Origin of the sequence: Paenibacillus sp. FSL R7-0128, assembly GCF_038002245.1 — a bacterium.
Classification (GTDB): Bacteria; Bacillota; Bacilli; order Paenibacillales; family Paenibacillaceae; genus Paenibacillus_AQ; species Paenibacillus_AQ silagei.
Window position 1 is genome coordinate 634,388 of sequence record NZ_JBBOCD010000001.1, and the last position, 57,671, is coordinate 692,058.

The 57,671-nt window shown below is 53.0% G+C and carries 53 protein-coding genes and 1 riboswitch (2 of these 54 running past the window's edge); of the genes, 50 read left to right on the forward strand and 3 right to left on the reverse strand.

Annotated elements, in window-relative coordinates; all coding sequences use genetic code 11:
• From NST26_RS02645 to ilvA, 19 genes are all read left to right on the forward strand, one after another.
• Positions 1 to 456, forward strand: the final stretch of a protein-coding gene (locus NST26_RS02645; RefSeq protein ID WP_340978426.1) for a DNA topoisomerase III. The gene continues 1,683 nt to the left of window position 1, outside the view; only the last 456 of its 2,139 coding nucleotides appear in the window; its start codon lies beyond the left edge, outside the window; the stop codon is at positions 454 to 456.
• 141 nt (positions 457 to 597) lie between these two features.
• Entirely contained in the window at positions 598 to 1,818 is a 1,221-nt protein-coding gene (locus NST26_RS02650; protein WP_340956253.1) for an MFS transporter, read from the forward strand.
• Between the two features lie 78 nt (positions 1,819 to 1,896).
• Positions 1,897 to 2,160 carry a DUF1294 domain-containing protein gene (locus NST26_RS02655; protein ID WP_036693313.1) on the forward strand — a complete coding sequence of 88 codons (264 nt, stop codon included), beginning with the start codon at positions 1,897 to 1,899 and terminating at the stop codon, positions 2,158 to 2,160.
• Positions 2,161 to 2,210: 50 nt separating this feature from the next.
• Positions 2,211 to 2,645 (forward strand): universal stress protein, encoded by a 435-nt coding sequence (locus NST26_RS02660; protein WP_036730952.1) that lies wholly within the window; start codon positions 2,211 to 2,213, stop codon positions 2,643 to 2,645.
• A gap of 163 nt (positions 2,646 to 2,808) precedes the next feature.
• Positions 2,809 to 2,910, forward strand: a riboswitch (purine riboswitch).
• 243 nt (positions 2,911 to 3,153) lie between these two features.
• Positions 3,154 to 3,639, forward strand: coding sequence for a 5-(carboxyamino)imidazole ribonucleotide mutase (gene purE, locus NST26_RS02665; protein ID WP_339253433.1), 486 nt, complete (start codon positions 3,154 to 3,156; stop codon positions 3,637 to 3,639).
• A 137-nt stretch (positions 3,640 to 3,776) separates the two neighbouring features.
• Positions 3,777 to 5,000, forward strand: a complete 1,224-nt coding sequence (gene purK / locus NST26_RS02670; protein WP_445323358.1) for a 5-(carboxyamino)imidazole ribonucleotide synthase — start codon at positions 3,777 to 3,779, stop codon at positions 4,998 to 5,000.
• A 6-nt stretch (positions 5,001 to 5,006) separates the two neighbouring features.
• Positions 5,007 to 6,302 carry an adenylosuccinate lyase gene (gene purB / locus NST26_RS02675; RefSeq protein WP_339253437.1) on the forward strand — a complete coding sequence of 432 codons (1,296 nt, stop codon included), beginning with the start codon at positions 5,007 to 5,009 and terminating at the stop codon, positions 6,300 to 6,302.
• 373 nt (positions 6,303 to 6,675) lie between these two features.
• Positions 6,676 to 7,566, forward strand: a complete 891-nt coding sequence (locus NST26_RS02680) for a phosphoribosylaminoimidazolesuccinocarboxamide synthase (protein WP_340956246.1) — start codon at positions 6,676 to 6,678, stop codon at positions 7,564 to 7,566.
• A 131-nt stretch (positions 7,567 to 7,697) separates the two neighbouring features.
• Positions 7,698 to 7,943: a phosphoribosylformylglycinamidine synthase subunit PurS gene (gene purS / locus NST26_RS02685; protein ID WP_019913657.1), complete on the forward strand. Its 246-nt coding sequence runs from the start codon at positions 7,698 to 7,700 to the stop codon at positions 7,941 to 7,943.
• A gap of 5 nt (positions 7,944 to 7,948) precedes the next feature.
• A complete protein-coding gene (gene purQ, locus NST26_RS02690; RefSeq protein ID WP_036730944.1) occupies positions 7,949 to 8,638 on the forward strand; it encodes a phosphoribosylformylglycinamidine synthase subunit PurQ in 690 nt (229 codons plus the stop codon).
• On the forward strand, positions 8,616 to 10,862 hold the full coding sequence (purL, locus tag NST26_RS02695) for a phosphoribosylformylglycinamidine synthase subunit PurL (RefSeq protein ID WP_340978428.1): 2,247 nt from the start codon (positions 8,616 to 8,618) through the stop codon (positions 10,860 to 10,862). The genes purQ and purL overlap by 23 nt, the downstream gene beginning before the upstream one ends.
• Positions 10,847 to 12,343 (forward strand): amidophosphoribosyltransferase, encoded by a 1,497-nt coding sequence (gene purF / locus NST26_RS02700; RefSeq protein ID WP_209875520.1) that lies wholly within the window; start codon positions 10,847 to 10,849, stop codon positions 12,341 to 12,343. The genes purL and purF overlap by 16 nt, the downstream gene beginning before the upstream one ends.
• Positions 12,344 to 13,177: 834 nt before the next feature.
• Positions 13,178 to 14,218 (forward strand): phosphoribosylformylglycinamidine cyclo-ligase, encoded by a 1,041-nt coding sequence (purM, locus tag NST26_RS02705; RefSeq protein WP_036730936.1) that lies wholly within the window; start codon positions 13,178 to 13,180, stop codon positions 14,216 to 14,218.
• The gene (gene purN, locus NST26_RS02710; RefSeq protein WP_036730933.1) at positions 14,218 to 14,832 is read left to right on the forward strand and encodes a phosphoribosylglycinamide formyltransferase; all 615 of its coding nucleotides are present in this window, start codon (positions 14,218 to 14,220) and stop codon (positions 14,830 to 14,832) included. Before purM ends, purN begins: the two co-directional genes overlap by 1 nt.
• A gap of 601 nt (positions 14,833 to 15,433) precedes the next feature.
• Positions 15,434 to 16,981 carry a bifunctional phosphoribosylaminoimidazolecarboxamide formyltransferase/IMP cyclohydrolase gene (gene purH / locus NST26_RS02715; protein WP_036730931.1) on the forward strand — a complete coding sequence of 516 codons (1,548 nt, stop codon included), beginning with the start codon at positions 15,434 to 15,436 and terminating at the stop codon, positions 16,979 to 16,981.
• Between the two features lie 23 nt (positions 16,982 to 17,004).
• Positions 17,005 to 18,270, forward strand: a complete 1,266-nt coding sequence (purD, locus tag NST26_RS02720; RefSeq protein ID WP_209875514.1) for a phosphoribosylamine--glycine ligase — start codon at positions 17,005 to 17,007, stop codon at positions 18,268 to 18,270.
• A 308-nt stretch (positions 18,271 to 18,578) separates the two neighbouring features.
• Entirely contained in the window at positions 18,579 to 19,901 is a 1,323-nt protein-coding gene (locus NST26_RS02725; RefSeq protein WP_339253448.1) for an SEC-C metal-binding domain-containing protein, read from the forward strand.
• Between the two features lie 538 nt (positions 19,902 to 20,439).
• The gene (locus tag NST26_RS02730) at positions 20,440 to 22,524 is read left to right on the forward strand and encodes a methyl-accepting chemotaxis protein (protein WP_340978430.1); all 2,085 of its coding nucleotides are present in this window, start codon (positions 20,440 to 20,442) and stop codon (positions 22,522 to 22,524) included.
• A gap of 537 nt (positions 22,525 to 23,061) precedes the next feature.
• Positions 23,062 to 24,324, forward strand: a complete 1,263-nt coding sequence (ilvA, locus tag NST26_RS02735; protein ID WP_036693275.1) for a threonine ammonia-lyase IlvA — start codon at positions 23,062 to 23,064, stop codon at positions 24,322 to 24,324.
• Between the two features lie 93 nt (positions 24,325 to 24,417).
• Here ilvA and NST26_RS02740 read toward each other — a convergent pair whose 3' ends face one another.
• Both NST26_RS02740 and NST26_RS02745 read right to left on the reverse strand, forming a co-directional pair.
• A complete protein-coding gene (locus tag NST26_RS02740; protein ID WP_340978432.1) occupies positions 24,418 to 25,356 on the reverse strand; it encodes a hypothetical protein in 939 nt (312 codons plus the stop codon).
• A 41-nt stretch (positions 25,357 to 25,397) separates the two neighbouring features.
• Entirely contained in the window at positions 25,398 to 26,060 is a 663-nt protein-coding gene (locus NST26_RS02745) for a DUF1129 family protein (RefSeq protein ID WP_339312678.1), read from the reverse strand.
• 185 nt (positions 26,061 to 26,245) lie between these two features.
• On the opposite strand from NST26_RS02745, the gene NST26_RS02750 reads away from it, so the two are divergent.
• From NST26_RS02750 to corA, 13 genes are all read left to right on the forward strand, one after another.
• Positions 26,246 to 26,446 carry a hypothetical protein gene (locus tag NST26_RS02750; protein ID WP_036730918.1) on the forward strand — a complete coding sequence of 67 codons (201 nt, stop codon included), beginning with the start codon at positions 26,246 to 26,248 and terminating at the stop codon, positions 26,444 to 26,446.
• 204 nt (positions 26,447 to 26,650) lie between these two features.
• On the forward strand, positions 26,651 to 27,481 hold the full coding sequence (locus NST26_RS02755) for an alpha/beta hydrolase family protein (RefSeq protein WP_036730916.1): 831 nt from the start codon (positions 26,651 to 26,653) through the stop codon (positions 27,479 to 27,481).
• An 83-nt stretch (positions 27,482 to 27,564) separates the two neighbouring features.
• Entirely contained in the window at positions 27,565 to 28,341 is a 777-nt protein-coding gene (locus tag NST26_RS02760; RefSeq protein ID WP_340978433.1) for a DODA-type extradiol aromatic ring-opening family dioxygenase, read from the forward strand.
• A 169-nt stretch (positions 28,342 to 28,510) separates the two neighbouring features.
• Positions 28,511 to 29,626: a DUF3048 domain-containing protein gene (locus NST26_RS02765; RefSeq protein WP_340825846.1), complete on the forward strand. Its 1,116-nt coding sequence runs from the start codon at positions 28,511 to 28,513 to the stop codon at positions 29,624 to 29,626.
• Between the two features lie 204 nt (positions 29,627 to 29,830).
• Positions 29,831 to 30,448, forward strand: coding sequence for a DUF47 domain-containing protein (locus NST26_RS02770; RefSeq protein ID WP_036730910.1), 618 nt, complete (start codon positions 29,831 to 29,833; stop codon positions 30,446 to 30,448).
• 12 nt (positions 30,449 to 30,460) lie between these two features.
• Entirely contained in the window at positions 30,461 to 31,450 is a 990-nt protein-coding gene (locus NST26_RS02775; RefSeq protein ID WP_036730908.1) for an inorganic phosphate transporter, read from the forward strand.
• Positions 31,451 to 31,782: 332 nt separating this feature from the next.
• Positions 31,783 to 32,511, forward strand: coding sequence for an amino acid ABC transporter ATP-binding protein (locus NST26_RS02780; RefSeq protein ID WP_036693252.1), 729 nt, complete (start codon positions 31,783 to 31,785; stop codon positions 32,509 to 32,511).
• Between the two features lie 33 nt (positions 32,512 to 32,544).
• Entirely contained in the window at positions 32,545 to 33,399 is an 855-nt protein-coding gene (locus tag NST26_RS02785; protein WP_339312681.1) for a glutamate ABC transporter substrate-binding protein, read from the forward strand.
• A 185-nt stretch (positions 33,400 to 33,584) separates the two neighbouring features.
• The gene (locus NST26_RS02790) at positions 33,585 to 34,235 is read left to right on the forward strand and encodes an amino acid ABC transporter permease (protein WP_155991657.1); all 651 of its coding nucleotides are present in this window, start codon (positions 33,585 to 33,587) and stop codon (positions 34,233 to 34,235) included.
• A 42-nt stretch (positions 34,236 to 34,277) separates the two neighbouring features.
• Complete coding sequence (locus NST26_RS02795; protein WP_036730904.1) at positions 34,278 to 34,928, forward strand: amino acid ABC transporter permease; 651 nt, start codon at positions 34,278 to 34,280, stop codon at positions 34,926 to 34,928.
• Positions 34,929 to 35,015: 87 nt separating this feature from the next.
• The gene (locus NST26_RS02800; RefSeq protein ID WP_036730903.1) at positions 35,016 to 36,305 is read left to right on the forward strand and encodes an ATP-binding protein; all 1,290 of its coding nucleotides are present in this window, start codon (positions 35,016 to 35,018) and stop codon (positions 36,303 to 36,305) included.
• A gap of 3 nt (positions 36,306 to 36,308) precedes the next feature.
• The gene (locus tag NST26_RS02805) at positions 36,309 to 37,211 is read left to right on the forward strand and encodes a response regulator (protein WP_036730902.1); all 903 of its coding nucleotides are present in this window, start codon (positions 36,309 to 36,311) and stop codon (positions 37,209 to 37,211) included.
• A 205-nt stretch (positions 37,212 to 37,416) separates the two neighbouring features.
• The gene (gene corA / locus NST26_RS02810; protein WP_036730901.1) at positions 37,417 to 38,376 is read left to right on the forward strand and encodes a magnesium/cobalt transporter CorA; all 960 of its coding nucleotides are present in this window, start codon (positions 37,417 to 37,419) and stop codon (positions 38,374 to 38,376) included.
• A gap of 26 nt (positions 38,377 to 38,402) precedes the next feature.
• Here the strand turns inward: corA and NST26_RS02815 are convergent, their stop codons facing one another.
• Positions 38,403 to 38,951 (reverse strand): hypothetical protein, encoded by a 549-nt coding sequence (locus tag NST26_RS02815; protein ID WP_036730899.1) that lies wholly within the window; start codon positions 38,949 to 38,951, stop codon positions 38,403 to 38,405.
• 374 nt (positions 38,952 to 39,325) lie between these two features.
• On the opposite strand from NST26_RS02815, the gene NST26_RS02820 reads away from it, so the two are divergent.
• The 18 genes from NST26_RS02820 to NST26_RS02905 all read left to right on the forward strand — a co-directional run.
• Positions 39,326 to 39,616: a YerC/YecD family TrpR-related protein gene (locus NST26_RS02820; RefSeq protein ID WP_019913624.1), complete on the forward strand. Its 291-nt coding sequence runs from the start codon at positions 39,326 to 39,328 to the stop codon at positions 39,614 to 39,616.
• 3 nt (positions 39,617 to 39,619) lie between these two features.
• Entirely contained in the window at positions 39,620 to 40,390 is a 771-nt protein-coding gene (locus NST26_RS02825; RefSeq protein WP_339312685.1) for a sirohydrochlorin chelatase, read from the forward strand.
• 104 nt (positions 40,391 to 40,494) lie between these two features.
• Positions 40,495 to 41,385: a diacylglycerol kinase gene (locus tag NST26_RS02830; protein ID WP_076080215.1), complete on the forward strand. Its 891-nt coding sequence runs from the start codon at positions 40,495 to 40,497 to the stop codon at positions 41,383 to 41,385.
• A 34-nt stretch (positions 41,386 to 41,419) separates the two neighbouring features.
• On the forward strand, positions 41,420 to 42,967 hold the full coding sequence (gene rlmD, locus NST26_RS02835; protein WP_340980782.1) for a 23S rRNA (uracil(1939)-C(5))-methyltransferase RlmD: 1,548 nt from the start codon (positions 41,420 to 41,422) through the stop codon (positions 42,965 to 42,967).
• Between the two features lie 263 nt (positions 42,968 to 43,230).
• Entirely contained in the window at positions 43,231 to 45,192 is a 1,962-nt protein-coding gene (locus NST26_RS02840; RefSeq protein ID WP_340978434.1) for a carbohydrate-binding protein, read from the forward strand.
• Between the two features lie 445 nt (positions 45,193 to 45,637).
• A complete protein-coding gene (locus NST26_RS02845; protein ID WP_340978435.1) occupies positions 45,638 to 45,877 on the forward strand; it encodes an acyl carrier protein in 240 nt (79 codons plus the stop codon).
• Complete coding sequence (locus NST26_RS02850; protein WP_340978436.1) at positions 45,874 to 47,364, forward strand: class I adenylate-forming enzyme family protein; 1,491 nt, start codon at positions 45,874 to 45,876, stop codon at positions 47,362 to 47,364. Before NST26_RS02845 ends, NST26_RS02850 begins: the two co-directional genes overlap by 4 nt.
• An 11-nt stretch (positions 47,365 to 47,375) precedes the next feature.
• Positions 47,376 to 48,434 (forward strand): hypothetical protein, encoded by a 1,059-nt coding sequence (locus tag NST26_RS02855; RefSeq protein WP_340978437.1) that lies wholly within the window; start codon positions 47,376 to 47,378, stop codon positions 48,432 to 48,434.
• A 79-nt stretch (positions 48,435 to 48,513) separates the two neighbouring features.
• A complete protein-coding gene (locus NST26_RS02860) occupies positions 48,514 to 49,524 on the forward strand; it encodes an NAD-dependent epimerase/dehydratase family protein (protein WP_340978438.1) in 1,011 nt (336 codons plus the stop codon).
• Positions 49,525 to 49,537: 13 nt separating this feature from the next.
• Positions 49,538 to 49,789: an acyl carrier protein gene (locus NST26_RS02865; protein WP_340978439.1), complete on the forward strand. Its 252-nt coding sequence runs from the start codon at positions 49,538 to 49,540 to the stop codon at positions 49,787 to 49,789.
• On the forward strand, positions 49,786 to 50,934 hold the full coding sequence (locus tag NST26_RS02870; RefSeq protein ID WP_340978440.1) for a UDP-glucuronosyltransferase: 1,149 nt from the start codon (positions 49,786 to 49,788) through the stop codon (positions 50,932 to 50,934). Before NST26_RS02865 ends, NST26_RS02870 begins: the two co-directional genes overlap by 4 nt.
• A 27-nt stretch (positions 50,935 to 50,961) precedes the next feature.
• Positions 50,962 to 52,050: a radical SAM protein gene (locus tag NST26_RS02875; protein WP_340978442.1), complete on the forward strand. Its 1,089-nt coding sequence runs from the start codon at positions 50,962 to 50,964 to the stop codon at positions 52,048 to 52,050.
• Between the two features lie 90 nt (positions 52,051 to 52,140).
• Positions 52,141 to 53,271, forward strand: a complete 1,131-nt coding sequence (locus NST26_RS02880) for a radical SAM/SPASM domain-containing protein (RefSeq protein WP_340978444.1) — start codon at positions 52,141 to 52,143, stop codon at positions 53,269 to 53,271.
• A 31-nt stretch (positions 53,272 to 53,302) separates the two neighbouring features.
• Positions 53,303 to 54,307: an ABC transporter ATP-binding protein gene (locus NST26_RS02885; protein WP_340978445.1), complete on the forward strand. Its 1,005-nt coding sequence runs from the start codon at positions 53,303 to 53,305 to the stop codon at positions 54,305 to 54,307.
• Positions 54,285 to 55,094 carry an ABC transporter permease gene (locus NST26_RS02890; RefSeq protein WP_340978446.1) on the forward strand — a complete coding sequence of 270 codons (810 nt, stop codon included), beginning with the start codon at positions 54,285 to 54,287 and terminating at the stop codon, positions 55,092 to 55,094. Before NST26_RS02885 ends, NST26_RS02890 begins: the two co-directional genes overlap by 23 nt.
• A 4-nt stretch (positions 55,095 to 55,098) precedes the next feature.
• The gene (locus NST26_RS02895) at positions 55,099 to 55,911 is read left to right on the forward strand and encodes an ABC transporter permease (RefSeq protein ID WP_209875455.1); all 813 of its coding nucleotides are present in this window, start codon (positions 55,099 to 55,101) and stop codon (positions 55,909 to 55,911) included.
• Positions 55,912 to 55,949: 38 nt separating this feature from the next.
• Positions 55,950 to 56,798, forward strand: a complete 849-nt coding sequence (locus NST26_RS02900) for an FkbM family methyltransferase (protein ID WP_340978449.1) — start codon at positions 55,950 to 55,952, stop codon at positions 56,796 to 56,798.
• A 26-nt stretch (positions 56,799 to 56,824) separates the two neighbouring features.
• Positions 56,825 to 57,671, forward strand: the 5' portion of a protein-coding gene (locus NST26_RS02905) for a class I SAM-dependent methyltransferase (protein WP_340978451.1). It continues 86 nt past the right edge of the window; only the first 847 of its 933 coding nucleotides appear in the window; its start codon is at positions 56,825 to 56,827; its stop codon lies off the right edge, out of view.

Consider the following 57,671-nt stretch of genomic DNA (forward strand, 5'->3'; position numbering starts at 1 on the left):
GGGCGCCCGGAGCCTTTTTTACAGGGTATCCGGAGTATGGCCCAGGAGCTGGTGTCTGGGGTGAAGAACAGCGGAGCGGAATACAAGCCGCATAATGTCTCTAACAGCCATTGTCCGGAGTGTGGAACAAGGATGTTAGAAAAGAAGACCAAACGCGGCAAGCTGCTGGTCTGTCCGAAGGAGGACTGCGGCTACACCCGGGCGGGCGAGAAGCAGCTGTCGAACCGCCGTTGCCCGCAGTGCCATAAGAAGATGGAGATGAAGGAAGGCAAGGCCGGGAAGTATGTGCAGTGCCTCGGCTGCGGAATTACAGAGACGATGGATAAGGACCACAAGCATATCAACAAACGCGAGCAGCAGAAGCTGGTGCAGCAGTACAGCAAGACGGAAAGTGCCGGCAACAATCTTGGGGACCTGCTGAAGGCTGCGATGGAAGCGAAACAGAAGGGCAAGTAGCCGCAGGAAGCCAAAGTAAGGCTGTCCAAGGGACGGCAGATATGCTTTACTGTAGAAGATTGATACGGGGTCAGGCGTTAGGGCTCCGGTAAATAGAGTGGGGCAGGTGGAGAAGTGGCGGCGGCTGAAGGTTTAGCGGGTGTGACGAAAGCGGCAGAGGCTCCGGGTACGAAGGGGAGCAGCCGGTTGTATTTTCTGGTGATCGTCTTTATGTTCTGGTTCTCTTCTTATATCTATGTTCCGGTGCTCTCGCCGTATGTGGAGCATCTGGGAGCTTCTTATGTCATGGTAGGAGCGGTGCTGGGGATCTACGGCCTGATGCAGATTCTGTTCCGGCTGCCGATAGGGATGGGTTCAGATGTGCTTAACCGGCGGAGGCCGTTCATTTATCTGGGGCTGATCGCAAGCGGAGCGAGCTGTCTGCTGTTCCTGGCAGGGGCACATCCGGGCTGGGCGCTGGCGGCGCGGGCGGTCTCCGGGATAGCGGCATCGGCGTGGGTAGTATATTCGGTGATGTTCGCGGGGTATTTTCCGAAAGAAGAGGCGGGCAGGGCTATGGGTATGCTCCAGTTCACCACGGTGATTGCCCAGTTAACCAGCATGATGATCAGCGGCTATATCGTAGACCACTTCGGCTGGAATACCCCGTTCATCATCGGTGGGATTGTGGCGGTGGCCGCGATGCTGCTGGTCGTCCGTCTTCCGGAGCAACAGCTGGAGAAGCGCACGGCGATTAAGCTCAAGGATCTGGCCGGTGTCGTGAAGGAGCCGCTGCTGGTAAAAGTATCACTGTTATCGGTGCTGGCCCATTGTGTGCTGTTCATTACAATGTTCGGCTACACGCCGAACCAGGCGCTCTATATTGGCGCAAGCAAGGGAAGTCTCGGCTGGCTGACGCTGGCTTTTATGCTGCCTCATGCGGTAGCGACCCTCTATGGTGCGCGGCTGTTCGGCCGGTGGCTGGGGGACCGGGGGACGCTGATGCTCGGTTTTGCCGGAAGTGCGGTGTTCACGTTGCTGATTCCCTCAATGCCAACGCTTGCCGCCTTATGTGCCACACAGATCGGAAACGGGTTCATGCAAGGCCTGATCTTCCCGCTGCTGCTGGGTAAATCCGTCTCCGGGGTAGCTCCGTTCAAGCGGGCGACAGCGATGGGGTTCTATCAGGCGGTGTATGCGATCGGCATGTCCGGCGGTCCTTTTGTAGCGGGATGGATGAGTGCGGCGTATGGTCTGCGCGGAGGCTTCTGGCTGGGCGCTATTGCAGCGGTGCTGGCGGCGGTGCTGTCCTGGTTCTGGATCAGGGAAGCCGGAGCCGCAGGCGGGCGGAGCAAGAAAGAGCGGCAGTTGCAGGGCCGGTGATGTGAGGTTATTGGTTTTTTGCCGGAAAGGGTAATATAATAGAGAGCAGATAGGATGCTAGGAGGAGGGGCCGGAGGGATGGTCAAGGTGGTATTGCTGTGGTTCGCGCTGATCAACATTATCGGGTATGTAGTGATGTCGGAAGACAAGAACAAGGCCCGGAAAAGACGGGATCGGGTGCCGGAGAAAACATTATTTCTGCTGGCGTTCATGGGCGGTGCGCTGGGTGTGCTGATTGCCATGTACCGCAAACGCCACAAGACAAGGCATACTTCCTTCAGACTCGGAATTCCGCTGCTGCTGCTGCTGAATATGGTGCTGTATGGATATTTTTTGAGGTAAGACCTTTGCAGGCTTGGTAATGATGTAAATAATAGAAAGAGGTGGCGTATATGTTATTCTCTAAAATTCTGCTTGCCTATGACGGTTCAAAGGCTTCGAATCAGGCTCTGGAACGGGCGATTGAGCTGGCTAAGGTAACTCCGGGGTCCTCCCTGTACGTCGTACACGCATTTGAATTCCCGCGGTTCTTCATCGGGGAAGCGCTCGCGCCTCTGCCGGCATCGGTGAACAAGGATTATTATGACCTCGCGGTCCAGACTACGGATGAAGTGAAAAGCCGGCTGGAAGCCGAAGGTCTGAATGCTACGGTAGAATTGCTGCAGGGATCGCCTGCGGAAATTATTCTGAATTATGCCAAGGAGCAGGGTGCAGATGTAATCGTCATCGGCAGCCGGGGGCTGGGCGGTATCCGGGAATTCGTTCTGGGCAGCGTCAGCCATAATGTGGTGCAAAGTGCGCGCATTCCGGTGCTGGTTGTTAAATAATAGGAACTTTAGTAGAGGAACGCTGAGGCGTTCCCCTTTTTTTAATACGAAGATGGGCGGATTAGCGGGAATAAGATTTTCATTTATACCCAAAAGCGAACAATTTGCAGTCATGATATGACAATGTTCGTGTTTAAGTTGACATGATGTGTAGGGCGTTGTTAAACTGAATCTATGAAGAGCTCGTATAAAACCGGGGATAAGGCCCGGAAGTTTCTACCCGGTAACCGTAAATTGCCGGACTACGAGGAAATAGGATAACTGGAACGACAGCAGATAGCCTCCCCGCAGCCCGGGGCGGTGTTCCTGCATTCTCCTGCCTGTAGAGACGGGGAGTATGCAGCTGCCGGGCGGTTATCACCTGATTCCTTAGTAGTCCGGGTCCACCCGCAGCAGAATGCGTCTGGAGTCCGGGCTATTTTTCACGGTTCATGCGGGAATTGGCAGGAAACGGGACACACTGAAATCAGAGAAATCTCTATAACGGAAATGGAAGGCTGGGTGAACGATGTCTGTGCAAGTAGGTGTCATTATGGGCAGCAAATCGGACTATGAAACGATGGAGCATACCTGTGCGGTGTTGGAGGAGCTAGGCATAGCTTATGAGAAAAAGGTTGTCTCCGCACACCGCACACCGGATCTGATGTTCCGTTATGCCGAGGAGGCGGCGGAGCGCGGCCTGCGGGTCATTATCGCCGGAGCGGGAGGCGCGGCGCATCTGCCGGGCATGGTGGCTGCTAAGACCACGCTGCCTGTTATCGGGGTTCCCGTACAGTCGAAGGCCTTGAACGGCATGGATTCGCTGCTGTCTATTGTGCAGATGCCTGCGGGCATCCCGGTAGCGACGGTAGCGATCGGACGCGCCGGAGCTATCAATGCGGGACTGCTGGCGGCGCAGATCATCGGCGCCTTCGAGCCGGAGGTAGCGCAGCGGGTGCAGCTGCGGCGCGAGGCGACTCAGCAAGAGGTGCTGGAAAGCAGCGAGAGTCTATGAGCCTGGAGGAGCTGAAGGCCGGACGGCTGGAGGGTGGCGCGGAGCGGGCTGAGGTTGAAGGCGAAGCGGGCGGTGCTGAGGTGGAACGGGTGGTAAAGGCTGCAGGCGAAGCTGAAGGTGCCGGGGCGGAGCGGGCCATGAAGGCTGAGGGCGAAGCGGGTGGTGCTAAGGCAGAGCGGGAAGAGACCGGGGCGCAGCCGCCACGGACGCTGCTGCCCGGCGCAACGATCGGCGTGCTCGGCGGCGGGCAGCTCGGGCGCATGATGGCGTTGTCCGGCAGCGCCATGGGCTACCGCTTCGTGGCGCTGGACCCGGCAATGGATGCGCCATGCGGGCAGGTGACGCCGCAGATCACTGCGGCGTATAACGACCGGGACGCCGCGCGCGAGCTGGCGCGGCGCTCCGACGTCATCACGTACGAGTTCGAGAACGTGGACGCGGGCGTAGCCGCGCTGCTGACGGAGGAATCGTACGTGCCGCAGGGCAGCGCGCTGCTGTATACGACGCAGCACCGGCTGCGCGAGAAGGCGGCAATCGAGGCGGCCGGCGTGCCCGTTGCCCCGTACCGCAAGGTCGGCAGCCTGGCGGAGCTGGAAGCGGCGGCTGCCGAGCTGGGCCTGCCCTGTGTGCTGAAGACAGCCACAGGAGGATATGACGGCAAGGGACAAGCCGTGATCCGCAGACCGGAAGAGCTGGCCGCAGCGTTCCGGCAAGTCGCGCCGGGTGCGCAAGCAGATGTACCGGAGCTGGTGCTGGAGAAATTCATCACCTTCAAATGTGAGATTTCGGTCATCGCCGCCCGGAGTGCCTCGGGGGAGGTTAAGAGCTTCCCGCCTGCCGAGAACATTCATGTGGATAATATCCTGCATCTCTCGATTGTCCCTGCGCGGGTGCCGGAGGAGATTCAGCGGCGGGCCTGCGAGCTGGCCGAGCGGATTGTCTCCGGCATGAAGGCGGTCGGGCTGCTGGCGGTTGAGATGTTCGTGACGGAGGATGGAGAGCTGTTCGTCAATGAGCTGGCACCGCGTCCGCATAACTCCGGCCATTATACGATGGATGCCTGCGTGACCTCGCAGTTCGAGCAGCATGTGCGGGCGATCTGCAATCTGCCCCTGGGCGATACGAAGCTGCTGACTCCTGTGGTGATGGTGAATGTACTCGGCCAACATCTGGACGGAGCCGTTCAGGCAGCCTGCCGTGCGAATGAAGAGGCAACCCGGCTTGGGATATCGCCCAAGCTTCATATATATGGCAAGACCGAGAGCAAAACCGGCCGTAAAATGGGCCATATCAACCTGCTCTGCAAGGATACCGGCGACGGATTGTCCTGGGTAGAGCAAACTAACCTTTGGAGGAACTGACAAGCTATGATTGAACGTTACAGCAGACCTGAGATGCGGGCCATTTGGACCGAAGAGAATAAATTCAACGCGTGGCTGGAGGTTGAGATTTGCGCCTGTGAGGCGTGGGCCGAGCTGGGAGTGATCCCGCATGAGGATGCCGCGAAGCTACGCAAGGATGCCAAATTCGACATCGCGCGGATTGATGAGATTGAACTGGAGACGCGCCATGATGTGATTGCTTTTACCCGTGCAGTATCCGAGAGTCTTGGCGCAGAGCGCAAATGGGTGCATTACGGACTAACCTCGACAGATGTGGTCGATACGGCGCTGGGTTACCTGCTGCGTCAGGCCAACGAGATTCTGGAGCAGGATATTATCCGGTTCATTGAGATTCTAAAAGACAAAGCCATCGCCTACAAGGATACCCCAATGATGGGCCGTACCCATGGCGTACATGCAGAGCCAACAACATTCGGCCTGAAGATGGCGCTGTGGTATGAGGAAATGAAGCGGAACCTGGAGCGCTTCCGTCATGCCGCTAGCGGCGTACAATTCGGCAAAATCTCCGGGGCGGTCGGCACCTATGCCAATATCGACCCGTTCGTGGAAGAATTCGTCTGCCGCAAGCTGGGCACCAGCCCGGCACCAATCTCCACCCAGACCCTACAGCGTGACCGTCATGCAGAGTATATGGCGGCGCTGGCACTGGTTGCCACTTCCCTCGACAAGTTCGCTACCGAGATCCGCGCTTTGCAGAAGAGTGAGATTCGCGAGGTAGAGGAGGCTTTTGCCAAGGGTCAAAAGGGTTCGTCCGCCATGCCGCATAAGCGTAATCCGATCGGCTGCGAGAATATCTCCGGCCTGTCGCGCGTCATCCGCGGCCATATGATGACAGCTTACGAGAACGTGCCGCTGTGGCACGAACGGGATATCTCGCATTCCTCCGTGGAACGGATTATCCTGCCGGATGCGACCATGCTGCTCAACTATATGCTGAACCGCTTCGGCAATATCGTGAAGAACCTGACCGTATTCCCTGAGAATATGAAGCGAAACATGAACCGTACCTTCGGCGTTCCGTTCTCCGGCCGTATTCTGACGAAGCTGATCGACAAGGGCTTCAGCCGCGAGCAGGCGTACGACACTGTGCAGCCGCGTGCGATGCAGGCCTGGGAGGAGCAGACCCAGTTCCGTGACATCGTGGAAGCAACCCCGGAGATCACGGCCGTGCTTAGCGCAGAAGAGATCGAGGATGCGTTCAATCCTTCCTGGCATCTGAAGCATGTGGACACCATCTTCCGCAAGCTGGAGCTCATTTAAATTTTTAAAAAAGGTAAGTCAGTGGTGAACTGATGAGCTGGAGAAGATAGGGGCGGAGCCATGGGGGAGGTTTGTTCCCGGGAAGCGCAGCAACAGGGGATAAGATTAGCTATTAGGGTCAAAGGAGGAACGGAGAGGAATTTTGGAACTGTAGAAGCGTTAGCGTTCGCCTTTATGGTCAGATTTCTACCACAGCCTGTGGTTAAATCAGAGAAATATGACCATAACAGCGATCGGAAGTCCAAAACTTCCCGCAGTGACCCTATTAACCCGAAGGTGTAGTCAATTCCTTGATGCGAAGCGCAGGAAACAAGCCTCCCAAAGCTTTTAGCCCAAATATAAGCAAGATCATTTGTTCAAGGGAGGAAAGGTCATGACATCATCGGCCGTATCCACTGCCGTGGAACTAATAAATGCGCCGCTGCTCTACAAAGGCAAGGTTCGTGAGCTGTACGATTTGGGTGATGAGGTGCTGATCGTTGTGACAGACCGGATCTCCGCATTCGATTACGTGCTGGACCCGGCGGTGCCGGACAAAGGCAACGTGCTCAACCGGCTCAGCGCCTTCTGGTTCGGAGAGACTAAGGAGCTGATCGAGAACCATGTGGTTCATATCGATGTGGACCGGCTCGGAGACATTGTGAAGGACCGTGAAGCGCTGAAGAACCGCATCATGGTCGTCCGCAAAGCCCAGCGGATTGATATCGAATGTGTCGTGCGCGGCTGCATTACAGGCGGCGGCTGGCGGCAGTATCAGGAGACCGGCAAGGTGAACGGAATCGAGCTTCCTAAGGGACTGCACAAGAATGCAGTGCTGGCCGAACCGATTTTCACACCGGCAGCCAAGAATGATGTCGGCCATGATGAGGATATCCCTTTTCAGCAGATGCAGGAGCTGATTGGTGCAGAGCTTGCACTTGAGCTGAAGGAGAAGAGCCTGAAGCTGTTCGCTTTTGCCAGAGAATATTGTAACGATCGCGGCATCATCCTGGCCGATTGCAAGTTCGAGTTCGGGCTGCTGGACGGCAAGGTGATTCTGATCGACGAGATTTTCACACCGGATGCTTCCCGCTTCTGGGCCAAGGACAAGTACGCACTGGATATTGAGATCGACAGCATGGATAAGGAGCCGGTTCGCACCTACCTGTCAGCCTCCTCCTGGGACAAAAACAGTAAGCCGGACCCGTTGCCGCCTGAGGTGGTCGAAGAGACGTCGGCCCGGTACCTGGATATCTATCACCGCCTCACTGGAAAGTCGTTGTAGAGTTACTTTAATTGCATTCTCTACAGTTATTTTGCCGGGAATATTGAGAATATAGTTGTACATTATGCAGTTAAGCAAGCTGCCATTAAGCCTAATTCAGTTCATTAAACTCTAGGAGGAACTACAAGCGTATGTTAAAAGCGACAGTCTACGTCACCATCAAGAAAAGCGTGCTCGATCCCCAAGGTGTAGCCGTGCAAGGGGCGCTGCATTCCGTAGGTTTTCAGGAAGTTGAAAGTCTGCGTATCGGCAAATATATGGAGCTGACCCTCGATACCGATAACCGCGCAGAAGCGGAAGGACGCCTGAAGGAAATGTGCGAGAAGCTGCTGGCCAACACGGTGATCGAGGATTACCGCTACGAATTGGAGGACTAAACGTCATGAAATTTGCGGTACTTGTCTTTCCAGGCTCCAATTGTGACATTGACTGCTACAAAGCAGTAGAAGACAGCCTCGGCGAACCAGTGGATTATGTATGGCATACAGCGACAGACCTGTCGGCGTATGACTGCATTCTCGTGCCTGGCGGCTTCTCTTATGGTGACTATCTGCGCTGCGGCGCAATTTCCCGGTTCGCTCCGGTAATGGCTGAAGTGGCTAAGGCGGCAGAGCAGGGCAAGTTCGTGCTTGGTATCTGCAACGGGTTCCAGATTCTGACCGAAGCAGGTCTTCTGCCGGGCGCGCTGCGCCGCAACATGTCGATGAAGTTCCGTTGTCATGACACGGTGCTTAAGGTCGTTAATAACACAACCCCGTTTACTATTGACTATGCGAAGGATGAAGAGATCGTCATTCCGATCGCGCATGGCGAAGGCAATTATTATTGTGATGAAGAGACGCTCGCAGAGCTGCACGCGAATAATCAGATCGTTTTTACCTACAGTGACAACCCGAACGGTTCGGTGGCCGATATTGCCGGAGTCAGTAATAGGGCGGGCAATGTAGTCGGCATGATGCCTCACCCGGAGCGTGCAGCGAATAGCCTGCTGGGCTCGGAAGACGGCAAACGGATGTTCACATCCATTCTCAAGACATGGAGGGATCGTTATGACGCAGCAAGTATCCGCTAAGGAGCCGACCGCAGAGCAGATCGCGGAGCAGAAAATCTACAGTCAGTTCGGTGTATCAGACAGCGAATATGAGCTCATTACCTCCTTCATGGGACGTAAACCCAACTATACAGAAATCGGTGTGTTCAGCGTCATGTGGTCTGAGCACTGTGCATATAAGAACTCCAAGCCGCTGCTGAGCCGCTTCCCGACAAGCGGGCCTAAGGTGCTGATGGGACCGGGCGAAGGCGCGGGCATCGTGGACATCGGAGATAACCAGGCCGTTGTGTTCAAAATCGAAAGCCACAACCATCCGTCGGCGGTAGAGCCTTATCAGGGCGCGGCGACTGGGGTGGGCGGGATTATCCGCGATATTTTCTCCATGGGCGCAAGACCAGTGGCGCTGCTGAACTCCCTGCGGTTCGGGAAGCTTGAGAGTGACCGGGTAAAATATCTGTTCGAGCATGTCGTGTCCGGGATCGCAGGCTACGGCAACTGTATTGGCATCCCGACCGTCGGCGGGGAGATCATGTTCGACAACAGCTATGACGGCAATCCGCTAGTGAACGCGATGTGTGTCGGACTAATCGATCATGACAAAATCCAGCGAGGCGTCGCCAAAGGGGTAGGTAATCCGGTGTTCTATGTAGGTCCGCCTACTGGCCGTGACGGCATTCATGGTGCGACCTTCGCCTCAGTGGAGCTGAGTGAAGAATCGGAAGCCAAGAAGACAGCAGTTCAGGTCGGCGATCCGTTCATGGAGAAGCTGGTCATGGAATCTTGCCTGGAGCTAATCGACAGCGGCATTGTCCTCGGTATTCAGGATATGGGCGCAGCCGGATTGACCTGCTCCAGCGCGGAAATGGCGAGCAAGGCGGGGAATGGTCTGGAGCTGTATCTGGATCAGGTGCCGCAGCGTGAAGACGGGATGACCCCGTATGAGATGATGCTCTCGGAATCCCAGGAGCGGATGCTGTTCGTGGTGGAGCCTAAGGATGAGGCCCAGGCCCAGGAAATCTTCGATCGCTGGGGCGTCATTTGCCGCAAGGTCGGCAAGGTGACCGATGATGGCCGCCTGAAGCTGTTCCATCACGGCGAAGTGGTCGGCGATATGCCGGTCAAGGCGTTGGTGGATGAATGTCCAATCTATAACAAACCGTCTGCGGTTCCTGCTTACTACGAGGAGAATGCAGCGATTGATACACTGCGTTATGAGGAAGTGACTGATCTGGGCGGCGCGCTGCGTACAGTATTGGGCTCACCTACTGTAGCCAGCAAGGCTTGGGTATACAACCAATACGATTACATGGTCCGCACCAGTACGGCTGTTCGTCCGGGTTCCGATGCGGCTGTAGTAACTATCCACGGTACACGTAAGGGGCTGGCGATGACTACGGACTGTAATGGCCGTTACGTCTATCTCGACCCAGAAGTGGGCGGACGCATTGCTGTTAGCGAAGCTGCCCGCAACATCGTCTGCTCCGGTGCCCAGCCGCTGGCGATAACGGACAACCTGAACTTCGGCAGCCCGGAGAAGCCGGAGATCTTCTGGCAGATGGAGCGTGCGGTAGACGGTATGGCGGAAGCCTGCCGGGTGCTGGATACGCCGGTCATCGGCGGGAATGTCAGCCTGTACAACGAGAATGCTTCGGGATCTATTTACCCGACACCGGTTGTCGGTATGGTAGGTCTCATTGAAGATACCGATCATATTACAACTCAGGCCTTCAAGCAGGAAGGCGATGCGATTCTGCTGCTGGGTGTTACGAAGGCAGAGCTTGGCGGCAGTGAATTCCAATATGCTGTTCACGGCTTGACCGAAGGCCGTCCTCCAGCACTTGATCTGGCAACTGAACGCAAGCTGCTGGATGCTGTGCTCGCTGCGATCCGCAGCGGTCTGGTCCGCTCGGCGCATGACTTGTCGGAAGGCGGCCTTGCCGGAGCACTTGCTGAGAGCTGCATCAGCGGAAGCATTGGAGCGAATATTGAGCTGTCTGCCGGCGGACTTCGCCAGGATGTAGTACTGTTCAGCGAGAGTCAGTCCCGTATCCTCCTGACTTCGGCACCTGATCGTGCAGAAGAGCTGAAGGCTGCAGTTGCCGTCTACGGCGTACCTGTTGAGATCATTGGAACCGTTGGCGGGGACCGCCTGCGTGTGGCGCTGGACGGCGCGGCTGCACTGGATGAAGCCGTTACTGAACTCAAGACCATTTGGGAGGATGCTATTCCATGTCTTATGAAATAAAGACCGGGAACAAGCAGGAAGCCCCTATCCTGTGGACCGGCGACTTTTACAACGAAGGAACGGGCTCGGGAGATATTTTTGACACATTAAAAGAGGAATGCGGCGTCTTCGGGGTCTTCGGACACCCGGAAGCCGCTTCCATGTCCTACTACGGCCTGCATGCTCTGCAGCATCGCGGGGAAGAGAGCGCGGGCATCTGCGTGGCGGATGGACGCGACTTCAACTATCACCGCGGCATGGGCCTGGTGAAGGAAGTCTTCGACAAAGACAAGATCGCATCGCTGGTGGGAGACATGTCCATCGGCCATGTGCGTTACTCCACCAGCGGAGACAGCCGGCTGACCAATGCGCAGCCGCTGGTCTTCAAATACCGTGACGGCGATCTGGCGATTGCCACGAACGGCAATATCGTTAACGAACCGCTGATCCGCAAGCAGCTGGAGCAGGGCGGCTCGATCTTCCAGACGACCAGTGATACCGAGGTGCTGGCGCATCTGATTGCGCGTTCGCAGAAGGATTTTGTCGAAGCGACGAAGGATGCCTTGTCGCAGCTGGTCGGCGGCTTCGCCTTCCTCTTGATGACCAATGACAAGCTGATTGTCGCATCAGACACCCACGGACTCCGTCCGCTTGTGATGGGCCGTCTGGGCGAAGCCTATGTCTTCGCTTCCGAGTCGTGTGCGCTTGAAGTAATCGGTGCCCAACTGGTGCGTGATATTGAACCTGGTGAACTGTTGGTGCTGGACCAGAACGGCTTCCGTGAAGAACGCTTCGCCGAGCCTAAACGCAAAGCGCTGTGCGCGATGGAGTACATCTACTTCGCCCGCCCGGACAGTGATCTGAACGGCTCCAACCTGCACTCCGCGCGCAAGCGCATGGGTAGCCGCATGGCGCTCGAAGCCTTCGTGGATGCGGATATTGTCACCGGCGTGCCGGATTCCAGTATCTCCGCCGCCATCGGCTATGCCGAGCAGACGGGCATCCCGTACGAGCTGGGGCTGATCAAGAACAAGTATACCGGCCGCACGTTCATACAGCCCAGCCAGGAGCTGCGTGAGCAGGGCGTGAAGATGAAGCTCAGCGCGGTACGCCGCGTCGTGGAAGGCCAGCGCGTAGTGATGATCGACGATTCCATCGTGCGCGGCACGACCTCGCGCCGGATCGTCAACCTGCTGCGCGAAGCCGGAGCCGTAGAGGTCCACGTGCGGATTACCTCGCCGCCGTTCAAGAATCCATGCTTCTATGGCATCGATACCCCGGACCGCCGCGAGCTGATCGCTTCTTACAAGACCATCGCCGAGATGTGCGAGGAGATCAACGCCGATTCCCTGGCGTTCCTCTCCCCTGACGGACTGATCCAGTCCATCGGCGGCTATAATAGTGACGACTACAAAGGCGGCCTCTGCCTGTCCTGCTTCGACAATGATTACCCGACGCAGGTGGATTTCGGCGGGGAAGAGAAGGACGGATGCAGCTGTTAACATCTGGTGCCCATCCCCCTAAATCCCCCTTGCGAAGGGGGACCCCGGAGGGCGCTGCCCTCCGGCCACCCGAAAGTTTGGCGGCCTGAGTCTGCTCTAAACTTGCTAAGTGGGCGTGGGTGCGGGTGCCCGCTTTGTCCCTGTGTGCTGCGCACGGCCGGGACACGCTTCACGGCGCTGCACCCCCGGCGGCCTGCGGTCCGCCGGGCCCTCTGGCTCCAGAATCTGTCCTGTTTGCTGCGCAAAATCGGAGGTTCTGTCGCCCTTGGGAACGCACGGCTTCGCCCCGTGCGAGGAAGTGCCCCAGAACCAGCCCTGTTTGCTGTCGCAAAATCGGAGGTTCTGTCGCCTTAAGGAACGCACGGCTTCGCTCCGTGCGGCAAGGCCTGCAGAACCCGTCCTGTTTGCTGCGCAAATCCGGAGGTTCTGTCGCCCTAGAGACCGCACGGCTTCGCCCCGTGCGGGCCTAGCTCCCGCCCCCGTCCTGTTTGCTATCGCAAAGTCGGGGGAGCGGTTGCCTAAGGAGGCGCTGGGCTTCGCCCACAACGCCGACCCCTTGCCGCTGTGCAAGGCGCAAAATTTCGGCTTGCGGTATGGGTTTGAAAACCCGGTGGTGGGAGTCATGGAGAGGAAATTTGGAACTGTAGGAGCGATAGCGTTCGCCTTTATATTTGGATTTCTACCGCGATCAGCGGTTCAAATCAAGGAAATCCAAATATAACAGCGGCCGGAAGTCCAAATGTTCCTCGGAATGACGAATATAACCACCAACCGAACCAAATCCCTGCCGCCCCGAACACGCGCTCTAAACTAACTTAAATGAGGTGTCCAAAAGTGTCAGAAGCGTACAAGAAAGCCGGAGTAGATATTGCGGCTGGCAATGAAGCAGTAGAACGCATGAAGAAGCATGTGAAGCGCACATACCGTCCGGAAGTGATGACGGAGCTGGGCGGCTTCGGCGCCCTGTTCGGCCTGAATAAGGACAAGTACGAAGAGCCGGTTCTCGTATCGGGAACAGACGGTGTGGGCACGAAGCTGAAGATCGCGTTCGCGGCTGACCGCCACGACACGATTGGTATCGATGCGGTCGCCATGTGCGTGAATGACATCGTGGTACAGGGCGCTGAGCCGCTGTTCTTCCTAGATTATCTGGCCTGCGATAAGGTCGTGCCGGAGAAGATTGAAGCCATTGTCTCCGGGATCGCCGAAGGCTGCCATCAGGCGGGCTGCGCGCTGATCGGCGGCGAGACCGCCGAGATGCCGGGCATGTATGCGGCAGGCGAGTATGATATCGCCGGATTCACCGTCGGTGTGGCCGATAAGGCGAAGCTGGTAACCGGAGCAGACATTGCTCCAGGAGACACAGTGATCGGACTGGCTTCGAGCGGGATTCACAGCAACGGCTTCTCGCTGGTGCGCAAGCTGCTGCTGGAGGAAGACGGTTACGGCTTAGATGAGGTTGTGCCGGAGCTGGGAGCGCCGCTGGCGGATGTTCTGCTGGCCCCAACCCGGATCTACGTGAAGCCGCTGCTCGCTCTGCTCGAACAGCTTCCGGTCAAGGGTATGGCCCATATTACCGGCGGCGGGTTCATCGAGAATATTCCGCGCGTATTGCCGGAGAATGTGAATGTAGAGATTAACTATGGCTCCTGGCCGATTCAGCCGGTCTTCAGCCTGATGCAGAGCAAGGGGCAGGTAAGCAACCGCGACATGTTCACAACGTTCAATATGGGCGTGGGGCTGGTGCTGGTCGTGGCGGAAGCGGACGGAGAGCGTGCGCTGGAGCTGCTTAAGGCGAGCGGGGAAGAGGCTTACCGGATCGGCACGGTTACTGAAGGAGAGCGCATCGTTACCTTTACGGGAGCTGAAGTCTGATGGAGTGGAGCCGAATCGCTGTCTTTGCCTCCGGAACAGGCAGCAATTTCGCTGCACTGGTCCAGGCACAGCGGGAGGGCAGGCTGGGCGGAGGCAGCATAGAGCTGCTGGTCTCGGACAAGCCGGAAGCGCCTGTAGCACAGCGGGCAGAGGAGGCAGGCATTCCTGCTCTGCTGCTGCGGCCGAAGGACTTCGCGGGCCGGGAGCAGTATGAGGCCGCGATTGTAGCTGAATTGCAGCGCCGGAACATCGGACTGGTGGTGCTGGCCGGCTACATGCGGCTGATCTCCCCTGTTCTGCTCGCACCGTATGCCGGACGGATCATCAACATTCATCCTTCGCTGCTGCCGGCGTTTGCCGGGAAGGACGCGATCGGGCAGGCGCTGGAGTATGGCGTGAAGCTGACGGGCGTGACCGTGCATTTTGTCGATGGAGGCATGGATACCGGACCGGTGATCGCCCAGCGCAGCGTGGAGGTCCAGTCTGGAGATACCGCTGAATCGCTGGCTGCACGCATCCATCAGGTGGAATACGCGCTGTATCCTGAGGTAGTGAGTGCTTTTGCCGCCGGAAAAGTAGAATTGAACGGAAGAATGACGACCATTGGCGATTAAGCGAAGTTGCTGCATAGCTGCCTGTACCGGCTGTTGAACTGAGTAATTCCGACATTTCTGGCAAACCCCGGCCGATTCTGATATTTCTCGGGAAATACTTCACAAGTGGCAGTAATTGACGGAAGATCTGGCGGCTTGGCCTGAAATTGCGAAAATACAGGTTTGCTGGCATAAGCACAAAAGGATATATGCAGGACAGAAACATCAGAAACAACCAGAACACCTGATTACCTGAATTACCACCCTATTCTACAAGATTCGTGTCTGTAATCATCCAGTGTTCATCCGGCAATCATCCACAGTTACAAGGTAATTCTATTTTTAAAGGTTATAGTATTCCCAACCCAATAAGCTAAGCTACAGTAACAGGTGGATTTTCTCCAACTAATCTGGCTGATAGGTGCGGTGAGCGGAGCGTAAGTGGAAAAAGTACAGCTAATCTGACCCCAATCGAGTGATTTAGCTTATCTGGCGTTATTTAAGTGTATTTTTTCCAACTACTGCCCCGCTACGTGCTTACCTGCCGAAATTAGATGACAAAAATCCAACTAAAACCTACACCCCAATAATCTAGCGTGAATCCAGAGGAGGACTATTCAAAGTGAGTATCAAGAGAGCGCTGGTCAGCGTATCGGACAAACAGGGCATCGTGGATTTTTGCCGCGAGTTGTCTGCATTAGGCGTAGAAATTATCTCCACAGGCGGCACCAGCACACTTTTGGCGAAGGAAGGCGTTCCGGTCATTGGCATCTCTGATGTTACCGGCTTCCCTGAGATCATGGATGGACGCGTCAAAACCCTACATCCAGCTGTACACAGCGGCCTCCTGGCCGTTCGTGACAACGAAGAGCATACCCGTCAGATGAATGAGCTTGGCCTTGATTACATCGACCTCGTCGTGGTGAATCTCTATCCGTTCGCGGAGACGATTGCCAAGCCAGATGTATCTTATGAAGAGGCTATCGAGAACATCGATATCGGCGGACCGACCATGCTGCGTTCTGCGGCGAAGAACCATGCGTTTGTCAGTGTGGTGGTGGATGCGGCCGACTACGCGAATGTGCTTGAAGAAGTACGCGCCGGTGGAGATACAACCCTTGCAACCCGCAAACGTCTTGCGGCCAAAGTCTTCCGCCATACGGCGGCTTACGATGCCCTGATTGCCGATTATCTGGCGAATGTCACCGGTGAACCGCTGCCGGAGCGCTACACGGTCACTTATGAGAAAATCCAGGATCTGCGCTACGGCGAGAACCCGCATCAGAAGGCTGCGTTCTACCGCAAGCCGCTGGCGGCGCAGGATACCCTGACGGCTGCTGAGCAGCTGCACGGCAAAGAGCTGTCCTACAACAATATCAATGACGCGAACGCAGCGCTCCAGATTGTCAAAGAATTCGAAGAGCCTGCGGTTGTAGCCGTGAAGCATATGAATCCTTGCGGTGTGGGCGTGGGCACAAGCGTCTATGAAGCGTATCAAAAAGCATACAATGCGGACCCTACCTCCATTTTCGGCGGAATTGTGGCAGCCAACCGGATTATTGATGCGGATACGGCTAATCTGCTGAAGGATATTTTCCTCGAAATCATCTTGGCCCCAGGCTTCACAGACGAAGCGCTGGAGATCCTGACGAAGAAAAAGAATATCCGCCTGCTTAAGCTGGGCAACCTCAGCACCGCTGCATCCCGCAAGAGCAGCTTTGTGGTCACCTCCGTTGAAGGGGGAATGGTGGTGCAGGAGAGCGATGTACACTCTGTGAATCCTGAGGAATTGCAAGTGGTAACCGACCGCAAGCCTACCGAAGAAGAGCTGAAGCAGCTGTTGTTCGGCTGGAAGGTTGTGAAGCATGTGAAGTCCAACGCCATCGTGCTGGCGGCTGACGATATGACAGTCGGTGTAGGTGCAGGACAGATGAACCGTGTCGGTGCGGCCAAGATTGCCATTGAACAAGCAGGCGAGAAAGCGAAGGGTGCTGTGCTGGCATCAGATGCCTTCTTCCCGATGGGCGATACACTGGAAATGGCTGCGAAGGCGGGAATTACGGCAGTTATTCAGCCGGGAGGCTCGATCAAGGACGAGGAATCGATTAAGGTTGCCAATGAATACGGCATTGCCATGGTCTTCACCGGCGTACGCCATTTCAAACACTAGCACGCTGGGAGGATCAGAGCCTTATGGATATTTTAGTAGTCGGCGGCGGCGGACGTGAGCATGCAATCATCTGGAGCTTGTCCCGCAGTCCCCGTGCCGGTAAAATCTACTGCGCCCCCGGCAATGCCGGGATTGCGCAGCTTGCGGAATGTGTGCCGATCGGCGTCTTCGAGTTCGATAAGCTGACCGCTTTTGCCAAGGAGAAGAAGGTAGGACTGGTGGTTATCGGACCGGATGATCCGCTCGCTGCAGGCATTGTGGACGCCTTCGAAGCCCAGGATATCCCTGTATTCGGCCCGCGGAAGAATGCCGCAGAGATTGAGGGCAGTAAGACCTTTATGAAGGATCTGCTGCATAAATACAGTATTCCGACAGCCGCTTACGAGAAATTCAGCGATTATGAGACAGCCTTGTCTTATCTGCGGAGCCAAGAACTGCCGATTGTCATCAAGGCGGACGGCCTGGCCGCAGGCAAAGGGGTAACCGTGGCGTATTCCCGTGAGGAAGCGGAGCAGGCCCTTCAGGAGATCATGGTCGACAAGGTTTTCGGGGAAGCAGGGGCGCAGGTCGTCATTGAAGAGTTCCTTGCCGGGCAGGAAATGTCGATTCTGGCGTTCGTGGATGGCGAAACGGTGCGGCCGATGGCTGCGGCCCAGGACCATAAGCCTGTATTCGACGGCGATAAAGGACCTAATACGGGAGGCATGGGGACGTATTCCCCGCTGCCGCATATCGATGAAGCGATCATCCGTGAAGCGGTCGAGACGATTATTGAGCCGACAGCCAGAGCGATGGTGGCTGAGGGCCGTCCCTTCAGCGGAGTGCTGTTCGCAGGACTGATGATCTCGCCGGACGGCAGACCGAAGACGATTGAGTTCAATGCCCGCTTTGGGGACCCGGAGACACAGGTGGTTCTTCCCCGGCTGCGAAGCGATCTGCTGGAGATCTTCCTGGCTGTGACCGAAGGCAGACTCGCCGATATTCCGATCGAGTGGAGCATTGAGGCGGCAGTCTGCGTGGTGCTGGCCTCGGAGGGATATCCCGGGCCTTACCCGAAGGGTGTGCCGATCAGCGGGCTGGAAGACAGCGGCTCTGCGCTGGTCTTCCATGCCGGAACCGCACGCAGCGGGGATGGCGGCTGGGTGACTACCGGCGGCCGCGTGCTTGGGGTGGTAGGCCTGGGGGCAACCATTGCCGAAGCACGTACATCGGCCTATGCACGTGCGGAGAATATTACGTTTGCGGGCAAACAGAACCGCAGTGATATCGCAATGAAGGCACTGGTCTGAGAAAAAAGTCCCAAAAAAAGGACTGACAAGTTGTAGGAGAAGTGCTATAATACAACTCGTACGGGGGAAAATGTGCGGATATATACAGATAAAGGGTCTTTCCTTTCTAAGGAAAGGCCTTTTTTAAAATAGAAGAATTCATATGTTCCACGCTATAAATTATCCTTCTATTTCTCGCCGAAACGGTACCGTCCCTAAAAGGACGCCACAGCCGTTTCCACTTGCAATTCCATAACGAATGCTATAATAGTACAATAACAGCGATGTTTATGCGGATGTACAGTTACTGATTTAAGGGGGAATTAGTTTTGAGTAAGGTAGGAAGAAATGACTTATGCCCGTGTGGAAGCGGGAACAAATATAAGAAATGCTGCATGGAGAAAGACAGAGCGGCGGCCCAGTCGATGCTGCGGCTGGTTAATGCAGGGGATGCAGCGGCGCAAGCACCTGTAACCATACCCGGCGTAATCGTGCACGAGGAACAGCCGGCTACGGTAAGTGCCGCCCCTGCTGCGGGCAAGCTTACGCTGCCCAAGCTGAAGAAGATGGTGGCGAAGGAGCTGAACTGGGAGCATCCGGCCCATGAACAGCTGGCGCTGGAGCTGATCGAGCACATGAGAGACCAGTATGACCGTGAGCTGATCCTGGAAGCACTGCTGCTGTGGAACGGCTTCTCCCGCCAGACCAAGCCGGCCGTGAAGAAGACAGGCTCATTCTGTGCGGCGATCGAATACCTGCTGTCCGAGGAGTACGGCTTCATGCTGTCGCAGGCGGAGCTGGCGGACAAATACGCGATTACCACGGCCACGATCTCCCGCAAGGTTAAAGAAATATATAACTATGTCGAGGAATACGGCATGACCGGGGAAGCGGACGATCTGATGGCGCTGAACGGAGCGGAAACTCCGCAGGAGAAGGCGCAGACCCTTCTGGCCCAAGCCATGGAGGCAACCTCTGCGAAGCGCCGGGTCCAGCTCGCGGAGAAGGCGCTGGAGCTCTATCCTGACAGCCCGGAAGCCTACCTTATTCTGGCCGAGGAAACGGAGAATGAGGAAGACGCCCGTGAGCTGCTGAAGGCGGGAATCGCCGCAGGCAGACGGGAGCTGGGCGAGTCTTATTTTACGAAGCATAAAGGGTTCTTCTGGGGGCTCTATGAGACCCGCCCTTATATCCGGATCTGCCAGAGCTACGCGGAATCCTGCTGGTTCGGCGGTAAGGCGGAGGAAGCAACAGAGATGCTGGAGCATATTCTGGAGCTTAATAAGGATGATAATACGGGTGCCCGCTATCTCCTGACTGCTGTATATCTGTATAGCAACCAGCTTGAAGAAGCAGAGCGGATCATTAAGAACTACGGTGAAGAGGATGCGGCGGCGGCTTTTGCCTATGACCGGATTGTACTGGAGTTCAAGAAGAACGGCATTACCTCGCAGCTCAAAATGCTCTACCGCATAGCCCGCGGAGTGAACAAGCATGTGCCGGATTACCTGCTGGGTATGAAGCGGCTGCCGCATAATCTTCCGGATTATGTCGGTATGGGTGATCCCAATGAAGCGATTGAATATGTAATTATGCACTCGCGCTTGTGGGCGAGCCTGCCGGATCTGCTTAAGTGGATGCTGAAGCAATAGACGCTATAGATGAAATAACAAACACAGTCCTTTGGGGCTGTGTTTTTTTTGGATAAGTAAATAGGAGTGACCTCGCTGATTTCACTGGACGCAGGCCTATGCCGATGTATGCGAAAAACCGAACACAATGGGCGATGGTGCTGGTGGCGGTCGTTAGAGTTAACAACTATCCTGAGCAATACATCTACGTAATTACATCACAGGGCGATGATGGCCAAGTATTCATTGCGGACGGACGATATACAGGATCTACGATACTGCAAAGTCGATGATGAATAATGTCAGAGCGCTTTGCTGAATACAGCAGATACAAGGGAGTCTTTTTTGTGCAAATAACCTGACATGAACAAGCGGTGATATGGGTAAATAAGAGGTTTAACTCGATAATTATGAGAAAATACCTTACATGGACACACTTATTTCACAGCCTATGGGAAAACGGTACAGGGATAAAGGGTTTTTTTGCAGAAATAAGTCGAAAAGACAGAGAAGATCCGGGATAGCCCCGGGTCTTTATACATGGAAGGTGGGAGGGTCTATGGCACTGGGAAAGAGTAAGAAGGTCAGGGAGAGGGGGCTTATCGGCTCACTCCGTAATATGGGGATTCGCGGCAAGCTGTTTTTGTCAGTGATTCTGTCTGTGGTGGTTATTTTCATGACGGTGTCTGTAGTGATCTACAGCAATGCCAAGCAGCTTATCGTGGACGGGCTGAAGAGCTCGCTGACGTATGAGAAAGGGGCGATCGGGGTGCAGGTCAACGACCTGCTGCAGCCTGCTGTAGACAGTGTGGCACTGCTCAATGCCAACGCCTACCTCCGCGACTTCATTCTGAGGGTGAAGGATGCGCAGACGCTGAAGACTACGGACGGGTACACGGAGCTGATCCAGACGCTGAACCTGATCAAGAACAACAATAAGAATTTGCTCAATGTATACATAGGTCTGGATGCGGTGAACAAGGTGATTACCCAGGATGAATTCGAGCCTCCGGCAGACTACGTGCTGAAGGAGCGAAGCTGGTATTCCGCTGCGGCTGCGAACAAGCGTGTAACGATTACCAATCCTTATATTGATGCGGGGTCAGGCAAAATGGTCGTCAGTGTCAGCACACCGCTGCTTGATGATTCAGGCAAGCTGATCGGCGTGGCGAGTGCAGATATTTCGATTGAGCAGATTACAGCTGCGCTGGGCGCTTTTAATTATAAAGGCAGCGGCTATGCCGTGCTGATTGATGAGACAGGGACGTTCATCTACCATCCCAATCCGGATCATATTCTGCTGAAGAAGATGGCTGACCTGGGTGGATCGTGGAAGGCTGTCGGCGATAAAATGCTGCAGTGGGGCTCGAATGTCATCCAGACAGATATAGATGGCGAGCCCAGCTATGTATCCTATTCACCGGCTGTGGCTAACCAGTGGTCAGTCGCGCTGATCGTACCGCAAAAGCATGCGGAGCTTGAGCTGAAGCGCTTCGAGCTGATTTTCTTCCTCTCCATTATGGTTTCGATTGCGGTGCTGTCTGTCCTGCTGTATCTGGTCTCGGGCAGTATCCTGAAGCAGTTTCCGCTCCTCACGGCTGCGTTCGGGCAGGCGAAGGCGGGGGACCTGTCGGTAAGGGCAAGGGTAACCGCAGGAGGCGAGATCGGGGTGCTGGCTGAGGGCTTCAACGATATGATCGCGTCGCAGCAGCTACTGATTCAAGAGATCCTGCACAGCTCGCAGAGTATCTCGGGCGCGGTAGGGAATACAGAGCAGAACGTATTCGTGCTGGACGGCAGCATCACCGATATCTCGGGGGTTACGGAGGAGCTGTCGGCAGGCTTGCAGCAGACCGCCGCCTCGATGGAGGAGATGAATGCCAGCACGACCCAGATCGAGGCGGCGATCCACGGGATTGCCCGCAAAGCTCAGGAGGGGGCGGAAGCCGCCGGAGAAATTAACGTACGGGCGGAGCGGCTGAAGGAGAGAGCCTGGGAATCCCGCACACAGGCGGATACCGTGTACGGGCTTAGCGAAGAGAAGCTGCGCACGGCCATCGAACAGTCGGGATCAATCTCGCAGATCAGCGCGCTTACGGGCGCCATTCTAGAGATCGCTGCCCAGACCAACCTGTTATCGCTGAATGCTTCCATTGAGGCGGCAAGGGTCGGGAAAGCGGGCCGGGGGTTCGCTGTAGTGGCAGAGGAGATCCGTAAGCTGGCCGACAACTCGCGTGAGACGGTGACTGAGATCCAGGGAGTGACAGGGGCGGTAGTCCAGGCGGTGTCCAATCTGGTGGAGGCTGCGGAGAGTATGCTTGGCTTCATGGACAGCCAGGTGAAGACGGACTACGATGCCATGCAGGAGACCGGAGAGCGGTACAGTGAGGATGCCAGGTATATCGAGGAGCTGGTGACGGACTTCAGCGCCACCTCGGAAGAGCTGCTGGCTTCCATACAGAGCATGCTTACTGCAATCAGCGAGACGGGGAGTGCGACGAATGAGGGGGCAGAAGGAGCGGGAGCCATTGCTGCCGGAGCGGAGCAGATCATCGGGCGGTCCGGCAGCATCGTAGCGGAGATGGAGGAGATCAAGCTCAGCTCGGCGCAGCTGCTGAGTGCGGTGTCGAGGTTTAAGGTATAGAAGTAGTGTAGGCGGTCTTGCCGATGGATGACAGGGCCGTTTTGTGTTTGTCGGATGAATGGGGGGGAAGGGAAGGGAAGGGAAGGGAAAAATCCCATTGAATGCGCCAGAAGTGGGCTGTGTGAGCAACTTAAGGGGAAAAATCCCATTAAATGCGCCAGAAGTGGGCTGTGTGAGCAACTTAAGGGGAAAAATCCCATTAAATGCGCCAGAAGTGGGCTGTGTGAGCAACTTAAGGGGAAAAATCCCATTGAATGCGCAGTAACTAGGCTGTGCAGCCGCAGGCTTACACCGCAAGTCTACTCAACTCCAGCGTGACTCCTTCGGCTAGGTAATCTGTCTATTGTGCAGCTTGATGTAGTTAATGAGATAGAGTGGGTGTGCGGATGGAGGCGCTGACATGCATCATATAGAGTGTGATTCCACTCTCAGTGGATGTTATGGTGTGTGGAGTGGACAAGGGTTGAAAAAAAGTCCTTGGAAGAGTATGTTACAAGAAGCGAAACGATAAGAAAGAGACAGTGAGGCGGGGAAAACATGAGAGAAGGCGAAAACCGGATCGTAGGAATGGAAGATATTGTACGCGCACACCATGTGCTGCGGGAGGTTATCGTCCGTACGCCGCTCCAGCTGGATGCGGTATTGTCGGCCAAATACGGCTGTAATGTGTACTTGAAACGTGAGGATCTGCAGATTGTACGCTCCTTCAAAATCCGGGGAGCCTATAATATGATCCGCAGTCTGTCTGACGAAGACAGAGCCAAGGGCATCGTCTGCGCCAGCGCGGGAAATCATGCCCAGGGCGTGGCTTATTCCTGCAAGGCACTAGGCATCAAAGGCAAGATATTCATGCCGAGCACTACTCCTAATCAGAAGATTAAGCAGGTCCGGCGCTTCGGCGGCGAATTCGTTGAGGTGATTCTGAAGGGGGATACCTTCGATGATGCTTATGATGAAGCGCTGCAGGCTTGCATTGACTATAGCATGACCCTGATTCACCCGTTCGATGAGCCGCGTATTATTGCCGGCAACGGAACCATTGCCATGGAGGTGATGGAGAATCTGGACAAGCCAGCGGACTTCGTGTTCGTCACCATCGGCGGCGGCGGGCTGGCAGCCGGTGTAGCCACCTATATTAAGACGGTGAGTCCGGCAACCAAGGTTATTGGTGTGGAGCCCAGCGGCGCGGCTTCGATGAGTGAGGCTATGCAGAGCGGTGAGGTAATCACCCTGAAGGAGATCAACAAGTTCGTGGACGGCGCGGCGGTGAAGCGTGTCGGCGGCCTGACCTTCGATATCTGCTCGAAGCTTCTGGATGATGTGGTGAAGGTGCCGGAGGGCAAGGCGTGTACCACTATTCTGGAGCTGTATAATGAGAATGCCATTGTGGTGGAGCCTGCCGGTTCCCTCCCCATTGCTGCACTGGACATGTACCGTGATCAGATCCGCGGCAAAAGCGTGGTCTGCATCGTCAGCGGCGGCAACAACGATATTGACCGGATGCAGGAGATCAAGGAGCGTTCCCTGATCTATGAGGGTCTTAAGCATTACTTCATGGTCAACTTCCCGCAGCGTGCGGGTGCCCTGCGCGAGTTCCTGACCGAGGTGGTCGGACCGGATGATGATATTACCCGGTTCGAGTACACGAAGAAGAATGAGAAGGAGAACGGCCCGGCCCTGGTCGGCATTGAACTGATGTCTACCGATGCCTACGCCCCGCTGATTGAGCGGATGAAGCAGAAGGGCGTCGATTATGTGGAGATTAACAAGGATGTTAATCTGTTCAGTATGCTGATCTGAGGTGCGGGAGTAGCTGCATATAGACAAAGTAAGCCCCGTCCAGCAAAGTCTGGACGGGGCTGTTTCACGTTGTATGGGATGTAATTGAACCGCCTACGGCTGAGGTACCTCAGTCTTCAGATACTGCTCCGCCGCGTCGTCCAGCAGGTAGCCGTTACTCTTCATCAGCTTCATGAAGCCGTCAAGCTTCTGCAGGAAAGCACTGGTACTGCTGTTCTTGGCCAGGATGCTGGTGTAGGCCTTCTGCGCCTCCAGATCCATCTCCAGATTATCGTAATGGAAGAGCGGGGTGTTATTCTGGCCGTAGAAGGTGTTCATAGCATACTGGTTATACAGCTTCTTGACGGCCTGTACCCGGTTGGATGTGGGATAGGTCTGGATGAATTGCTCCTGGGTCAGCGCACGGTCGGCTACCTCGCCCCAAGCAATGATCAGCCCGTTATCCTTGGAAGAAGGCAGATCTGATTCAGCCGCCATAATGGAAATATAACTGCTGATATCCTCCGTTACATAAGGCTTATATTTGCGGTAAGCCGCATAATCAATCACCGGGTAAAAACTGCCCTCGGCGGTATCCAGCTTGTATCCGCTCTCTCCCGCATTTTGTAGCAGGGCGCGCAAGGCGGCGTTATCCGTACTCTCAGCCAGCTTCTCCATGCTGACTCCCCCTCTGTAGACGGTGAGGAGCTTCCGCTGGACCTCGCTGCTGCTGAATTTCTTCTCCCAGGAGGGGAGCAGCGCCTTATGCAGGTTCTCCAGCTTCAGCGTCAATACAGTCGCCTGATAAGGAGTGACTGCATACAGCTTCGTCTTCATATAGGCAATGGTACCCGGCAGGTTACCGCTGGACAGCAGCGGCAGCGCGCCCTTATAGACCGCTTCTGCATGGCTGGCAGTCTTAGCGCTTGCAGCTGCACCGGAAGTGCCTGTCCGGCTGCTTCCGCTGCCTTCGGCACCGGCCGGGACGGCTGCGCCTGCCTGAAGCCCTATGAGCAGGGCGATTGCGGCGGATAGAGCGGCATGCTTTTTCATTCGAGTCTCCTCCTGTGTGGAATGGATGTGGGTTACAGGCTCTAAGATGGGAAGAATATGAATTTCAGCCCCAGCCCTCCGGCAGCGGCCAGCGCCAGACTGACCCAGGGCGAGACCGGAATCACCGGGAACAGATTATCGAGGAATATGCCGGCGAATACCGCAATCACAGCAATTCCGATGTAGATGCCCAGGGCCTTAATGTCGAAGGTCTTGGGCTTCGGACTGTCATCCTCCGACAGGGAGGCCATCCATTTCATAATCAGCTCAACCAGCAGGATGGAGCCTGCGCCGACGACGATCAGCGTGAACAGGCTGAGCTGGCCGAAGAGTTCGTGCGGACCGCCGCTCCACTGTGTAATCAGGCCGGCAATGCCCATCGTCCCGAACAGCAGGGTCAGAGCGGACCAGGAGATCATCATAGAGTTCTTCAGCCGGCTGCGCGGTGTGCGCGGCGGGACACTGTCCATCACGTCCTTGAAATAATCACCGGGCTTCTCGCCAAAAATCTGCTTGGCATTCTTGCCCTTGGCTTGTCCCTTCAGCAGCAGCTCAGCCGCCTCCAGTAGCAGTTCCTCTGCACGTACAGCATCTACTGAACTGGCGCGCATCGCCAGAATCATATCTTCGTAATAAGAGCGGTTAGACGGCGTCATCTGCTCCCGCAGCAGGTTGTTCTGCTTAATCATAGCTTTGACTTTCATAGTGTGGACCTATACCTCCAGCATTGAGTGATCAGGATACCTTCAACCTAGAGTATACGTTTGTGCACCAGCCGTGTGCAAGGACAACGTTCGTTCACGAAGGTCTGAATAATCCTTTTGGAAGAGTAAACACTGAAGAGGTGGTGGCTTCACCAACTATAGCTAGAGGGAAGGCAGGGAGCGTTATGGAACAGGAGAACAAGCAGGAACCCGGCAAGGCTGTGAACGACGGCACCGCGCCTGTACCGACTAATGATGTGGGGGACTGGGGCAATTCTGACGGCTTCAGCCTATGGGATGCTGCGGGGCAGGGCCAGGAGAACGGGCTCGGGGATTGGGAAGGCCGGCAGGAGACACACGACATGTTTCACGACAGCTATGACTGAGTGATGCCTAAGCGGGTATGGGCCTCTTTTGCTCCTGCGGGAGTGGAAGGGGCCTTTTCTCCGGTAGGGCTGACGTAAGCTGCGGGCTTCATGCATATTGACAACAAATTAGCACAGATATTATAATAGAGATATTAATCATACTAAGTTAATCGGAATTATTATAATTTAAAATAAATCAGCCATTCAGGGGAGGACGCCGCAATGGAACGGAATATCATCATCCGGCATAACGGAGAGGAACTGACAGCGAGCATACATTATCCGGCCGCAGACCGGGCAGGGACAGGACGGTGCAAGAACCGGGTGCCGCTTGCAGTGATCTGCCATGGCTTCGTGGGCAGCCGGATCGGTGTCGACCGGATCTTCGTCAAGGCAGCCCGTGAGCTGGCGCAGGATGGCTATATGGTAATTCGCTTCGATTATGCGGGCTGCGGGGAGAGCAGCGGTGATTACGGCAGTGAGGATATGGAGTCGATGATCGGGCAGACCCGGGCGGTGCTGGATTACGGCATCAGCTCGGCCGATGTGGACCCGCAGCGTGTAACGCTGATCGGACACAGTCTGGGCGGTGCGGTGGCGCTGCTGACCGGTGTCCGTGACCGGCGGGTGAAGAACCTTGTACTGTGGTCAGCTGTCGGTTATCCCTTCAATGATATCGTCAAGATTGTCGGCAGAGATGCCTTCGACCGGTCGGTGAAGAGCGGTTCAGCAGATTACGCCGGCTATTCGTTCACTCCGGTATACTTCAATTCCCTGGCTGCCTTCCAGCCGTTCCAGGAAGCCGGGAAGTTCAGCGGCGATGTGCTGGTCATCCACGGAACCTCCGATGATGTGATTCCTGTAGATTATGCGTTTCTCTACCAGAAGCTGTTCTGGACCCGGCCGGAAGGACGGTGCGACAAGGAGATTATTTTCCAGGGCGATCATACCTTCTCTTCGGGTCCGGCGCAGGAGCAGGTGCTTAAGCGTACCCGGGATTGGATGAACCAGCAGGAGCATCTGCAGGAGGAATGGCAGAACTGGATGATATAGGAGCGGTAACGGCACTCGCAATGGCTGGGAATTAGCTGTAAAATAAAGGGGAAGACCATACCGGAAATGGAGGCTCTTACCCTATGAAATTACCGGCCTTTTTCATTGCGCATGGCTCCCCGCTGCTGGTACTTGAGGATAACGACTATACGCGTTTCTTGCAGCGGCTGGGTTCGGATCTGGGGAAGCCCCGGGGCATTGTGATCTTCTCAGCTCATTGGGACAGTCCCGAGCAGTTGATCACAGTGGACGCACAGCATGAAACGCAGCATGATTTCTACGGGTTCCCGGAAGAGATGTATCAGCTGAGTTATCCTGCTCCAGGTGATCCCGCACTTAGCCGCCGTATTTCGGAACTGTTCAAGGATAGTAATCTGCTCCATCAGCCCGTGCTGGGCCGTGGGCTGGATCATGGTGCCTGGGTCATCCTGAGGACCATGTTCCCGCAGGCGGATATTCCGGTCGTGGCCTTATCCGTGGATTCGCTCCGCTCGCCTGAGGAGCAGTACAACATCGGACGGATGCTTGCTCCGCTACGTGAGGAAGGTGTCCTCCTGATCGGCAGCGGCGGTCTGGTGCATAACCTCAGGCTGCTGAAGCAGAAGGATCAGCCGGAGCAATGGGCGCTTGACTTCGACGGGTGGATTGCAGAGCGGCTTGCGGCCTGGGATCTTCCCTCCCTGTATGCGTATGAGAAGCAAGCTCCGCATGTGAGGGAGGCCGTACCAACCTACGGCAAGGAACATTTCATTCCGCTCTTCTACGTATTGGGTGCAGCCGATGAAGGCAGAGCGGCACAGTTAATGATTCAGGCCTACCAATACGGTACGCTCAGCCTGAACTGCTGGATGTTTGATTAATATAGGAATGAATAGAGGGTACAGCTGCTATAAGGGCTGTACTCTTTTTGTGCTGCCGTTTCCACTTGACTCAAGACAAACTCTGCCAGCTATGATTAAATAAAGGAAGCGAGTTTCATAGAAGAGAATCGAGAGAAGCAAGCTGTAACTTACGATTAGGAGGAACAACGTGTCTATATCGGTGAACCGTTATGTATCCCGTCCTGTATCTGCTCTGGTCCTTGCCGCCGTGCTGCTCTCTGCCTGCAGTAACGAGCAGGCCAGCCCTGTGCCCGTACCCACGTCTGCACCAACAGCAGCGCCTACCCTGGAGCCACAGCCGACAGAGGTGGTACAGTCCCCCTCTCCTGAGCCTGCCGCCGGAGCAGTCTCCGGCTTAACAGGCCTGCCGGTTGAGGAGGAGAGCCTGCCCCGGCCGCTCGCGGTCATGATCAATAATGCCCCGGCGGCCCGCCCGCAGTCCGGGATCAGCGAGGCGGATATTCTGTACGAGGTGCTGGCCGAAGGCGGAATTACCCGGCTGATCGGTATCTTTCAGAGTCATGCCGGGGTGGTGAAGATTGGGCCGATCCGCAGTATCCGCCCTTACCTGCTGGATATCGGCGAGAGCTATGGCGGCATAACGGTGCATGCCGGAGGCAGTCCGGATGCCTATGCCATTCTGCAACGGCAGAAGAAGGCGGATATGGACGAAATCGGCCGCGCGGGGGCCTACTTCTGGCGGGACAAGGAACGCAAGGCCCCGCATAACCTGTACAGCAATGCCGCCAAGCTGCGGGAGGGGGCAGTGAAGCTGGGCTATGCGGAGAGCGTGAAGGTACCGGGTTTTCTTTTCCATGATCCGGAGTACATTCCTGTGGAGGGCACCCCGGCGCTTGCGCTGGGTGTGAACTTCCTGCTGAAGAGCTACAATGTCGGGTACCATTATAACGCAGAGCAGCGCACATACGCCCGCTGGGTGAACGGCAAGCCGCATCTCGATCTGAATAATAACCGTCCGGTGGAAGCGGCAAACATCATCGTGATGGGTTCGGACCATAAGGTGCTGGACGATGTCGGCCGGCTGCAGGTGGATACGGAGCTGGGGGGAGAAGCGGTGTTGTTACAGCGCGGCGTAGCGATGAACGGCAAGTGGTCGCGCAGCCCCGGAGACGTCATCCGGTTCGTGAAGAAGGACGGCAAGGAGGCGCTGATGTTCCCGGGGATTACCCATATTCTGATCGTTCCGAACAGTCCTTCGTTCAGCAGTCATCTCGAATACGCGCAGGCGCCTGCATCCCCCTAATTCCGGCTGGAGATTGAATGTTCGGATGATTATTTTCGTAAGTTGCAGGGAATTGTTATTATAGTGTAAAAAAGTTCGTTTTTTTGTCTTCTATCCCTTCTGTCGATATGATAAGATAACAAGGGTTGTCATTCATTTTCATGCATTTACATTTGGATGGCTGCATTTTTTTACGGCAATTTCATGTAAAGGGGTATAAAGCTAATGAGGCTCAGAAAAAAGGATATATTCTTTGAGACGCTGGAAAACATGGCTGACACCATTGTTCAGGCGGCGGATTATTTCGCTCAGAATATCTCGACTCTCCAGGGCAATGTGGAGAACTTCGCCGGGGAGATGAAGAAATACGAATCCCAGTGCGATACCTACACACACACTGTCATCAAGGAATTGAACAAGACGTTCATTACGCCGCTGGAGCGGGACGACATCATGGATCTGATTACAAGCATGGACGATGTCATTGATGGTCTGGAGGCTTCTGCCTCGCGTTTCTATATGTATAACCTGCTGGATGCGGATGAGTATATTGTCCAGTTCGCAGAGATTCTCCGCCAGAGTGCATACGAGATCCAGAAGGCGGTTCATTTGCTCTCCCAGAAGAAGCTGCTGGCGATCCGCGAATACACCATCCGTCTGAATGATCTGGAGAACCAGGGCGACGAAGTCCTGCGTATCTGCACCAAGGCCCTGTTCGAGACTGTGAAGGACCCGATTGAGCTGATTAAGCGCAAAGAATTGTATGAGCGGCTCGAGACCACCACGGATAAATGTGAAGACGTAGCCAACATGCTGGAATCGATCATCATGCGTAACTCATAAGGGGCCTCAAATATGGATACATCTATATATGTACTAGCTTTTGTTATCTTTCTTGCGCTGGCGTTCGACTTCATCAACGGCTTCCATGATACCGCCAATGCGATTGCTACCTCTGTCTCAACCCGTGCGCTGAAGCCGCGTACAGCCATCATGCTGGCCGCTTCGATGAACTTTATCGGCGCCTTGATGTTCACCGGCGTGGCGAAGAAGATCGGGGGCAGCATTACCGATCCGACCCTGCTGGACAACGGGATAGACATTGTCACAGCGACGCTCATTGCGGCAATTATCTGGAATCTTGTGACCTGGTGGCTGGGTATTCCTTCGTCCTCCTCCCATGCGCTTATCGGTGCGTTAGCCGGGGCGGTCTATGTCGGGGCAGGTACAGAGCATATCAAATGGAGCGGGTTCATTGAGATCGTAGAAGGGCTGATTTTCTCCCCGCTGATCGCTTTTGTAATCGGGTATATTGTGATGACGATTCTGAAGTGGATCTTCGCGAAGAAGAGTCCGCATACGGTCAACAAGGGCTTCCGTTCGATGCAGATCGTGACGGCCGCACTGCAATCCTTCACCCATGGTACGAATGACGCGCAGAAGGCGATGGGGATCATTACCTTTGCCCTCGTCACCTCGGGACGGCTGGATACGATGGAGGTTCCGCTCTGGGTTAAGATTGCAGCGGCTACATCCATGGCACTCGGAACGTCGATCGGCGGCTGGAAGATTATTAAGACGATGGGCACGAAGATTTTCAAAATCGAGCCGATCAACGGCTTCGCAGCGGATATTTCGGCGGCCTCTGTTATTTTCACGGCTACGCTGCTGCATCTGCCGGTAAGTACAACCCACGCGATCACCTCATCGATTCTCGGTGTAGGTTCAGCCAAGCGCTTCTCTGCTGTCAAATGGGGAGTAGCCGGACGGATCGTGGTTACCTGGTTCATTACGATTCCGATCAGCGCCTTGCTGGCGGGAGTGATCTTCAAGCTCTTCTTCTAGGACTGAACAGAATAGATTGCCTGGACAAGATGTCGCAGAAGCCATGGATGGCTTTAGGACATCTTTTTTTGCGTTCAGCGGTAAGCCTTGGCCTAAGCGGAGGTTATTTGATTTTTCAAGAGAGGAATGTCACAAAAGGCTACACGAAACTGATAAAAAATGTTAATAGGCATAAAAAGAAAATGAAATACATCACATAATTAAAAGAAAATAACATATGAGAAATGAATTTTGCGTAGTATTATGTAGGATTTGGTAGTCTCTGAAGTAAGGTTTGTTTTAAGTGTTACCATTGCTGACAAACACCCGAATAGACAAAGGAGGCCTAGCCATTGATCGACTTTCATCAGGTAGACAAACATTACGGACAATTCCATGTACTGAAGGGCATTGATCTGCATGTTCAGGAAGGGGAAGTCGTTGTTGTAGTTGGTCCTTCCGGCTCCGGCAAGAGCACGATGCTGCGCTGCATTAACCGTCTGGAGACGATCACGAGCGGCGGATTAACCGTGGACGGTATAACTGTAAACGAACGCAAGACAGATATCAATACCCTGCGCAAAGAGATCGGAATGGTCTTCCAGCACTTCAACCTGTACCCGCACAAAAAAGTCATAGATAATATCACGCTGGCCCCGGTCAAGGTGCTGGGCTTAAGCAAAGCGGAAGCGGAGAAGACCGCAATGTATTATTTGGAGAAGGTCGGCATTGCCGACAAGGCAGAGTCCTATCCTTCCCAGCTATCCGGCGGACAGCAGCAGCGGGTGGCGATTGCCCGGGGGCTGGCGATGAAGCCGAAGATTATGCTGTTCGACGAGCCGACCTCGGCGTTGGACCCGGAGATGGTCGGAGAGGTGCTGGATGTCATGCGCGCCCTGGCCCGCGAGGGCATGACGATGGTCGTTGTGACCCATGAGATGGGCTTCGCCCGCGAGGTGGCGGACCGGGTCATCTTCATGGATCAGGGGCAGATCGTGGAAGAGGCGGAGCCGGAAGCCTTCTTCGCCAGCCCGAAGGAAGAGCGGACGCGTACTTTTCTCAGCCGTGTATTAAGCCACTAAACTAAATATATAGGAATCCGGGGAGGAAACGAAATGAAAATGTCCAAGAGCTTCAAGGTGTTAAGTGTGCTGATGATTGCGGCCATGCTGGTCATTGCCGGGTGCGGCAACAACAAGGGCAAGAACGACAATGCGGCAGGCGGCAACGCTGCCGGAGGAGCAGCCGCTGACTCCGCGGCCATTGCCAAGATCAAGGAGCGCGGCAAGCTGCTCGTCGGCGTGAAGTTCGATACCCGCCTGTTCGGCCTGAAGGACCCGGCCTCCGGCAATGTGGAAGGCTTCGACATCGATATCTCCAAGGCCATTGCTAAGAAAATTCTCGGTGACGAGAATGCCATCGAGCTGAAGGAGGTCACCTCCAAGACACGTATCCCGATGCTGAATAACGGCGAGATCGATATGGTGGTGGCTACCATGACCATTACGGAGGACCGCAAGAAGGAAGTCGATTTCTCTGACGTCTATTTCCAGGCCGGCCAGTCCCTGCTGGTGAAGAAGGGCAGCCCGATTACAGGCCTTGAGAGCGTTACGAAGGATACGAAGATCCTCGGTTCCAAGGGGGCAACCTCGATCAAGAATATCAAAGAGAAGGTGCCGGGCGTAACCGTGCTCGAATTCGATAACTACCAGGATGCCTTCAGTGCGCTTAAGGCGGGACAGGGTGATGCGCTCACTACCGATGATGCAATTCTGTACGGAATGGCCTCACAGGACCCCGGCTTCGAGGTGGTAGGGAAGCCATTCACCGATGAGCCTTACGGCATTGCGGTCCAGAAAGGCAACGCCGATGTAGTTAAGGCGATTAATGATACACTGGCTGAACTGAAGGCAAATGGGGAGTATGATGCCATCTATACGAAGTGGATTGGTAAAGCTCCGGCTAAATAAGCCTGTTCCAAGCAAGAGCTTGCTTCCCTCAAGGTAAGAACGCATAAACGGGTTTCACACGAAATTCTCGTAGAAACGGTACCGCCTTGTCCAAGGACGGCAACGCCGTTTCTACTTGTTTGTAGAAACGGCGGTCATGCCGGGCAGGAACGAACTCATCTACAGGTAAAGGCAGGTGAACATTGATGGATTTCTCAATATTAACGAGGTACTTCGGACTGTATATGGAAGGCTTCTACGGTACGCTGCTATCCAGTGTGCTAGCCCTGATCGGCAGCTTCCTGATCGGTGCGGTCGTTGCCGTCTTCCGCATGACTTCAGTCAAGGGTCTGCGCTGGTTCGGCGCGGTGTATGTGGAGTTCATCCGCAACATCCCGCTGCTGCTGGTTGTGTATATTTTCTATTACGGGCCTTCCGCTCTGGGCTTCACACTGGACGGCTTCAAGGCAGGAACCATTGGACTCGCCGTATATACCTCGGCCTTCATCGCCGAAGCGATCCGTGCCGGAATTATGGCCGTGCCCAAGGGACAGATGGAGGCGGCACGTTCCTCCGGTCTCAGCTACATACAGACCATGCTGCATATCATTCTGCCGCAGGCGATCAAGCTGGTGATCCCGCCGCTTGGCAACCAGTTCATTAACCTGATTAAGAACTCCTCAGTACTGACTCTGGTGGCCGGTCTTGATCTGATGTACTTCGCCGACGGGATCTCTACTGAGACTTACCGTACCTTCGACACCTACATTTTCGTAGCGGTACTCTATCTGGTGCTTACGCTTCCGCTAAGCTACGGCGTGCGGATCTGGGAGCGCCGGCTGCAGCGCAAATATTAAGAAGCATCATAAAAGGACATCTGAAGCTAAAGGAGGGATATTATGGATTTCATAGGGGCATACTCTGCCGATAATCTGAAGTTTCTGCTGGACGGATTGTATGTGACGCTGATCGTTGCTTTTGTATCGATCTTCCTGAGCTTTATCATCGGCTGTATTATTGGCGTCATCCGTTATTCGGATGTACCGGTGCTGTCTCCGGTCATGTTCTACCTGGTGGAGCTGATCCGTAATCTGCCGCTGCTGCTGATCATCTTCTTCATCCGCTTTGCCTTGCCGGAGGTCGGGATCAAGCTCGGACTGATTACTGCAGCCATTGCAGCATTAACCATCTTCGAAGCGGCGATGATTGCCGAGATTGTCCGCGGCGGCTTAATGTCGATCGACAAGGGACAGATTGAGGCGGCGCGTTCCTCCGGTCTCAGCAGTGTACAGACCTTATGGCATATCGTGCTTCCCCAGGGGCTGCGGCGGATGGTTCCGCCACTGGTGAGCCAGTTCATCTCCCTGCTGAAGGATACATCACTCGCCGTTGTGATATCTTTGCCGGAGCTGATGCATAATGCCAATATTGTCATCGGCCACAGCTATAGCTATGCCATCCCTACGCTGGCGCTGGTTGCCCTGATTTATTTTGTCGTCAATTACCTGCTGTCGCTGCTGTCCAGAAGGCTTGAGCATAGAGCGGTATAACCTTAGCCGAATGAGGATTAAGCCATATTCAAGCCAGTGCGGCTATGATACTATAGTTGTCAACCTCTCAAGGCAGGAGCAGTGGCGATGGGACAATCAATTCTGAGAATGAAGGCGGTACAGATTCTGCTGGTGGCCGCCGTTACTGCGGTAGCCGGAGAATTCAAGATCAACCCGTTTGACGGAGATATCTTCCGGATTGCCATGGGCAGCAGCGCCTTTCTCCTCTTCCTGCTGTTAATGAGGCAGCTGCCGTATATCCGCACAGGTTGTGCTGCCGGGGTGGTTGTGCTGCTGTTCCGGACTGCGATGGATATGGTGGAGGGAAGCGGACTGACGGTAGAGCAGAGCCTTAGCAGCCACTTCTCGGCAATGATCTATTACATGGTGTTCGGCGCGCTGATGCGTGTCATCAAGAGCCGGATCGATACGTTTCATCCGCTGGTGCTGGGCGCGGTTGCCGCGCTGATCGATCTCCTGTCGAATGAAATGGAGCTGCTGACCCGGCTGATCGTACTGGATTCGGCTACCTTCCGGCTGAATGAGTGGACGTACCTGATGGCGATTGCCGTCCTGCGTACGTATTTCACCACCGGGGTATATAGCAGTATCTCTGTCAGCCAGCTGCGAATCCGGGAACGGGAGCAGCAGGAGCGGACCCAGCAGATGCTCGGATTCGGCTCCGGCCTGTACGGGGAAGTGTTCTACCTGAAGAAGTCTATAGGCACCCTGGAGCAGGTAACGCTGAACAGCTTCGAGCTGTACAGCAAGTTGAAGGACGGGGAAGGCACAGGGCGTTACAGCCGGCAGGTGCTGGATATTACCCAGCAGCTCCATGAGGTGAAGAAGGATTCGCAGCGGATTCTGGCAGGGCTGGTGAAGCTGGTGGAGCGTGAGGTGAACGGGGACATGCCGTTATCGGACATTCTGAGGTTCGCGGTTAAGAGCAATGCCAAATATGCAGAAATGCTAGGTAAAGAGATCAAATTCCATATTCACATCACCTCCGATTACACAACCGACAGCTACATTCCTCTATTGACCCTGCTTAACAATCTCACCGCCAATGCGGTGGAAGTCATCCAAGGGACAGGCAGCATCCATCTGAACGCTTATGAGCAGGACGACATGACGATTCTGACAGTGAACGATAGCGGGACAGGCATCGGGAAACGTGACCTCGGCCTGCTGTTCGAGCCGGGCTTCACCACGAAATTCGATGAAGAGGGCATCGCTGCCACAGGGATCGGGCTCTCTCATGTACGGGATATTGTGAATATGTTCGAGGGAAGCATTACGGTTCAGCCGGTATCGCATATCGGTGGGGCCATGTTCCAGATTACAGTGCCGAGCATTAAGCTGCGGAAGGAGGAATAGAGGATGCCGCTATCATTCTGTATTGTAGATGACGACGCGTCGGCGAGAAGAATGCTGCAGCATATTATTGAGGACAGCGGGCTTGGTGAGGTGACGGGTACTGCTGAGAGCGGACAGGAGGGGATAGCCCTGATCCTGAGCGAGACCCCGGACATTGTGCTGATGGATCTGCTGATGCCGGACCAGGACGGGATTGAGACCATCCTCTCTCTTCAGGCACAGGGCTGCCGCTCCAAATTCGTAATGATCTCGCAGATTGAGAACGGGGACATGGTGAGCCGCGCCTACAAGAGCGGAATTGAATTCTTCATCCGCAAGCCGATCAACAAGATTGAAGTGGAATCTGTACTATATAAAGTGAATGAACGTTACGCCATGGGCCGTTATCTGGATGAGATCAAGCTGACGCTGGGTAAGCTGGAGGGTCTGCAGTTCGGACTGCCGCAGCTGCCGCCTGGCAAGCGTACCGTCAAGGAGATTGTCCAGCCAATTCTGATGAATATGGGCATGATCTCGGAGAATGGCAGCCGTGATATTATCACGATCATGGAGCTGGCGGTAGCCGAAGGGAACAGCGGAAGTCTTCCGTCCCTTAAGGAGCTGTACGAGCGGACCGCTGCCAAGTACAGACCGGTGCCTGCGGAGGCAGCCAAAGAGGTCAAGGCCATCGAACAGCGTCTGCGCCGCGCACTGGCGGCAGGTCTGACAAGTCTCGCGTCCATTGGTCTGACGGATTACGGGAATCCGAAGTTCGAGCATTATGCGCCGCTGTATTTCGACTTCGAAGAGGTGCGCCTGAAGATGAAGGAGATTGAACAGGGCAGAGATAGCGGCAAGGTGAAGGTGAATATTAAGAAATTCCTGCAGGTGCTGCATCTGGAGGTGCTGGAGGGCTTGGGCCGATAAGCTATATATATTGGAAAATCGGACCGGGCCGTTCGCCGTAAATGGCGCCGTCAACTCTATAAAGACAAGACCAAGAAACCTCCGGAGCGCTGGTCAGCGGGCTGGCGGTTATTTTTTTGCGTAGACATGCTGTACAATAGGAGGAAGCAACTAGAACAGCGCGGCTCTGCTGCGGATTGCCTACATAGGGCGGAGGACTTATATTATGATACGAACACTTGCCGTTACGCATGCGGGCGAGATACTGACCGATCTGCTGCTTCAGGATATTGTCTTGGATGATTATGCCTGGATCTGGGCGGATTTCGCTATGCCGACGGAGGAAGAAACCTTGAGGCTGGACACGTATTTTCATTTTCACCCGCTGGCGATTGAAGACTGTATGCATGTTTTGCAGCGGCCGAAGCTGGATTATTACGAGGATGTGCAGTTCTTCGTGCTGCATTCGCTGAATGAGCGGACATTGGAGGCCGAAGAGATCGACCTGTTCCTCAGCCCGAAATTTCTCGTCTCCTACCATCATCAGGACAAGCCGGAGATGGAGGAAGCGTGGCAGATGGTCAAAGCTGAGATTCATAGCCGCAAGGGCTGGTCGGGCGGGCCGATGGCTGCTGCTTACACAGTGATGGACAAGCTGGTCGACAGGTATTTCCCGTCCCTGTATACGCTGGAGGATGAACTCGCAGATCTGGAGAGCCAGGGCGGCAACGAATCGGTGGAAGAACTGATGAGCCAGGTCTTCAATGTGCGCGGAAGATTGTTGAAGCTGCGGCGGACGATTGTGCCGATGCGTGATCTGATGTACCGGATCGTCAATTCGCAGCATGTGCAGAGTAACGGCGAGGAGCGGGTATACTTCGGCGATATCTACGATCATCTGCTGAAGCTGACCGACATGATTGAAGTTGACCGGGAAATGACCGCCGACCTGCGTGACAGCTATATCTCGCTCAACTCCAACCGGATGAACTCCATTATGAAGACACTCACGGTGATTACCACGGTATTCATGCCGCTGACGCTGATCGCCGGAATCTATGGAATGAACTTCAGGGTGATGCCGGAGCTGGAATGGAAATACAGCTATTTCGCAGTGCTGCTGCTTATGCTGGTGCTGGGGATCGGGATGTTCGGCTGGTTCCGGCGGAGCGGCTGGTTTAAGTAGAAGAAAAGCGCGTTAAACGCCGCCGCTTAGGAACGGCGGCGCTTAACGGAGGAAGGCCCACCGGATTTACGCTTCTTGGAGGTGGTATTGCGGCGCTTCGCGGCGGGGCGTCTTTTTTTGCGCCGTTTGGGGCTATAGAGGGCTGCATCCTCTGCGGCGGCGAGCTCTCCCGCTCCGCTTCCCTTGCCTTTGCCGAACCCGCCCATCATAAGCTTCACCATCGGAGCCATCTGTGAGAAGCCCTGCATCACCTTCTGCACCTTGCCCATGGTATTGACGATTCCGTCAATTCCGCCCATCCGGTCAACGATGCCCTTGATCTGTTCCATATTCGCCAGACTTCCGAGATTGCCGAGTCCGCCAAGCAGGCCTCCGGCCTTCGCGGTAGAGGCTTCTGCAGCAGGGAGTGCGAGTGCCGTATCGGTGACTTCAGCGCCGTAAGCAGGCAGCAGCTCAGGTTCTCCGGGAAGCGGGGCAGGTGTATAAGCAGATAGTCCCGGGTAAGGTGACGGATTGTAAGGTTCAGCCAGTGAACGGCCTTGCTGGCGGGAATGATTATAGTAATGCTGAGGCATAGGATCACATTCCTTCGTTAGTGGTTTGCTATACTGTATGTCATGGGCGAACAGACGGTATAGACGAATGCCCGGGTAACCGGGATACCAGCGGAAAAGGGCAGATGCCTATAGAGCGGCAGGCGGAAGTGAAGAAACCGTGTCCATGCTTGATTTCGCACGGTTTTGTAGTACTATGAGTAAGGCGGTCTAACCTGGGAGCCGGAAGTAGAGACGGGTTAACCCTGGTTATGGTGTGCGCCTGGGGTGGACGTTTGTCCATCGATTTCACTCTTTACAGCGTGAAACCGTTAATGCTTGAAAAATGTGCTCCAGTACAATATAGTAGAGGCAAGATAGTCACATTAAGTTAATGTTTAGGGGATGATAGGGCGATGCAGCTAAAGAAGCTAAACGATAAAAGTATCGATCAATTATTTGAGGCTATTTTAACATTGAAAAATATGGAAGAATGTTATGTATTCTTTGATGATCTGTGCACAGTGAACGAAATTCAATCGCTCTCACAGCGCCTTGAGGTTGCGCGGATGCTGGGCAAGGGGTCTACATATAATCAGATCGAAGCCGAGACGGGGGCCAGTACGGCCACAATTTCCCGTGTGAAGCGCTGCCTGAACTACGGCAATGACGGTTATAAGCTTACGCTGGAACGTCTGGGCCGATAATTTATGGTTCCGGGTGTATTGTTAATCAGTCACGGCTCCCGTGATCGGGCCTGGGTGTCGATGGTAGATGAGGCAGTGAGCCATCTCACGCTCCGGGAGGAGCTGCCGGTGGCAGTGGCTTTCCTTGAGCTGGTAGAAGGACGATTGATACAAGATGGAATTGATAAGCTGGAACATGCAGGGGTCACAGATATTATTGTGATCCCCTTGTTTGTGTCTTCCGGCAGTACGCATGTCGATGAGATAGAGTATGCTCTGGGCGCTAAGCCGGTTCCTGAGCGGGAGACCGACCTTGCGCCGTTCAGGGTTGCCGCGAAGGTTCATTACGGATATCCGGTCGATGACGATCCCGATATTGCACAGATGCTGTGGGATAAGCTCCGGGAACTGTCGCAGCATCCCGGGCGGGAGATGGTGCTGCTGGTCGGACACGGCAGCAGGCATGACGGCTTCCGGCAGCGCTGGGAGCAGGGCATCTCTTCACTTGCCGCGCGGGTACGGGAGATAAGCGGGCTGGCTGCAGCTGATTACGGGCTGTTGAACCCGGACAGTGTAAGAAGCCGGGTGGAGCATTGGCAGGAGCAGGGCTATGATGTGCTGGTGGCTCCGCTTTTTTTGAGTGAGGGGTATTTCACCAAGGTAGTTATTCCGCAGCGGCTGGAGGGGCTGCAGTATGCCTACTCCGGCCAGACGCTGCTGCCGCATCCGCTGCTGCCGCGCTGGATTCAGCGGCAGGTGGAAGCAGCGCTCCAGCGTCTTGAGGGTCAGCGTTAATTCGTAAGCGGGTAATGTAGCTGGCCCCTGACATTGCTTGTGGGGTACAGAATTGGGTATAATCAGTAAAGTTATCCATTATATAAACAGGTGGCGTTCCGGTAATGAAAACTGCGAGATTGATTTATAATCCCACTTCTGGTCGGGAAGAAATGAAAAGACGACTCGCCGATATTCTAGACCGGCTGGATATGGGCGGTATCGAAGCTACCTGCCATGCAACAACGGGAGAGGGCGATGCTACTGCGGCTGCAGCCCAAGCTGTGGAACGTGGCACTTATGATCTGATCATAGCTGCCGGAGGCGACGGTACGCTTAATGAAGTGATTAACGGGATGGCGGAGAAGCCGAACCTTCCCCCGCTCGGCATATTGCCGCTGGGAACGACGAATGATTTCGCGCGGGCCATGGGCATTCCGAAGAATTGGGAGGAAGCCTGCGACCTGATTCTGCGTCAGGAAGCGCGCCTGATCGATCTCGGCAAAGCCAATGACCGTTACTTCATTAATATAGCAGGCGGCGGACAACTGACGGAGCTGACCTATGAGGTCCCCAGCAAGCTGAAGACCATGATGGGGCAGCTTGCCTATTACCTGAAGGGGATCGAGAAGATGGCCAGCCTTGCTCCGCAAGAGCTGTACATCCGCGCGAACGGCCAGGAGATGATCCATGACGAGTTCATGCTCTTCCTGATCGCCAATACGAATTCGGTCGGCGGCTTCGAGAAGCTGGCTCCGGGTGCGCGCATCGATGACGGCTTGCTCGATGTTATTGCCGTTAAGAAATGCAACCTGGCCGAGTTCATCCGGCTGGTGCGTCTAACCATTCGCGGAGATCACCTGAATGACAAGAAGGTTATCCATTTCCGCACTGATGCCATGGAGGTAACCTCTCCCGGCTACGTACAGCTGAACCTGGACGGCGAGCTGGGCGGCACCTTGCCGGGCAACTTCAGCATCCTGCCGCAGCATCTGCGGATTTTTGCGCAGAATTAATCGTGAAGAACATGAAAGAAGTGAACCTATACACATGAATAAACAACGCAGCAGGCGCAGCGCAAGCCGCCGGGAGCAAGGGGCGGCCCCTGTCGCCGGACTGCCGGTCAATAAGAATGATGAGGTCCTGCTCGATATCATCGGCATGACCCATGAAGGGGAAGGGGTAGGCCGCGTAGAGGGTTTTACCCTATTTGTGCAGGGCGCTCTTCCCGGTGAGAGAGTCCGGGCCAGAGTGCTGAAGACCAAGAAGCAGTATGGCTACGCCAAGCTGCTGGAGCTGGTGCAGGCCAGCCCCGACCGCATCGCGCCACCCTGCCCTATCTATGATCAATGCGGCGGCTGCCAGCTGCAGCATATGGACTACACCGCGCAGCTCGCATGGAAGCGGCAGCTGGTGGTGGACAACCTGCAGCGGATCGGAAAGCTGGAAGTGGCTGGTGTGCCAAGTAGAGGAGTAGTGGGCGGTAGCGTTGATACGGATGTTGCAAATGCAGGGGCAGAGCTTGCGGCGGTTGAAGGTGGTAGTGCGGGCGATGCAAGTTACCTGGCTGAAGGCATCCGCGTGCTGCCTACGCTCGGCATGGACGAGCCCTGGCGCTACCGCAACAAGGCACAGGTGCCTATCGGGGTAACCGACGGCGGTCTGGTCGGCGGCTTCTACGCACGCGGCAGTCACCGGATCATCGACATGGAGACTTGTCTGATCCAGCATGAGGACAACGACAAGGTCGTTGCCACCGTCAAGAGCCTCGGCCGTGAGCTGGGCATCACCGCCTATGACGAAGAGACCGGCCGCGGCCTGCTCCGTCACGTGGTGGTGAAGAAGGCGTTCCGCACCGGCCAGATGATGCTGGTGCTGGTCACGAACGGCCGGGATATCCCGCACCTGGACGCCTGGCTCGGCAGTATCCGCGGGCAGCTTCCGGCAGTGGTCAGCATCTGCCAGAACATCAACACCCAGCGCACCAATGTCATCTTCGGCAACGATACCCGCGTATTGTGGGGCAGCGAGGTCATTTACGACTACATTGGCGAGGTGCAGTTCGCGATCTCGGCACGGTCCTTCTACCAGGTGAACCCGGCGCAGACCGAGGTGCTTTATGGCAGAACTCTGGAATACGCTGCCCTCACCGGCAAAGAGACTGTGATTGATGCGTATTGCGGCATCGGCACCATCTCGTTATTCCTGGCCCAGCATGCGGATCAGGTGTATGGTGTAGAAATCGTGCCCGAAGCCATCGAGGACGCCCGCGCCAACGCGAAGCTGAACGGCATGAACAACGTGAAGTTCGAAGTGGGCGCTTCGGAGGATGTCATCCCGGCCTGGAAAGAGCAGGGCATCACCCCGGACGTCATCGTCGTCGATCCCCCGCGCAAGGGCTGCGACCCGCGCCTGCTGGAGACCATCCTGCTGATGCAGCCGGAGCGTGTCGTGTACGTGTCGTGCAACCCATCCACCCTGGCCCGCGACCTGCGGGTGCTGGAGGACGGGGGCTACAGGACGGTGGAGGTTACGCCGGTGGATATGTTCCCGCATACGGTGCATGTGGAGTCGGTGGCGGTGCTGGAGCTGAAGTAGGTGATAATTCGACATAAAAGAAAGCAAGAAGGCGCTCGGGAATTACTCCCCGTAGCGTCTTTATTTTTGCGCTTTTGCTTGCTATTCTGTGATGATGTTGTTCAGCAGCCTCTCTTTTCTGTATAAAGCTGCTGCAGAAATCTGCCCTTAATGTGGGATTACCCGCCTTATCCGGATACGCCTATCAAACTATAATCAGGTTGTAAGCGAATACAGAAGGGATATATAGTATTTTCTAAAAAATATGAAAGAGGTGTTTATTTATGTTAAGGAAGTTAAAGTTATTAAGTGCATTATTAATTTTTTGTATGGCCAATCTGTTACCTGTCTTTCCTTTGACAGCAAGCGCGGCGGGTACAATTGTAAGCTATCCATTACCGTCAATCTATACCACGACCAGTCAATATACGGTAACAGCAGACTCTACCAATATACCGGTAATCGACACTTCGGCGGTATTTGTAAACTATAATTATTGTAATTTCTCTTTTTCAGGTACGACTACAATCACAATAACAGCAAGCGAGCCCATCAATACCTATAATATTTCTCCCAAAGCTTTGGGAATCACTGCTACAAAGAGCGGAAATACACTTACCTTTACACTTTCATCACCAACCTATCTTATCGTTAAAATCAATAACCTGAAGGATCTGGTTATCGCGGCAGATGCTCTTGAAACCAATGTTCCGGCGTCATCCGGTACAGGGATATACAATGTTAAAACCGGGTACGGTGCTGACAGTACCGGTGCTACTTTGGCTACACCTGCCATACAGAATGCCATCAATGCGGCTAACGCAGCAGGCGGCGGTATCGTATACGTTCCAGCCGGAGTGTATAAGAGCGGTAACATTGTTCTAAAAAGCAATGTCTCGGTTTATCTGGAGGGTGGTTCTGTTATAAGGGGGTCAGGAAATCCAAGCGATTACACTACCCATTTCCATAAGAATTCCCTGAATAAGGATGGGACATGGTTTATTTATACCGAAACCAATGCCAACAATATTAAGATATACGGCAGGGGAACGATTGACGGTAATGGCCACTATATGAGAAATACAAACAATTATCTGAACAATATTCTTGTACCCTTGCAGTGCAGCAACTTCACGGTTGACGGCATAACCATCAGAGACAGCGGCGGCTGGGCTACAATCGTTACAAGATCCAATAACGTAACCTTCCAGAATACCAAGCACTTCAACAACAATGAACTTGATTATGAGAATGATGCAATAGACATCCAAGAGAGCCAGAATGTACTCATCAAGCACACTGTTGCAGTATCGGAGGATGACACCTACTCCTTTAAGACCTGGGATGTAGCCACTACGGATATCGCTGCCAACTGGCCGGGAACTCCTGAGAACCAGTCCAATGTAGTTGTCGATGATGCTTTGGCCTGGAGCAGATGTGGAGCATTCAAGGTTGGAGATGGAGTGAAACAGCTTCAGGATGGCATCGTGGTTAAAAACTCTTTTGTATACAGATGCTGGCGCGCTTTAGCGGTAGGTCATCTGTATGGAACTCCGGCAGCACAAAACATCGTATTTGACAATATCGATGTAGAAGGCTTCTGGCCAAGATCCGGTGTTCACTCCAGATGGTTTGATCTGTCGGCCAAAACCGGCCCGATCAAAAATGTGGTCTATAATAATATCAATTTACGCGCTTTGGGTGAAGTTTCCATCATGAAGGGCTGGAGTGACACTGCTACTGTCTCGGGAGTTACTTTAAACAATGTCCGCGTCGGTGGAGTTGCGGTAAATAATTTGACAGATTTGAAAATAACAGATACGAACAGCTATGCTGCAGATCCCAAATTCAACACATTGAAATTTGAAGCGGAAGGCTACAACCTTAGTTCAGGAGTTATCTCCTATGAGTCAAGCACGGATGGCGGGCTGGATGTTGGCGGGGGCAGCAATGGCGACTATATCGCCTTTAAAAATGTAGACTTTGGCAGTACCGCTAAAACAAGCATTGATCTGAAGGTTGCATCTGCTAACTCCGGCGGTAGAATCGAATTCCACTTGGACAGCCCTACAGGCACGATGCTGGGTTATTGGACGGGAGAAAGCACCGGCGGATGGCAGTCATGGTCCCTCAAGAATATCCCGATTAGTGCCGGGACAGCGGTAGGAACCCATACGGTATATGTTACTTTTGTGAAGTCAGATTCAACCACAGTTGCAAATTTAACCTGGTTCCAGTTCAAATAAAATGCAAACGGTTTGATGTAATTGCAATAAGATGGATCAAGGGGTATATCAAATGATATACCTCTTTATTCAGCTAAAGGACGTCTTCACTAGTGTTGCCTAAAATTTAAAATTGTTGACAATTGGTATATTTGCAATTTATACTAAACATATCCATTTACGGGTGTCATTCACCGTAGTGAAGTAGAGCATTTTCAGCAGGGCTTTATCGCTTGGGAAAATGCTTTTTTCTGCTTTTCATTCCTGCACCGAGTCATATTCCGCCTCCAGCACTCATTGCAGCATCTCTGCAAACAACTCTTTTAGTGCGTATGCACATTGTCCATCGTTTTGAGATTATTCTCCTTCACACTCACTTTCACCTACCTGCTCATTACTGAATATCACCATGTCTGCTATCCTCTCTAATCAGCCTTTCTAAAGATTATCTAACGGAGGAAACATGATGTCTAAATCAATAGAATTTATCTTGAGAGATGAAGTTTTTGCTGAGCTTGACATCAAGTATCCGGATGACCACGATACCCCTTTGTTGGATCAAGGGATCGATTCGGTGGGCTTCATCAAGCTTATTGTTTCAATGGAATCGAAGTTTAACATCTCGATCCCTGATGAGGATCTGTTGTTTGAGAAGTTCTCCACGACTGGATTAATCCTTAATTATTTGACCGAGACAACGATATGATGACTATCATTCAGCGTTTATTCATGGAGGCTTGTGATCGCAAGGATCAAATTATCCTTCAAGATCTAAAGCAGCAGTGGACTTATGCGGAAGTGATGACAGAAGCATACTTAATTGCTTTATATATCAAAAAGAACTTTGAGCTTGAGGCCGGCAGCCATCTTGCAGTCTACACAAATAATGAGCCCTTGTTCATTACTGCGGCGCTTGGCATTCAGTTCAGCGGTCATGTACTAATACCGGTTCCTTACTCGGCATCCCTAACTGAGATTGAAAATATTTTACAAGCCAGTGACGCCAAGCTGGTTATCAGCAAATATGCACAGCCTGCGCGTATAAATCGCCATATTTATTGGGTTACCGCTCAGGATTTCTCGCAAGAACCGGTGCCTTCGTTTGAATCGATCTCGCTCACGAATCCGTCCGATCCCAATTCATGTGCTATTCTCCTTCCTACATCGGGCACAACCGGACCATCTAAAATCGTTATGTTATCCCATGAGAATGTATTAACGAATGCGTTGGCACATGGCAGAAAGGTGGGTTATACGGATCAAGATTCGTTTCTTGTAACGATGCCCGTTCATTTCAGTTCAACGATTGTCACGCAATTGATTTCTTGTATGCTATTTGGAACCCGAATTAGGCTTATCAGCTTGCCCTTGCTACCGCGCACAGCGTTTAGACTGTTTCAGAATAAGGCGGTCACGGCATTCTCAGCGGTGCCTACGCAATTGATGCACTTTATTTCCGATTATCGTCAGACAACCAACTGGAGTGCCTTTGATTCCATTGAATTTATTGTTATAAGCGGTGCGCCGATTCCCGCGAAATTAGTAGACAATCTTCAGACTGTATTTCCCCAAGCGGACATTATTCAAACCTACGGATTGACAGAAGCTTCTCCTAGGGTGAGTATGATGGACCGTGGAGAACGCTGCTTATCCTGTGGATCACCCATCAGTGACGTTTCTATTCGGCTTGTTGACGAAGAAGAGAATGAGGTTATAGGACCTGCTGCTTCAGGAGAAATTTGGGTCAAGGGCCCGAATGTGATGCTCGGTTATTACAGGAACCCGGAGTTAACCAACGTTACCATTGTTGAGGGTTGGTTAAAGACAGGAGACTTGGGATATTGGAATGAATCAGGGTGTCTCATCATTACAGGCAGAAAGAAAAATATCATTATATCCGGCGGTATCAATATTTATCCGGAAGAAATCGAAGAGTTTTTATATGGTTTGAAAGAAGTGGAGGAAGTCATGATTGTTGGTGTGCACGATGATCTATTAGGCGAAGTACCCATCGCATTTCTGAAAGTTTGTGAAGAATGTCTGGTTGATCTAGATGCGCTGACACAACATTGCAACTTGCATTTGTCTTCGTATAAGGTACCTAGACAATGGAGGATTGTAGATGAAATTCCAAAAACAAAAACAGGAAAACTGGACAGGGCAAGTACGAAGTGCTTATTGCTAAATGAGTAGGGGTGAACGAAATGTTGAAGAATACAACTCAAACATTGCGCAGCGAAATATTGCCGGTCAGTTATCCGATGATTACAACCTATACGCAGCATGCCCATCTCTTGTCCATACTTACCCACTACGAGTGCGCGCACCCATGGATATTCAGCAATTATATTCAATTATTTATTAACAAAGATTATAAACATCATTGGGGAGATTTCTATTTCCCTCTGGCGTATGAGCTGCGGCCTTCGGATGGTTGCAAATGGATTTCGACTCAGAAGATACATAGAGATACTGTAACGACTAAATGGGACTCTGTTATTCATTTTATTATAGAAAATATTAATGCCAATAACTATATCCACACCATGATCAATTATTTCTATGTGCCCTTAAGCGACCGATATCATAGACTCCAATTGCATCATGACATATTTGTGTACGGCTATGATTTAGATCGGGAGATATTGTATGTTTCCGATTTCTTTAAGAACGGCGTGTACAGTCAGGCTGAGATCTCATTTGCCGATTTCAAGCTTGCGTTCAACACTAATTATCTGACAACCAATCATGATTATCTTAGAGAAATGGTGTATCTGTATACATTCAATGGCCAACATCAGGATAAATTCAGTGCAGATACCCTAATAAATTCTATAAGAAATTATTTCACTAAGAAAACGCCGGAGTATTGGGAGATGTTCAACTACGGGGGCGACAGGGATCATCTTGACTTCGGCATGCAAATATACACCACTCTATTTAATTATGTGAAAGAAACATCGGAAGATAAGTCTAAGCTTGATATAAGACCTTTTCATTTACTTTATGATCATAAGAAGCTAATGACGCTGAGACTCAAGTATTTGTACGATAATCGGCATTTAATTCAATTAAATCAAGAGCATATAGATGAATTCACAGCCATTGAGCTTAAGGCAAAGATCCTTGTGAATGTAGCGATTAAATATAATTTGATAAGTGATATGAGTATTTCAGAAAGATTACAAACGTTGATTAAGAATATAGAAAATGAAGAATCAATATTCCTTGAACGATGGCTTAGTAAGGTAGGCATTCAGTAACACCGAAGGCGCAAATAATGTCAGCCAGGTATATTTATGGAGGGAGTGATGCCGGGATCATAATCGTTGTGACAGCGTATTGAATAAGCACAACCACCGCGTATCCACTCACCTCAAGCACCGTTCACCAACCTTAGGCAATGGGGGGATCTTTATTTTCATTGTATTAACAGGAGTTGCAGGCTTCATCGGTTCCAACCTTGCCGAGAGGCTGCTGCGGGAAGGCCATACCGTTATCGGTGTCGATAATTTGCTGACCGGGTCCACTGTCAACATGGACAATCTCTTACGTTCCCCCAATTTCAAGTTTATCGAGCATGACGTCATTTATCCGCTCGCAGTTGAAGAACCTGTCGATTGGGTGATGCATTTCGCAAGTCCTGCCAGCCCGCCCAAATATTTGTCCTATCCGATCGAAACGATGAGGGTCAACAGCGAAGGAACGATGCATCTGCTGCAGCTGGCCAAAGAAAAGCAGGCTGCCTTCTTCTTGGCTTCAACAAGCGAGATCTACGGTAACCCAACCGTTCACCCTCAGCCGGAGAGCTACTATGGCAACGTGAATTCGATTGGATCAAGAAGCTGCTACAACGAAGCGAAGCGGTATGCAGAGGCGATCACCTACTGGATGAACAGGAAATATGGCATACCGGTAAGGGTCATTCGAATCTTCAATACATTCGGCCCGAAGATGGATTTATATGACGGACGTGTCATTACCAATTTCATTAATCAAATCATGTCCAAGCGCAACCTTACGATTTATGGCGACGGCAGACAGACGAGAAGCTTTCAGTATATCGATGATTTGCTGGAAGGGATTATAAGACTGCTGGGCACCACGTATGAACAGCCGGTCAATTTGGGGAATCCGCAGGAAGTCACCATACTTGAAGTCGCCCAAGTATTGAAGGAGCTCATGAAGTCCGACGCGCAGATCGAGTTTCTCCCGCTGCCGGAAGACGATCCCAGGAGAAGGAAGCCGGATATTACCGTATCAAGGACGATTATGGACTGGGAACCGGCGATCGGTTTGCATGATGCACTCGCTAGAACGATTCATTATTACCAAGGTCAATATATCCATTAAACAGGAGGTACCTATGCAAGAACAGATCATAGCGATGATAAGCGAAATCAAGGACGACGCCCAGCTGGTAAACCGCTTGAACGAGCATTCCAGCATCATGGAAGACGGGGGACTCGACTCGTTACAGCTAATTACTTTCTTATTAAAAGTGGAAGAGCGCTTCGATATTGAAATCGATTTTGAACAATTTGACTTCGATTTTTTGGAGTCGGTTACGACCTTCTGCAATTATATCTCGGAGCTGCAGAAGACGGCATCTGTATGAACGATAGACGCAAGGATGTCCGGGAGTTTATGGGTAAGCGTAAAGTAACGATTCTATGCTCGGGTTTCGGTCTGGGGTTCTATATTCCGGGCCTATTAGCTGCAAGCGGTTTCAAGAAGAGGGATATCGCGACGGAAGTGCTCGTGTTCGAAAGCTATTTGGAGCAAGACAAAAGGGATCATATTGCAGACAGCAGGAAGGCTTACCACAATGATTTCGCGCTTGCCAATTTTTCGGCCCGAATGCCGATGGATATCCGGGGCAGCATTGATTATACCCAGGTAGAGCTATTGCTGGAGGCGTGGAAAGCGGAAGAACGGTACGAGTTCATATCACTATCCGGACACTGGGGCTATATTCTGGATTTGTACAGGGAGAAGATGCTGCCGAATCCAATTCATGTAGACCTGCTCTACGTCGATTCAGATTTGGCCCCGTCTTGGAAGAGCCTGAAGAAGTATCATCCCCGGTATGACGAGCATTATTACAATGCTTGTCTCTATGACACCGATAAGATGGAGATTCGATACGAAATCCCGGTTCTTCCTGGTACGCCAATACCCTTCGAATCAAGGAAGCGGCGGCTTGTTGTTCATGGCGGCGGCTGGGGGATGGGCACTTATCAGAGTAAAGTTCCGGAGCTTGTCGGCCATAACTACGGGCTTGATATCGTAGCTTATGATTGGAACGAAGCGAAGCCTGATCCCGATCACCGGTATTGGATGAACGATCCGGAATGGTGTGCATGGGTGAAAAGTGCGAACGGCCTGCACGAGTTTCCGCCATACATTGAAATAGCGGGAGAAGACACGAAATCATACCCCGCTAAGGCTGATCATCATTGGTTATTTGACGTCGCTTCGGAGGCGATGGCTATCGTAGCTAAGCCGGGAGCGGGCACATTGATCGACTCGCTTGCCTCCGAAACCCCTCTTATTCTGCTGGAGCCGTTCGGCAGTCATGAGCTTAGCAATCTGGAATTGTGGGAGTCGCTCGGGTTCGGAATACGTTATGAGAAGTGGCGGGAGATGGATTTTTCCGTAGATGTCCTTAAGGAGATGCATCAAGCGATCAAGAACAGACCCGGAGAACGGATGGATTATGTGGATCATTATTGTTCGAGAGTCGCGTTAATGAAGAGGTAAGATTTCAATGGCAGAAGGGGTTATGCGATGAGTGTTAATAAATTGAGTGTCGCCCAAGATACGACAAGCTATCCGAGATGGATCGTCTTGCAGCTGCTCGAGGAGTGCAATTTGCGATGCAAGATGTGCTATGAGTGGGGACTAGAAGGGCCCTACAAAAGCAAAAAAACATTAGCGCAGCTGGACCCGGATCTGATCAAAAAGATCATCGCCCAGTGCAGCCCCGGCAAGCCGTATTACGATTTCTTCGGCGGCGAGCCGCTGATGTACCCTTGGCTGAGCGACATTCTCGCCATGATCAATCATTATGGAAGCGTAGCGGACTTCCCCACGAACGGCACATTGCTCGAGCAGCATGCCGAGATGCTTGTCGAGACTGCGCCCAATAAGATCTGGGTGTCGCTCGACGGCCCTGAGGCAATCAACGACAGGCAGAGGGGCAAAGGCGTATTCAAGAAAGTAATCAAGGGGATCGAGAAGCTCTATGAGCTCCGGCAAAGCAAAGGCAAGCATTTTCCGAAGATGGGTGTATCCTTTATCATTACGCCCTTGAACTATATGTATGTCGAGGAATTTTTCTTCAAGCATATCGACTTGTCGATGTTGGACCATATCAGCATGGAAGTGCAGCTCTATGCCACGGAAGAGCAGTATGCCCAATATGTGGAGGTTCTTAGTGGGGAATTCGGCGTGTATGAAGCTCCTTATGCCAAGGGGATGGTGTGGCGGGACATCAGTTCGTTCAGCGAGATCGATATTCCGGAATTGACGAGACAGCTCAATAAGGTTAAAGAGTATTGCTTGAAAAACCGCATCCATGTGATCACCTATCCGAAGACGATAGATGAACTGAATTTGCGCAACTATTTCTCGGGGCAATTCCATCAGATGGCAGATAAACGAAACCGTTGCTCTCTTCCATGGACTTATGCGGAGATTACGGCAAGGGGCGACGTTTCGCCCTGCCATGCCTTCTATGATTTGACTTTCGGCAACGTGAACGAAGAGAGCTTGCTGGATATCTGGCGCAGCGGCAAGTACAAAGAGTATCGCGCGTATATGAAAAAAAATATGCTGCCGATTTGTACGGCTTGTTCAAGGTATTATATCTACTGATTCATGTGAATGACCTATTACGTTTAAGAAGGGTGTGTTGATATGAATCCGAAATCAGAGATCAAACATTCCGCTAAGGATTTGCAAATTTTGAAACGTACTATCAGGAATACGATGGAAACCAAACGGAACATGGAGAAAATAGCGGGTTACGCGACACCGTTGCCGGAGTCGGTCGGGATTAAACTGACGAACCAATGCAACTTGCGCTGCAAGCATTGCTATCAATGGAACGACACCGGCTACCATCACTTCATGACACCGGAGCAGCAGCGGGAACAGCTCGACTACGGGATGCTGGAGAAGCTGATCCTTGAGACGGAACCAGCCAAGTCGAGACTCTATATCTGGGGCGGTGAGCCGCTTGTATACAGCCATTTCGACCGGTTGGCCGATTTGCTTGAAGCCCATCCTCGTGAGACAACGATCTGCACGAATGCGTTGCTGATTGAGCGAAAGCTGGACGCCCTGCAGAGAATCTCCGACAACCTGGAGCTGCTCATCGCGCTTGATGGATTCGAAGAAGAGAATGATGCGCTTCGCGGCAAAGGAGTATTCAACAAGGCGATAGATGCGATCCGAATGCTGGTCGAGCTGCGCAAGGAGAACAAATTCAGAGGCAAAATTTCGATCCATACTGTCGTTAACGATGGTATGACCGGCAAGCTGTACGATCTGCTGGACTTTCTGGAGGGCGTCGGCGTAGATCTGGTCATCGTCTGCTTCCCGTGGTACATCTCGGACGAGTGCTCGCAGGGGATGGACGATTACTTCGACCAGAAGTTCGACTTCCTTCCGGCGAGCGGGCACAGGGGCGAACGAAGCTGGCACGCTTTTAACTACAAGCTCGATCCGGAGCGTATCCCTGCTCTCATGAATGAGTTGGACCGGGTGAATCAACGGGTCTGGAAAATGCGCTTGCGCTACCAGCCGAATCTGGATCATGACCAGATCGAGGATTTCGTGCTCGGCAAAGAGGTGGAGGGCAAAGGCACGATGAACAAGAAGTGCCTGGCGCTCTCGAACCGGATGGACATTACGCCCGATGGAACAATAATCGCGTGCAAATTCTTCAAGGAGTTCGAGATCGGCAAATTACATGAAGCGTCTATACAGGAATTATGGCATAGCATGACCTACAGAAGAATAAGGGAAATGATGGACGAACGACTGACACCGGCATGTTCCAAGTGCAGTGTTTTGCATTTGCACGGTGTATAACTCTTCTAAAACACATAAATGAGGTGCGCGAGTGAGCATTATCCAGATGGAAGGATTGTCGAAAAGCTTCAAGTATTACGAAAAAGAATTGGGCCTCAAAAAATCGCTCAAAAATCTAGTGAAGCGCAAATCCCTGATCAAAGAAGCGGTTAGCGATATATCGCTTGTGATCGAGCAAGGCGAGATGGTCGGATTCTTGGGCCCGAACGGTTCCGGCAAAACGACGACGCTTAAAATGCTGTCCGGCATCTTGTATCCGACAAGCGGGCAGGCGACGGTATTAGGCTATGTCCCTTGGGAGCGAAAAAAAGAATTCAAGATGCAGTTCTCGATCGTGATGGGGCAGAAATCGCAGTTGTGGTGGGATTTACCGGCGAATGAATCGTTGTACCTGAACAAGTGTATCTATGAGCTCGAGGATGAGCCCTACAACCTTGTCCTGGATGAGCTTACGGAGATGCTTGACGTTAAAGACCTGCTCAACATTCAGGTGCGGAGGCTTTCGCTGGGGGAACGGATGAAGATGGAGCTTATTGCGTCGCTCATCCACCGGCCCAAGGTGATATTCCTGGATGAGCCTACAATCGGACTTGATCTGATTTCGCAGAAGCGCATTCGGGAGTTCCTGAAGTATTATAACCAGCAGACGAAGGCAACGGTCATTCTGACAAGCCACTACATGGCGGATATTGAGGATCTGTGCAAACGAACGATCATCATCAATCAAGGGAAGATCGTATACGACGGCGATCTCCGGCGTGTGAACGAGCTGTTCCATGCCAAAAAGATTATCAAGCTGCAATTTACGGACGAAGTACCGAGGCAAGCGCTAAGCGACTATGGCGTTATTACTCAGCATGATGGCCTGAATGCCGTTATGGAGATCGATAAGCATGACCTTCAGCGACTCTCCAAGATGATGCTGGACCGGTTCCCAATCCTTGATTTCACCGTTGAAGATATACCTGTCGAGCGAGGCATCGAAAGCTTATATCAGAAAGATGGGGTCAGACATGAAAGCCTTGCAAAAGTATAAAAGGACGTACATCCTTGCGCTTCAGAATGAGATGGAATACCGGACCGATTTCCTGATGAGTATTATCAGCGGCGGCTTCATCATACTCGTCCAATGCTTCCTCTGGACAGCCGTGTTTCGCAGTTCGCCGCAGGAGATTATTAACGGCTATTCGTATTCGCAGATCATCATTTATTCCGTGTTGTCCGGCGTCGTCTCCAAGCTGGTTTCTGCCGGCTTCGAAGGGGAGGTCGCGAACGATATCAAGACGGGTGGACTGAGCAAATTTATCGCTCAGCCTATTCATTATTTCAGCTATCGGATATGCAATTTTTTCGGCGGGAAAACGGTTCAGACCGCGGTCGTCCTTGTCTTATTCGTCATCCTGATGATCGTGTTCACTCAGATTTGGGAGTTTCAGCTTAGAGTGGGGCAAATCGTTTTGTTCCTGGTCAGCATTCTGTTCGGGCTGCTCATCAACTTCCTGCTTTTTTATTCGATTAGTGCCCTCGCGTTCATTATCACTGAGGTTTGGGGCGTTTTTATCGCGTTCAACCAAGGCGTCTATCTGCTCAGTGGCGCCATCTTTCCGCTTAATATTTTCGGAGATACGTTTGCCAGAATTTCCAGCTACTTACCGTTTCAATATGTCGTATACTTCCCGGTTAAGATCATCAATGGGAGCTTGACGATTCATGAAATCGTGCCCGGGCTCCTCTTACAGGCGGTTTGGGTAATTGTGCTTATGATCATTTCCAAGCTGTCTTGGGATTCCGGGATGAAGAAATATGTAGCCGTTGGAGGTTAGATCTGTGAGTATCAGCTTGTCAGAGATTCGGAAGCATGTACGCATGTTTTTTATTTTTGCGAAGAACAGCTTGGTCGGTTACATGGAATACAAAGCGAATTTCTACTCCGGTTTGATCATGGAGACCGTATTTCTGTTGTCCAAGCTGATCTATATCGTCTTCGTTTACCAGCTAGGGATCGAAATTAACGGAATTTCTCCTGACCAGATGATGATCTTCACCGGGACCTATACGATTATGATCGCAATCTATACAGGACTGTTTATGGATAACTTTTATAGATTTGCCGGCCATATCCGCAACGGGACGCTGGACTTGTATATGACCAAGCCGCTATCGCTGCAGTTCATGATTTCATTCCGGCACGTGAACTTCGCGTTTCCGATTCCGAACCTGATCGCCGGGATTACGATGATCGTATTGGCCTGGCGGCGTCTTGGCATCGAGCCAAGCTTTATCCACTTGGCCGGATATATCGGCGTGATCTTGAGCAGCACGATCGTGACCTACTCGGTGCTTCTGCTTCCGCAGATTCTTGCCTTCTGGACGGTGAAGTCCGGTTCGATCTTCGACATACTGGACAAATGTTGGGATTTGAACAATATGCCGATGTACATATACCCCAAATGGCTGCGGAGAATAGGACTGTATGTCGTGCCTATCTTGTTTATCACCAACATGCCGTCGGTTTATTTGATCGACCGGTTGGACTTGTTCCTTGGGATATGGATTTTTGCAGCTCCTGTGATATCGCTTCTAGTGGTCAGGCTGTTCTGGAAGCTGGCCGTCAAACACTATGAGAGTGCCAGCAGTTAGAGATATGCCCCAAAAAAATTGTTGAGAAGGTGAATCGGATGAGCAGGATGGAGCACAAGAGCTTTTCACCGCAGACAGAAGCCACTGCCAAGAAGCGGCTGCACAACGGGATCGAAATCTATCAAAACAACGAAGGAGAAACCGAGTTCCTCTACAACGAGATTTTCCAGAAGGAGATGTATTTCAAGCACGGGATTACGCTCCCGGATCATGGCACGGTCATGGATGTCGGGGCTAATATCGGCATGTTCACCCTGTATGTCAGCAGCAAGAGTAACTGCAGGGTATATGCCTTTGAGCCACTGCCTCCGACGTTTAAGCTTTTGAAGATGAATACGAGCTCGCTCTCTCGCGTAACAACGGTTAACGTCGGGCTTTCCAATGAGATCAAGGAAGCGGAGTTTGCCTATTTTCCTACGATGTCCACGGATTCTGTCCAGATCAAATACCGGGAGAACCACGATCAGGATCTCCGGTACGGGTTAATCAACCATTACCGGGATGACTTCGCCGACCCGCGCATGCTAAACCGGTTTGTCGATCATCTGATGTCGCCGAAGCTTCTGAATGAACAAATCCATCGCTGCAAGCTAACTACGATCTCTGAAATGATCCGCCATTACGATCTGAACCCCATTGATCTGCTCAAAATCGACGTGGAAAAAAGTGAGTTCGAGGTGCTGGAAGGCATCGATCCGGAGGATTGGGGTAAAATCAGGCAAATTGTCATGGAGGTACACGGACTGGATGAAGAGCAGATCAGCAGGCTCGAGAACATCTTCCGAACCAACGGCTTCAATGTCTCGATTGATTACTACGAAGATTTGAATATCCCAAATTACTATAATGTGTACGCGTTGAATCAAATGCATACATCGGCTGGGTGATAGTTATGTTACAGCATCTGCATGCAATGTTGGTATGCTCTAGCTGCAAGGGCGAGCTGGCCCAGTCGGAGGCATTGCTGCAATGCCGCAACTGCGATGCAGTATATACGATCGATCATCGTTATGTTTCGATGATCGACCGGCGTGAGCAGATTGTCCACCCTTCCGATTGGAATCGTAAAGAGGGCGAAATTCGAGATTATAGCGAGATTTCGAATGCTCTTGCGCTTTCCGGCATAGGCCGATTCGCAACCTTCTTAAACTATGGTTACGTCTCGAACGGTAATGAGCAACATGCGGTGATCGAGCCCGACGATGGATGGAATAGAAATTCAGTCAAGCTGTTACTCGAGACAGTAGGCAGGACGGTGATCCGGGATCGGCAGGTTATCGACATCGGATGCGGCAGGGGAGGGAACATAGCAGCTTTGTATAAATATTTCAAGCCTCTGTCTATTGTCGGTCTCGACATCTGCCCGGCGAATATTGCGTATTGCAGTGCCAAATCCCGATGGGCTGAAGCTTTCTATCTCGTCGGCGATGCGGAGAATATACCGTTTGCAGACGGGAGCTTCGATGTTGTATTGAATATGGAATCCGCGCATGCCTATCCGAATCGATCACGCTTCTATGAAGAGGTGTACCGGATAATGAGAACTGGCGGCGTATTTCTGTATACGGAGCTGATGCTGGAAGATCAGGTAACGCAGAACGTGAGGCTGTTAGAGGAAGCAGGCCTGTCTGTAATCCGCAATCAGGATGTGACTTCGAATGTCCTTCTGTCGTGTGAGGAGAATGCAAAGCAACGTACGGGCACTCAAGGGATTGCGAATAACGCCAACGCGAGCACCAATATTGGAGATATCAGTGATT

Coding starts and splice junctions, on each gene's coding strand:
- NST26_RS02655 (WP_036693313.1), top strand. CDS start 1,897: ATGGTCAAGGTGGTATTGCTGTGGTTCGCGCTGATCAACATTATCGGG.
- NST26_RS02660 (WP_036730952.1), top strand. CDS start 2,211: ATGTTATTCTCTAAAATTCTGCTTGCCTATGACGGTTCAAAGGCTTCG.
- purE (WP_339253433.1), top strand. CDS start 3,154: ATGTCTGTGCAAGTAGGTGTCATTATGGGCAGCAAATCGGACTATGAA.
- purK (WP_445323358.1), top strand. CDS start 3,777: ATGAAGGCTGAGGGCGAAGCGGGTGGTGCTAAGGCAGAGCGGGAAGAG.
- purB (WP_339253437.1), top strand. CDS start 5,007: ATGATTGAACGTTACAGCAGACCTGAGATGCGGGCCATTTGGACCGAA.
- NST26_RS02680 (WP_340956246.1), top strand. CDS start 6,676: ATGACATCATCGGCCGTATCCACTGCCGTGGAACTAATAAATGCGCCG.
- purS (WP_019913657.1), top strand. CDS start 7,698: ATGTTAAAAGCGACAGTCTACGTCACCATCAAGAAAAGCGTGCTCGAT.
- purQ (WP_036730944.1), top strand. CDS start 7,949: ATGAAATTTGCGGTACTTGTCTTTCCAGGCTCCAATTGTGACATTGAC.
- purL (WP_340978428.1), top strand. CDS start 8,616: ATGACGCAGCAAGTATCCGCTAAGGAGCCGACCGCAGAGCAGATCGCG.
- purF (WP_209875520.1), top strand. CDS start 10,847: ATGTCTTATGAAATAAAGACCGGGAACAAGCAGGAAGCCCCTATCCTG.
- purN (WP_036730933.1), top strand. CDS start 14,218: ATGGAGTGGAGCCGAATCGCTGTCTTTGCCTCCGGAACAGGCAGCAAT.
- purD (WP_209875514.1), top strand. CDS start 17,005: ATGGATATTTTAGTAGTCGGCGGCGGCGGACGTGAGCATGCAATCATC.
- NST26_RS02730 (WP_340978430.1), top strand. CDS start 20,440: ATGGCACTGGGAAAGAGTAAGAAGGTCAGGGAGAGGGGGCTTATCGGC.
- ilvA (WP_036693275.1), top strand. CDS start 23,062: ATGAGAGAAGGCGAAAACCGGATCGTAGGAATGGAAGATATTGTACGC.
- NST26_RS02740 (WP_340978432.1), bottom strand. CDS start 25,356: ATGAAAAAGCATGCCGCTCTATCCGCCGCAATCGCCCTGCTCATAGGG.
- NST26_RS02745 (WP_339312678.1), bottom strand. CDS start 26,060: ATGAAAGTCAAAGCTATGATTAAGCAGAACAACCTGCTGCGGGAGCAG.
- NST26_RS02750 (WP_036730918.1), top strand. CDS start 26,246: ATGGAACAGGAGAACAAGCAGGAACCCGGCAAGGCTGTGAACGACGGC.
- NST26_RS02755 (WP_036730916.1), top strand. CDS start 26,651: ATGGAACGGAATATCATCATCCGGCATAACGGAGAGGAACTGACAGCG.
- NST26_RS02760 (WP_340978433.1), top strand. CDS start 27,565: ATGAAATTACCGGCCTTTTTCATTGCGCATGGCTCCCCGCTGCTGGTA.
- NST26_RS02770 (WP_036730910.1), top strand. CDS start 29,831: ATGAGGCTCAGAAAAAAGGATATATTCTTTGAGACGCTGGAAAACATG.
- NST26_RS02775 (WP_036730908.1), top strand. CDS start 30,461: ATGGATACATCTATATATGTACTAGCTTTTGTTATCTTTCTTGCGCTG.
- NST26_RS02785 (WP_339312681.1), top strand. CDS start 32,545: ATGAAAATGTCCAAGAGCTTCAAGGTGTTAAGTGTGCTGATGATTGCG.
- NST26_RS02790 (WP_155991657.1), top strand. CDS start 33,585: ATGGATTTCTCAATATTAACGAGGTACTTCGGACTGTATATGGAAGGC.
- NST26_RS02795 (WP_036730904.1), top strand. CDS start 34,278: ATGGATTTCATAGGGGCATACTCTGCCGATAATCTGAAGTTTCTGCTG.
- NST26_RS02800 (WP_036730903.1), top strand. CDS start 35,016: ATGGGACAATCAATTCTGAGAATGAAGGCGGTACAGATTCTGCTGGTG.
- NST26_RS02805 (WP_036730902.1), top strand. CDS start 36,309: ATGCCGCTATCATTCTGTATTGTAGATGACGACGCGTCGGCGAGAAGA.
- corA (WP_036730901.1), top strand. CDS start 37,417: ATGATACGAACACTTGCCGTTACGCATGCGGGCGAGATACTGACCGAT.
- NST26_RS02815 (WP_036730899.1), bottom strand. CDS start 38,951: ATGCCTCAGCATTACTATAATCATTCCCGCCAGCAAGGCCGTTCACTG.
- NST26_RS02820 (WP_019913624.1), top strand. CDS start 39,326: ATGCAGCTAAAGAAGCTAAACGATAAAAGTATCGATCAATTATTTGAG.
- NST26_RS02825 (WP_339312685.1), top strand. CDS start 39,620: ATGGTTCCGGGTGTATTGTTAATCAGTCACGGCTCCCGTGATCGGGCC.
- NST26_RS02830 (WP_076080215.1), top strand. CDS start 40,495: ATGAAAACTGCGAGATTGATTTATAATCCCACTTCTGGTCGGGAAGAA.
- rlmD (WP_340980782.1), top strand. CDS start 41,420: ATGAATAAACAACGCAGCAGGCGCAGCGCAAGCCGCCGGGAGCAAGGG.
- NST26_RS02840 (WP_340978434.1), top strand. CDS start 43,231: ATGTTAAGGAAGTTAAAGTTATTAAGTGCATTATTAATTTTTTGTATG.
- NST26_RS02845 (WP_340978435.1), top strand. CDS start 45,638: ATGTCTAAATCAATAGAATTTATCTTGAGAGATGAAGTTTTTGCTGAG.
- NST26_RS02850 (WP_340978436.1), top strand. CDS start 45,874: ATGATGACTATCATTCAGCGTTTATTCATGGAGGCTTGTGATCGCAAG.
- NST26_RS02855 (WP_340978437.1), top strand. CDS start 47,376: ATGTTGAAGAATACAACTCAAACATTGCGCAGCGAAATATTGCCGGTC.
- NST26_RS02865 (WP_340978439.1), top strand. CDS start 49,538: ATGCAAGAACAGATCATAGCGATGATAAGCGAAATCAAGGACGACGCC.
- NST26_RS02870 (WP_340978440.1), top strand. CDS start 49,786: ATGAACGATAGACGCAAGGATGTCCGGGAGTTTATGGGTAAGCGTAAA.
- NST26_RS02875 (WP_340978442.1), top strand. CDS start 50,962: ATGAGTGTTAATAAATTGAGTGTCGCCCAAGATACGACAAGCTATCCG.
- NST26_RS02890 (WP_340978446.1), top strand. CDS start 54,285: ATGAAAGCCTTGCAAAAGTATAAAAGGACGTACATCCTTGCGCTTCAG.
- NST26_RS02900 (WP_340978449.1), top strand. CDS start 55,950: ATGAGCAGGATGGAGCACAAGAGCTTTTCACCGCAGACAGAAGCCACT.